Source organism: Bradyrhizobium commune, from assembly GCF_015624505.1.
GTDB classification, from domain to species: Bacteria; Pseudomonadota; Alphaproteobacteria; order Rhizobiales; family Xanthobacteraceae; genus Bradyrhizobium; species Bradyrhizobium commune.
The window spans coordinates 5909886-5967556 of record NZ_CP061379.1; the positions used below are offsets into that span (position 1 = coordinate 5909886).

The 57671-nt window shown below is 58.7% G+C and carries 50 protein-coding genes (2 of these 50 cut by a window edge); 21 read left to right on the forward strand and 29 right to left on the reverse strand.

Annotated features, from left to right (window positions below; all coding sequences use genetic code 11):
- Window positions 1-4247, reverse strand: the 5' portion of a protein-coding gene (locus IC761_RS27760) for an Ig-like domain-containing protein (RefSeq protein ID WP_195799857.1). The gene continues 664 nt to the left of window position 1, outside the view; the window shows 4247 of its 4911 coding nt (coding positions 1-4247); the start codon lies at window positions 4245-4247; the stop codon falls past the left edge of the window.
- 611 nt (window positions 4248-4858) lie between these two features.
- On the opposite strand from IC761_RS27760, the gene IC761_RS27765 reads away from it, so the two are divergent.
- Window positions 4859-6076, forward strand: a complete 1218-nt coding sequence (locus IC761_RS27765; RefSeq protein ID WP_195799858.1) for a glycosyltransferase family 4 protein — start codon at window positions 4859-4861, stop codon at window positions 6074-6076.
- Window positions 6073-7056, forward strand: coding sequence for an NAD-dependent epimerase/dehydratase family protein (locus IC761_RS27770; RefSeq protein ID WP_195799859.1), 984 nt, complete (start codon window positions 6073-6075; stop codon window positions 7054-7056). Before IC761_RS27765 ends, IC761_RS27770 begins: the two co-directional genes overlap by 4 nt.
- 81 nt (window positions 7057-7137) lie before the next feature.
- On the opposite strand, the gene IC761_RS27775 is transcribed toward IC761_RS27770, so the two are convergent.
- Window positions 7138-8169: a glycosyltransferase family 2 protein gene (locus IC761_RS27775; RefSeq protein WP_195799860.1), complete on the reverse strand. Its 1032-nt coding sequence runs from the start codon at window positions 8167-8169 to the stop codon at window positions 7138-7140.
- 162 nt (window positions 8170-8331) lie between these two features.
- Here IC761_RS27775 and IC761_RS27780 point away from each other — a divergent pair, with 162 nt between their 5' ends.
- The 3 genes from IC761_RS27780 (at window position 8332) to IC761_RS27790 (ending at window position 12326) form a co-directional block, all read left to right on the forward strand.
- Window positions 8332-9690, forward strand: coding sequence for a glycoside hydrolase family 16 protein (locus tag IC761_RS27780; RefSeq protein WP_195799861.1), 1359 nt, complete (start codon window positions 8332-8334; stop codon window positions 9688-9690).
- Between the two features lie 88 nt (window positions 9691-9778).
- Window positions 9779-10945, forward strand: a complete 1167-nt coding sequence (locus IC761_RS27785; protein WP_195799862.1) for a glycosyltransferase — start codon at window positions 9779-9781, stop codon at window positions 10943-10945.
- A 97-nt stretch (window positions 10946-11042) separates the two neighbouring features.
- On the forward strand, window positions 11043-12326 hold the full coding sequence (locus IC761_RS27790) for a hypothetical protein (protein ID WP_195799863.1): 1284 nt from the start codon (window positions 11043-11045) through the stop codon (window positions 12324-12326).
- Window positions 12327-12350: 24 nt separating this feature from the next.
- Here the strand turns inward: IC761_RS27790 and IC761_RS27795 are convergent, their stop codons facing one another.
- The 6 genes from IC761_RS27795 to IC761_RS27820 all read right to left on the reverse strand — a co-directional run bounded on the left by IC761_RS27795 (window position 12351) and on the right by IC761_RS27820 (window position 19803).
- On the reverse strand, window positions 12351-13796 hold the full coding sequence (locus IC761_RS27795) for an SDR family NAD(P)-dependent oxidoreductase (protein ID WP_195799864.1): 1446 nt from the start codon (window positions 13794-13796) through the stop codon (window positions 12351-12353).
- Between the two features lie 43 nt (window positions 13797-13839).
- Window positions 13840-14091 (reverse strand): acyl carrier protein, encoded by a 252-nt coding sequence (locus IC761_RS27800; protein WP_195799865.1) that lies wholly within the window; start codon window positions 14089-14091, stop codon window positions 13840-13842.
- A gap of 36 nt (window positions 14092-14127) precedes the next feature.
- Complete coding sequence (locus IC761_RS27805) at window positions 14128-15228, reverse strand: hypothetical protein (RefSeq protein ID WP_195799866.1); 1101 nt, start codon at window positions 15226-15228, stop codon at window positions 14128-14130.
- Between the two features lies 1 nt (window position 15229).
- Window positions 15230-16660, reverse strand: a complete 1431-nt coding sequence (locus IC761_RS27810) for an MBOAT family O-acyltransferase (protein ID WP_195799867.1) — start codon at window positions 16658-16660, stop codon at window positions 15230-15232.
- A 27-nt stretch (window positions 16661-16687) separates the two neighbouring features.
- On the reverse strand, window positions 16688-18409 hold the full coding sequence (locus IC761_RS27815) for an HAD-IIIC family phosphatase (protein WP_246791340.1): 1722 nt from the start codon (window positions 18407-18409) through the stop codon (window positions 16688-16690).
- A 560-nt stretch (window positions 18410-18969) separates the two neighbouring features.
- On the reverse strand, window positions 18970-19803 hold the full coding sequence (locus tag IC761_RS27820) for an FkbM family methyltransferase (protein ID WP_195799869.1): 834 nt from the start codon (window positions 19801-19803) through the stop codon (window positions 18970-18972).
- Window positions 19804-20073: 270 nt separating this feature from the next.
- On the opposite strand from IC761_RS27820, the gene IC761_RS27825 reads away from it, so the two are divergent.
- Window positions 20074-20958, forward strand: a complete 885-nt coding sequence (locus IC761_RS27825; RefSeq protein ID WP_195799870.1) for a class I SAM-dependent methyltransferase — start codon at window positions 20074-20076, stop codon at window positions 20956-20958.
- A gap of 55 nt (window positions 20959-21013) precedes the next feature.
- Here the strand turns inward: IC761_RS27825 and IC761_RS27830 are convergent, their stop codons facing one another.
- The gene (locus IC761_RS27830) at window positions 21014-22513 is read right to left on the reverse strand and encodes a hypothetical protein (RefSeq protein WP_195799871.1); all 1500 of its coding nucleotides are present in this window, start codon (window positions 22511-22513) and stop codon (window positions 21014-21016) included.
- Window positions 22514-22706: 193 nt separating this feature from the next.
- Window positions 22707-23945: a glycosyltransferase gene (locus tag IC761_RS27835; protein WP_195799872.1), complete on the reverse strand. Its 1239-nt coding sequence runs from the start codon at window positions 23943-23945 to the stop codon at window positions 22707-22709.
- A gap of 426 nt (window positions 23946-24371) precedes the next feature.
- Between IC761_RS27835 and IC761_RS27840 the strand changes: the two genes are divergently transcribed.
- The 7 genes from IC761_RS27840 to IC761_RS27870 all read left to right on the forward strand — a co-directional run bounded on the left by IC761_RS27840 (window position 24372) and on the right by IC761_RS27870 (window position 32497).
- On the forward strand, window positions 24372-24827 hold the full coding sequence (locus IC761_RS27840) for a hypothetical protein (protein ID WP_195799873.1): 456 nt from the start codon (window positions 24372-24374) through the stop codon (window positions 24825-24827).
- A gap of 139 nt (window positions 24828-24966) precedes the next feature.
- Window positions 24967-25995, forward strand: coding sequence for an ABC transporter substrate-binding protein (locus IC761_RS27845; protein ID WP_195799874.1), 1029 nt, complete (start codon window positions 24967-24969; stop codon window positions 25993-25995).
- Window positions 25996-26000: 5 nt separating this feature from the next.
- Entirely contained in the window at window positions 26001-26978 is a 978-nt protein-coding gene (locus IC761_RS27850) for an NAD-dependent epimerase/dehydratase family protein (protein WP_195799875.1), read from the forward strand.
- A 167-nt stretch (window positions 26979-27145) separates the two neighbouring features.
- On the forward strand, window positions 27146-28456 hold the full coding sequence (locus tag IC761_RS27855) for an O-antigen ligase family protein (RefSeq protein WP_195799876.1): 1311 nt from the start codon (window positions 27146-27148) through the stop codon (window positions 28454-28456).
- 100 nt (window positions 28457-28556) lie between these two features.
- Window positions 28557-29213, forward strand: a complete 657-nt coding sequence (locus IC761_RS27860) for a hypothetical protein (RefSeq protein ID WP_195799877.1) — start codon at window positions 28557-28559, stop codon at window positions 29211-29213.
- A 229-nt stretch (window positions 29214-29442) separates the two neighbouring features.
- The gene (locus IC761_RS27865) at window positions 29443-31731 is read left to right on the forward strand and encodes a polysaccharide biosynthesis tyrosine autokinase (RefSeq protein WP_246791341.1); all 2289 of its coding nucleotides are present in this window, start codon (window positions 29443-29445) and stop codon (window positions 31729-31731) included.
- Between the two features lie 19 nt (window positions 31732-31750).
- Entirely contained in the window at window positions 31751-32497 is a 747-nt protein-coding gene (locus IC761_RS27870) for a hypothetical protein (protein WP_195799879.1), read from the forward strand.
- Between the two features lie 91 nt (window positions 32498-32588).
- On the opposite strand, the gene IC761_RS27875 is transcribed toward IC761_RS27870, so the two are convergent.
- Together IC761_RS27875 and IC761_RS27880 are read right to left on the reverse strand one after the other, a co-directional pair.
- The gene (locus IC761_RS27875) at window positions 32589-33767 is read right to left on the reverse strand and encodes a polysaccharide biosynthesis/export family protein (RefSeq protein ID WP_246791342.1); all 1179 of its coding nucleotides are present in this window, start codon (window positions 33765-33767) and stop codon (window positions 32589-32591) included.
- A gap of 157 nt (window positions 33768-33924) precedes the next feature.
- Entirely contained in the window at window positions 33925-35295 is a 1371-nt protein-coding gene (locus tag IC761_RS27880; protein ID WP_283814452.1) for an undecaprenyl-phosphate glucose phosphotransferase, read from the reverse strand.
- A gap of 1043 nt (window positions 35296-36338) precedes the next feature.
- On the opposite strand from IC761_RS27880, the gene IC761_RS27885 reads away from it, so the two are divergent.
- Together IC761_RS27885 and IC761_RS27890 are read left to right on the forward strand one after the other, a co-directional pair.
- Complete coding sequence (locus IC761_RS27885; RefSeq protein WP_195799880.1) at window positions 36339-36647, forward strand: hypothetical protein; 309 nt, start codon at window positions 36339-36341, stop codon at window positions 36645-36647.
- 192 nt (window positions 36648-36839) lie between these two features.
- The gene (locus IC761_RS27890) at window positions 36840-38099 is read left to right on the forward strand and encodes a hypothetical protein (RefSeq protein WP_195799881.1); all 1260 of its coding nucleotides are present in this window, start codon (window positions 36840-36842) and stop codon (window positions 38097-38099) included.
- 12 nt (window positions 38100-38111) lie between these two features.
- Here the strand turns inward: IC761_RS27890 and IC761_RS27895 are convergent, their stop codons facing one another.
- The gene (locus IC761_RS27895; protein WP_195799882.1) at window positions 38112-38720 is read right to left on the reverse strand and encodes a transglutaminase-like cysteine peptidase; all 609 of its coding nucleotides are present in this window, start codon (window positions 38718-38720) and stop codon (window positions 38112-38114) included.
- Between the two features lie 167 nt (window positions 38721-38887).
- On the opposite strand from IC761_RS27895, the gene IC761_RS27900 reads away from it, so the two are divergent.
- Both IC761_RS27900 and IC761_RS27905 read left to right on the forward strand, forming a co-directional pair.
- Window positions 38888-39628, forward strand: coding sequence for a metallophosphoesterase family protein (locus IC761_RS27900; protein WP_195799883.1), 741 nt, complete (start codon window positions 38888-38890; stop codon window positions 39626-39628).
- A 32-nt stretch (window positions 39629-39660) separates the two neighbouring features.
- A complete protein-coding gene (locus IC761_RS27905; RefSeq protein WP_195799884.1) occupies window positions 39661-40314 on the forward strand; it encodes a hypothetical protein in 654 nt (217 codons plus the stop codon).
- 481 nt (window positions 40315-40795) lie between these two features.
- Here IC761_RS27905 and IC761_RS27910 read toward each other — a convergent pair whose 3' ends face one another.
- From IC761_RS27910 to IC761_RS27925, 4 genes are all read right to left on the reverse strand, one after another.
- Window positions 40796-41212, reverse strand: coding sequence for a hypothetical protein (locus tag IC761_RS27910; protein ID WP_195799885.1), 417 nt, complete (start codon window positions 41210-41212; stop codon window positions 40796-40798).
- Between the two features lie 50 nt (window positions 41213-41262).
- A complete protein-coding gene (locus IC761_RS27915; protein WP_195799886.1) occupies window positions 41263-41547 on the reverse strand; it encodes a hypothetical protein in 285 nt (94 codons plus the stop codon).
- 639 nt (window positions 41548-42186) lie between these two features.
- Entirely contained in the window at window positions 42187-42342 is a 156-nt protein-coding gene (locus IC761_RS27920; protein ID WP_195799887.1) for a hypothetical protein, read from the reverse strand.
- A gap of 257 nt (window positions 42343-42599) precedes the next feature.
- Complete coding sequence (locus tag IC761_RS27925) at window positions 42600-43007, reverse strand: hypothetical protein (protein WP_195799888.1); 408 nt, start codon at window positions 43005-43007, stop codon at window positions 42600-42602.
- Between the two features lie 331 nt (window positions 43008-43338).
- On the opposite strand from IC761_RS27925, the gene IC761_RS27930 reads away from it, so the two are divergent.
- Complete coding sequence (locus IC761_RS27930; protein ID WP_195799889.1) at window positions 43339-43512, forward strand: hypothetical protein; 174 nt, start codon at window positions 43339-43341, stop codon at window positions 43510-43512.
- A 55-nt stretch (window positions 43513-43567) separates the two neighbouring features.
- Here the strand turns inward: IC761_RS27930 and IC761_RS27935 are convergent, their stop codons facing one another.
- Entirely contained in the window at window positions 43568-44116 is a 549-nt protein-coding gene (locus tag IC761_RS27935) for an NUDIX hydrolase (RefSeq protein ID WP_195799890.1), read from the reverse strand.
- 500 nt (window positions 44117-44616) lie between these two features.
- Between IC761_RS27935 and IC761_RS27940 the strand changes: the two genes are divergently transcribed.
- The 3 genes from IC761_RS27940 (at window position 44617) to IC761_RS27950 (ending at window position 47633) form a co-directional block, all read left to right on the forward strand.
- Window positions 44617-46164, forward strand: a complete 1548-nt coding sequence (locus IC761_RS27940) for an EAL domain-containing protein (RefSeq protein WP_246791343.1) — start codon at window positions 44617-44619, stop codon at window positions 46162-46164.
- A gap of 717 nt (window positions 46165-46881) precedes the next feature.
- On the forward strand, window positions 46882-47247 hold the full coding sequence (locus IC761_RS27945; RefSeq protein WP_195799892.1) for a VanZ family protein: 366 nt from the start codon (window positions 46882-46884) through the stop codon (window positions 47245-47247).
- Window positions 47248-47345: 98 nt separating this feature from the next.
- Window positions 47346-47633, forward strand: a complete 288-nt coding sequence (locus IC761_RS27950; RefSeq protein WP_195799893.1) for a hypothetical protein — start codon at window positions 47346-47348, stop codon at window positions 47631-47633.
- 36 nt (window positions 47634-47669) lie between these two features.
- On the opposite strand, the gene IC761_RS27955 is transcribed toward IC761_RS27950, so the two are convergent.
- From IC761_RS27955 to IC761_RS28005, 11 genes are all read right to left on the reverse strand, one after another.
- The gene (locus tag IC761_RS27955; protein WP_195799894.1) at window positions 47670-47876 is read right to left on the reverse strand and encodes a hypothetical protein; all 207 of its coding nucleotides are present in this window, start codon (window positions 47874-47876) and stop codon (window positions 47670-47672) included.
- A gap of 79 nt (window positions 47877-47955) precedes the next feature.
- Window positions 47956-48402 carry a CHRD domain-containing protein gene (locus IC761_RS27960; protein WP_195799895.1) on the reverse strand — a complete coding sequence of 149 codons (447 nt, stop codon included), beginning with the start codon at window positions 48400-48402 and terminating at the stop codon, window positions 47956-47958.
- Between the two features lie 141 nt (window positions 48403-48543).
- On the reverse strand, window positions 48544-48828 hold the full coding sequence (locus IC761_RS27965) for a hypothetical protein (protein ID WP_195799896.1): 285 nt from the start codon (window positions 48826-48828) through the stop codon (window positions 48544-48546).
- 108 nt (window positions 48829-48936) lie between these two features.
- Window positions 48937-49383, reverse strand: coding sequence for a hypothetical protein (locus IC761_RS27970; RefSeq protein ID WP_195799897.1), 447 nt, complete (start codon window positions 49381-49383; stop codon window positions 48937-48939).
- A gap of 150 nt (window positions 49384-49533) precedes the next feature.
- Window positions 49534-51255 (reverse strand): chemotaxis protein, encoded by a 1722-nt coding sequence (locus IC761_RS27975; RefSeq protein ID WP_195799898.1) that lies wholly within the window; start codon window positions 51253-51255, stop codon window positions 49534-49536.
- Window positions 51256-51260: 5 nt separating this feature from the next.
- Window positions 51261-52352 (reverse strand): protein-glutamate methylesterase/protein-glutamine glutaminase, encoded by a 1092-nt coding sequence (locus IC761_RS27980; protein WP_195799899.1) that lies wholly within the window; start codon window positions 52350-52352, stop codon window positions 51261-51263.
- A gap of 17 nt (window positions 52353-52369) precedes the next feature.
- On the reverse strand, window positions 52370-53224 hold the full coding sequence (locus IC761_RS27985; RefSeq protein ID WP_195799900.1) for a CheR family methyltransferase: 855 nt from the start codon (window positions 53222-53224) through the stop codon (window positions 52370-52372).
- Between the two features lie 138 nt (window positions 53225-53362).
- On the reverse strand, window positions 53363-55165 hold the full coding sequence (locus tag IC761_RS27990; protein WP_195799901.1) for a methyl-accepting chemotaxis protein: 1803 nt from the start codon (window positions 55163-55165) through the stop codon (window positions 53363-53365).
- 59 nt (window positions 55166-55224) lie between these two features.
- On the reverse strand, window positions 55225-55695 hold the full coding sequence (locus tag IC761_RS27995; protein ID WP_195799902.1) for a chemotaxis protein CheW: 471 nt from the start codon (window positions 55693-55695) through the stop codon (window positions 55225-55227).
- Window positions 55696-55731: 36 nt separating this feature from the next.
- Window positions 55732-57429 (reverse strand): methyl-accepting chemotaxis protein, encoded by a 1698-nt coding sequence (locus IC761_RS28000; RefSeq protein ID WP_195799903.1) that lies wholly within the window; start codon window positions 57427-57429, stop codon window positions 55732-55734.
- Window positions 57430-57468: 39 nt separating this feature from the next.
- On the reverse strand, window positions 57469-57671 hold the 3' portion of the coding sequence (locus IC761_RS28005) for a chemotaxis protein CheW (protein WP_195799904.1). Its footprint extends 259 nt past the window's final position; the window shows 203 of its 462 coding nt (coding positions 260-462); its start codon lies off the right edge, out of view; it ends in the stop codon at window positions 57469-57471.

Below are 57671 nucleotides of genomic sequence, written 5' to 3' on the forward strand. Positions count from 1 at the left end.
TTGATCACTCCGTCACCATTGAGGTCCTGATGCATCACGGTCTCGATCGCCTTCAAGGCGTCGCCCGTTCCAGAAACATTGCTGAGGAGATTGGAGGTGAAGTTGCCGTTGCTGTCGGTGGCCCACACCGTGTAGGCCCCAGTATAAATGTTCTTCCAGGCAACGTCGTAGCCGCTGGAGGTCGCCTCCGCCCCGATCGCCGTCCACGTGCTGGTGGGCCCCATCGCATAGGCAGCGCCGCCGGATTTCAACACGACATCGGTGCTGCCTGAAGACAGATGCAAATAATTGCCGGACTGTGTCAGGCTCGTTATACCAGCAGTCTCCAGCAGCGTCCCGCTCAGCGTCACGGGCGGTGCTACGTGTGGCCCGATCGCGCCGTCGCCATTAAGGTCCTGCTGAAATAGCGTCTCGATGGACTGCAACGATGCACTCGTTCCCGAGACATTGCTCAGCAAATTGGAGGTGAAGTTACCGTTACTGTCAGTGGTCCACACCGTGTAGGTGCCAGTGTAGATGTTCTTCCAAGCGACGTCGAAGCCGCTCGAGGTGGCCTCCACCGCGATCGGCTTCCAGGTGCTGGTAGCCCCCATCAGATAGGCCGTACCATTGGACTTCAGCAACACATCGGTGCCGCTCGATGATATCCAGAGGCGGTTGCTGGCCTGCGTCAGACCGGCATTTCCGACCGCGTCGATCGACGTTCCCAGGATTGGGTCAAGCACGGACGATAGCGCGCTCAGGTTTCCGGCGACATCGGTCGCAGTCGCCGTGAGGGCATGGGCTCCATCGGCGAGCGCTATGGTCGTGACGCTCCACGTCCCGTTCGATGCCGTCACGGCGGTGCCCAGCAGCGTGCTGCCCTCGTACAGATTGATCGTGCTGCCGGCCTCCGCCGTGCCCGTCACGACCATCCTGTTGCCTGAGGCAGGCACGTCCGAGATGAGCACCGGCGCTTCCGGCGCGGTCGCGTCGACCGTCATGTTCAAAGCGCTCGACGCGGCGCTGACGTTGCCCACCCCGTCGGTCGCAGTCGCCGTGAACACATGGCGCCCGTCCGTCAGACTCGCGGCGTCAAAACTCCAGCTGCCGTTGGCGCCAGCCGTGGTCACACCGATCTGAGTCGCCTGATCGAACACCTTGATCGTCACGCCGGCCTGTGCCGAGCCGGTCAAGATCGAGTGCGCCGTATTGGTCGCGCCGGCGCCGGCCAGCCCACCGGCATGTCCGGGCGTGCCGACCGAAATCGTCGGCACGGTCAAATCCGCCATCACCATGGATGCGCCGCTGGCCGAGACGAACGCGTAGTCAGACGACGAAAGCTGAGTCACACCCGCGATCCGAAGCGTGTCGGTCCCGCCCGCATAGTGAATTGTCCACTGATCGCCGACATTCGTCAGATAGGCGCCGGCGTCGTAACCCTTCAGGATCAGCTTATCGTGCTCGGCGGTCGCGCTGGTCAGGACATGGAAGTCCGCGATCGTATCGGAACCGCCGCCCACGCCGTAGATGAAAGTATCGTTGCCGGCGTCGCCGAACAGCCAGTCGTTGCCGCCGCCGCCATCGAGCGTGTCCGCTCCGGTGGACCCGACCATTCGGTTCGCGAGGGCATTGCCGACTCCGGTGAGGCCGCCCTTCATCAAGGTCAGGTTTTCGACGTTGTCCGGCAGGACGTATGACGACCAGGCCTCGACGCTGTCGATGCCGCCGCCCGGGCTCTCGACGATCTTCTGGTTCGGATTGCCGATCACGTAGGTGTCGTCGCCCGTCCAGCCCGTCAAAACGTCGTCGTTGTTCACCGCCGTGATCTTGTCGTTCGCGGCCGTGCCGTAGACGGTATGGCTGCTGGTCGACCCGCTGATCCACGACGTGATGGTACCGCCCACGGGCAGACTTGCCGGGAGCTGGAAATTGTCGCTCACGAAAGACGAGAGCGTCGTGTTGCGGAACACCAACGTGTCGAGATTTGTCAGCGCGAGATAGACGTCGTTGCCGACCTGCGTCATCGCCGCCTTGACGTCGTCGAAGGACGTGAACGCAAATCCATTGAGCTGAACGACGTCGTGATCCACGGACGATCCGGCGGTGAAGTCGGTGATGATGTCGGAGCCATCGCCGGAGTTGACGACGAACGTGTCGGAGCCGCCGCCGCCTGTCAGGATGTCGTTGCCGAGTCCGCCGGTCAGGATATTCGCCGCGCCGTTGCCGACGATGATGTTAGCCTCTGCATTGCCGGTGCCGTTGATCTTGTCGGATCCCGTCAGCGTCAGGTTCTCGACATAGTCGGACAGCGTGTAGCTGACCGAGGACATCACCGTATCGACGCCGCCGCCGTAGGCTTCGACGACCGCGGCATTGGAGTCGGTGACGATATAGGTGTCGTCGCCGAGACCGCCAGTCATGGTGTCGGCGCCTCCGGCGCCGCCGAGAAGATCATTTCCGCTAGTCCCGGTCAGGCTGTCGGCCGCCGCGGTTCCGGCGAACGTGCTGGTCGAGGCGCCGCTGGTCAGAAGGGTGTAGTTGGCGAGCGTATAATCGGAGAGCTGGTACGCCTTGATGTAGTCGATGCTGATCTGCGCCGTCGTGCCGGCGGCCGCGTTGCCGGCCCAGCTGCCGCCCATGGCGAGATTCGCGATCATATACATGGCGGTATTCATGTCGGATGGTGTCGCGACCTGCCCGACCTCGACGCCGTCAACGAAATAGCTCAGCGTGTAAGGGGTCCATTCCACGCCAAACGTGTGATCGCCGGCTGCGAGGTCGGCGGTATTGGCCCAATAGCCCTGGTTCGCCGTTGTCGCGGACACGAACCCGAAATGCGATTGATCGGAATCCCGGCCAAGCGATTCGAGCGCGTCGAGTTCGGTGGCTTGGCCGTGGGTGTTGATCGGCAGCATCCAAAACGCAGGCCACGCGCCCTTGGTATCGGACAACGTGGCCTTCATCTCGAAATAGCCATAGGTCTGCACGAAGCTGTTTTCGGTCGTGATCACGCCCGACGTGAACTGATGATTGCCTACATAGGCGGCCGCGCTCGACGGGACCGGCGCCGCAGTGATCACGAGATGGCCGTCCTGGATCAAGAACGGATTCAGACCCAACGCGGTCGATGACTGCGCGCCCGGCAGCCCGGAGAAGCTCGGATCGACGTAGACCTGCTGCTCGCCGGTGAGCGAATAGCTCGCAGCCCCGCTCCAGGCGTAATTAGTCTTCCAGACCAGATGCGGATCTTGCCCGGCGGACAGAGTGTTGAAGTCATCGCTGAATGTCTGGATCAAACCGGTCGGCGCGGTAACGATATTGACGTTTGAGGCCGTCAGGCTCTGAACCTGGGTGTTCTCGAGCGTCAGCTTCTCGCCGTTGCCGAGCGACAACACGGCGTCAGTGCCGACCTGCTGCATCGCTGCGGCGACGTCGGCGAACGTCTTGAAGGACGTGCCATTGATCTGGAGAATGTCGCCGCCAGAACCGGCGGTGAAGTCCGTAATGATGTCATTTCCGTTTCCGGCGCGGACGACAAAGGTATCGACACCACCGCCGCCGGTGAGAACATCATTCCCCTTCCCGCCGTCGATCACGTTGTTGGCGGCGTTGCCGATGATGATGTTGTCGAGATCGTTGCCGGTCGCGGGTGAATTGTAGGTGCCCCCGAGCCGCAGGTTCTCCACGTTGGGAGCATTGACGAGGCTATAGCCGTCAATCATGCCCGTCACGATCGTGTCGATGCCCTGGCCGGCGAGCTCGACCACCTTGGTTTCGTGATTGAGCATGTAGAAGGTATCGTCGCCGGCGCCACCGACCAGCGTGACGCCATCACCCATCGCCTGGAGCGAGTCGTTGGTCGCACCACCGGTCAGCGTGCCTCCGGCTCCAACCGTGGTCCAGGCCGTGTTCGGTGCGGCGCTCGTCGGAAGCGGATTGTCGAGTGCGACATTCGCGGCCGTGAGGGACGAAAGCGCAACGTTCTGGATGGTGAGCGTCTCGCTCGACGACAGTTTGACGACAACGTCGGTTCCGACCTGGCTAGCGGCCGACGTGAAGTTTGCAAAAGTGGCGAAACCATAGTTCTGGACGCGCAGCATATCGCCGCCGGCGCCCGCCTGGAAGTCGCTGATGGTGTCGGAACCATACCCCTTCGACACCACAAAGAGATCGGAGCCTGCGCCTCCGGTGAGAAGGTCGTTTCCCATTCCCCCGAACAGGACGTCGGCACCTGCTGTGCCGTTGATGATCTGCGAGTAACTCATAGTGGCTCGTGCCCTCCTGGCGCAGGCCACCATCCTGGACGTCGCTCAACGACGACTTACTGAGTTGCGGAGGATTTGAAATACCGGAAAATTCGTCGGCAGTTCACTTAAAGATGGCCTAAAATGGTGTCTTAACGACCAGTTCACCTACGGCAGATCGTGGGCATTAAATTTTAACGCTGCCGTAGCACGCACGATCCCGACGACACGATCGTACCCAGTTACGAAACTACGAAGTCATGTTTTACGAACGCTGCGCCAGCCCCAATTGTCGCTCCTGGGCTGTCACCCTGCACGTTCGATCCTGTGTGACCAAAGGTCCGGCACAAGACGCGAAGACTGGGTCGGGCCTCCGAAGCAAGCTTTCCGGAGGAGGAACCCCGCTTCCTAGGATGAGGCCGCCGGCGCGAATGCTGAACGATCGCTGATGACCAAGTCGCCGCCGGTTGCTTCGGAATGGCCCACACAATTTCGCACAGCGGTCGCGGATTGTCAGAATTTCTGCCGCTATTAAGGGTTAAGGGAGTCTCAAGTAGACAAGCACCGGGCGTTGGGGCATCAGTCTTCGACCAAGTATCAGCGATTTAAATGATGTATCTCGCAGGAACGCTTTGAACATTCTAATCCACGATTACGCCGGACATCCCTTCCAAGTAGATCTCAGCAGAGAACTCGCTTCAAGAGGGCATAGGGTTGTACATGCCTATTTTCATGGCGACCACGGCCCCAAGGGTCGGCTGGAGCGGTCGGAAGGCGACCCTGCCGGACTGTCGTTCAAGGGTGTCACGCTGCCTCGCGCGTACGACAAGACATCGTTCGTTCGGAGAAGATTCGACGACGTCGCGTACGGCAAAGCCGTCGCAGATTTGATCCTCTCGATGAAACCGGACCTAGTCATATCGGGAAACACTCCGACCGAAGCACAGGACTCGATCGTCAAGGCGGCCCGCAAGAGTAATGCCGCCTTCGTTTTTTGGGTGCAGGACTTCTACAGCATCGCAGTTTCGAAACTTCTCAAAAAAAAGCTAGGCGGATTAGGTGCCGCCGTCGGCGCCTATTACACGCTGCTCGAGCGCAGGCAGTTTGCCAATTCGGACGCCATAGTCGTGATAACGGAGTCCTTCACCGAAGTCGCGAATCGATGGGTGGATGCCAAGGAGAAGATATTCACGATCGAGAACTGGGGTACGTTGACCGAGATCGCCCCGCTGCAGAAGGATAATGGATGGTCGCGGCGCTACGGTCTCGCCAATAGCTTCAACTTTCTCTATTCTGGAACACTCGCGCTCAAGCACAACCCTCAGCTTTTGGTAGATCTGGCTCGGGAGGTGAATGGACGTGCGAACGTCGTGGTTGTGAGCCAGGGTGTTGGCGTCGCCGACCTCGAACGCGCGAAAAAAGAGCAGTCGATCGACAATCTGGTCCTGTTGCCGCTGCAGCCATTCTCCGACCTGCCCAGCGTGCTTGCTACGTCCGACGTAGCGGTCGCTACGATCGAGCCGGACGCGGGCATGTTCTCCGTTCCATCCAAGGTCCAATCATATTTCTGTGCCCAGCGGCCGGTATTGCTGGCTGCGCCCGCCGAAAATCTCGCGTCCGAAGTCGTCCGCAAGAATGGAGCGGGTCTCGTGGTCGATCCAGCCGATCGGGCCGGCTTTCTGCGGTCGGCGGTTCAGTTGATGGAAGACGATCTTTTGCGCGTGGGGGCAGCCGAAAGTGGTAGGAATTTTGCTTTGAGCAATTACGACATCGCCCGGGTCACGGACCGTTTTGAAACAGTATTCCAGTATGCTATGCGTGCCCGACATGCGAGAAAGGGAACTTCATGACTAAGACTGCCCTGGTTTGCGGAGCCGGTGGGTTTATCGGCAGCCACCTTGTCAAGCGCTTGAAACGTGAGGGTTTCTGGGTCCGCGGAGTTGACCTCAAATTCCCGCCCTTCGCGGAGACCGAAGCCGATGATTTCGCGATCGGCGATCTGCGGGATCAGTATTTTTGCCGGCAGGTCGCCGACCGAAAGTTCGACGAAGTTTACCAGCTTGCCGCTGACATGGGGGGGGCGGGTTACATTTTCACGGGCGAGCATGACGCCGACGTGATGCACAATTCGGCAACGATCAATCTTAACATGCTCGATGCCTGCCAAAAGCGAAATGTGCGCGGCATGTTCTACTCGTCGTCAGCGTGCATGTATCCCGAGCACAATCAGCTCGATCCGAACAACCCAAATTGTGCCGAAGACTCGGCTTATCCGGCGAACCCGGACAGCGAGTATGGCTGGGAGAAGCTGTTCTCGGAGCGGCTCTACCTCGCATACAACCGCAACTACGGCATGCGCAATCGCGTGGCGCGCTATCACAACATCTTCGGGCCCGAGGGAACCTGGGAAGGCGGAAAAGAGAAGGCGCCAGCCGCGGTCTGCCGAAAGGTTGCCATGGCGACCAATGGCGGCGACGTCGAGATCTGGGGCGACGGCACGCAAACACGCTCCTTCCTGTACATTGAAGAATGCCTTGAAGGAACCATTCGCCTAACTCGCTCGGACTTCGAGGGTCCGGTCAATGTCGGCTCGGAAGAGATGGTCACCATCAACCAGCTCGTCGACATCGTAGCCGAGATAGCCGGCAAGAAGGTCCACAAGCGGCATATCCCCGGTCCGCTGGGCGTGCGTGGCCGCAATTCTGACAACAGATTGATCGGACAGAAGCTCGGCTGGAAGCCGTCGGCCTCGCTGCGTTCCGGGCTTGAGAAGACCTACGAGTGGATCGAGCGGCAGGTGCACCGAAACACGAAGAAAGCGGCGGCTTAGCTCAGCCGGCACCGGCAAGACGAGGTTTTGCGCTCTCTCTGCGAAGCGAGAGGTCCGGCTTGCCGAACTGGGCAACCGGACCTAAGATGCAGTTGCTCGCGTGAGCTTGGCCTTTTGAACGGCTCTGTATTGTGAGTCGAACCTCACACGCATCAGCCACTCCGACAGTGACCGGGGCGAACACAGTACTGCGCAAATCCAAACGAATACCGTAAGCTTTGCGGCCACGCCAATGCCTTGCGGGCGGCACACGGCAGCAAACGCGTCCCTGACAATATTCAGGCTGCTGTCGCCGCGGAGAGGGTGCTCCTCCGGAGCGATCCGATACGAAGCTGTACGATACATTAAATAGTGCAGACTCAGCTGCGGTCCCGGAGCGCTGACTTTCAAGCCTGCAACACCGGCTATCCGGGTCATATAATCGAAGCGCTGTTGGGCCCTTACGATTTGACGATGCAGCCGTCGCGGTTGCAGATCTGCCATCGCACCGAGGTTGTTGCCGTGCACTCGGTAGGAGGCGAGCACGTCAACGATGGTGACCACGTCGCCGAGAAGCGGAGCGGCGGTGACGCAGCAGGAATCGGTAGCGTCCCCGCATGAATGATCCAATGGGAAAATGCGCTCCAGAAACCAACGAGCATATAGGTTTCCTGAACCCGGCGGGGTTGGATAACTCGAAGTAGTCAAAATCCATGTTCGGCATTCGTCGGCCGTCGGAGCCGACTGATACCGCGGAAAGTCTGAGTTTAGGTTACGCCCATCTGCGTCGATAGTTCCCATTTGGACTTGGACCTTGCTGACGCCGTCGCCCCACACGGCCATTGCCCGCCGCATAATCTGGGGATCAAGCAAATCGTCGCTATCCAAGAACGAGACGATACCACCTTTGGAAATTGCAAAGCCGTGATTGCGGACATCCAGTTGGGTCGACTTCGGCAGAAGCTCGCCGCGGATCTTGTCACCATATGACTTGATGATAGCGTGGGAGCCATCCGTCGAGCCGTCATCGACCACGATGACCTCAATGTTCGGCCAATCGAGGGCAAGCGCCGAGTCTATCGCTTGCCGAAGGAAGTGTGCGTAATTGTGGTTCGCTATGATCACCGACAGCATCAACTCCGATCCGGTCGAAGACATCGGCGGTTGTCTAGTTTGCTGCCTCATAATTCCTGTTCCAACCTCTGCCCGCACACTACCAATTAGCGGGACAAATCCTACCATTGTCCGGTTACCCGGATTATAATGGAAATACGCATAGCACCAAGGGTTTATGGTATGCCTAAGCACGCAGTATTGTCGCGTTTATTCGTCCTTCTCACGATACCAGTGCTGGCGGTTGCCTTGCCGATCTTGCCGAGCCGCGCCGGTGGGTGGGAAATGGTGTTTTCAGATGAGTTTAACGGCGACGCTCTGGATCGAAACAAGTGGGCAACCCGATATCTCTATCAGAACGAAACCATGGATCATTTCACTGACGAGAGTCAGCGATACCGCGACAGCCAAGTCACGGTCGCCGGGGGCGTCCTCAACCTTCGCGCCGAGAAGAAGCCGGGCGCAGATCTTTTCGAGTCCGGCCTGATCCGGAGCCATCGAACATTTTATTATGGCTACTACGAAGCCCGGGTGTTTTTGCCTTCCGGCAAAGGGGTCTTTCCGGCGTTTTGGCTCGAGGCGGACTACGATCAGGATGGAAAATTCTGGCATCCCCCGGAGATCGATATTTTTGAATATGTCATCAACGGCACGACCGACAAACCGAACATGCTGCACTCCTCGTCCACCCCGCCGGGACTCCCGCAGCCGTTCACATTTGTCGACCCCTCTTTCCGCACTGATTTCAGAATCATGGTCGGTAAGGACGATCTCAATCGCGATTGGCACGTCGCGGGCTTCGTATGGACTCCCGACACAATCTCCCTGTTCTGGGACGGACGTCGAATCTACACACGCAAATACGAGTGGCAGCGAAAGGACGGGCAGTTGGGCCCGCCGGCCCACATCGATTTGAATTTTGCCGTTGGCGGAACGAAATGGGCGGGAAAGAACGGCGTCGACGACGCGGCATTTCCGCAAGATTTCAAAGTGGACTATGTTCGTGTCTGCCAATTTACGGAATCCAGCCGGGGAAGCCGCCAATGTGGAGACAGCAAGTTTACGCCCGATCCTGCTGAATTTGGCTACGCCGCCGCGATTAACGACATGCCAAAGCCCTCCTTTACAAAGAACACATTGATCAATGGACGGCGGCCGGAGGTTGGTGAGATCACAGCGGCCGATCTCTCCACCGGTATTGAGGTCTCAATCGCTCTGAAACTGCCCGAAGGATATCCGACCGACAAAACTCTGCTTGTTGCCGCCGTAGACAAGAACACAGGAACGACCGCCGCTTCTGCAAGTCGCAAGCTCGACGAACGTGCTTTCACAGTTAGACCCGACGGGTCTAGTTCTGTCGGCGTCTCGCTGCCGGCCATTCGACGTCCGGGGAGCTATCGTTTGGAAGCGAGGCTGACAGCGGACGTTTCCGATGAGAAAGGCAAAAGATATAGCTCGGCGGCACCTTTGGAATGCGACACGCCGATCGCTCAGCCCCTGAAATCGCGATCTTGCCAGCTGGCAACCTTCGAGGTGCGATAATCTACGCGCGCGCGTTGCCCGGTCGGTAACGGTCTTGCCAATCTCGGCAACAGCCAACAATAGTTTGCAGAAGATAGGAAGTCCGGACGTGAAGATACTTTGGATCTGCGGAAGATTGCCCGCGCCGCTATTCAGCGGCGACGCTCTCTACACTGCGGGCCTGCTTAAGGCTCTTGTCAAATCGGACGATGTCAGCCTGACAGTCCTTGGCGTTCGCAGGACGGATCAGGACTCCGCGGGGCCATTGCTTGGGCCTGCAGGCATTCGGCTCGTGGAAGTTCCAGCGCCGAAATCGTCGGGCCTCTGGAGTCTTGCATCTTCGTTGCCCAAGGATGCCTACACTCTCTGTACTCCCGAGTTCCAGCAGGAGCTTGGCCGGCTCCTGCGTAGGGACTGGGACTGGATCGTCGTCGATCACGCCTACTCTGCTGGAGCGCTGTCGACAATTCTACGAGGCCGCGGTGGCGCGTCCCTCTGCTACATCGCGCACAACGCGGAGGGGCTCATTCGTCCCAAAATTGCGAGCGGCGTGCAAAATCCGATTCGCGGCGCGGCGACGCGTCTAGACGCCGAAAAATATCGACGACTCGAGCACGGGCTTCTTGATGCAGCCGATGCGGTCGTATGTATCACGAGCAACGATGCCGCCTATTTTCAGAAATTCGCGAAGCGTGTGTATGTGATCCCTCCGGTTTTCCTGGGCACGCCAAGTCCGAGGCGGACGATCAGTGCTGATTGCCCAAGGTCCTTGCTTCTCCTCGGAGAATTCAAATGGATCGCTAAGCAGCGGAATCTTGAAATCATTATTGACGCGCTTTTGCCACCCCTCCAGCGCAGCCAGGTCTCCCTGAACGTCGTGGGCGTCGTTCCGCAGCACATCCAGAACCGGCATGCGAGCCTGCGGCCATATCTCAAATTCCACGGGCGACTCGCCGATCCCTCCCCTCTTTTCCTTTCAAGCCGTGGCGGATTGGTGCCGGAACTGTTTGGCGGCGGTTTCAAGCTAAAAGTGATGGACTATGCTTTTGCAAGACTACCAATCTTCGGATTGACTGAGGCAATGGCTGGCACAACGGCAGAGGAACAGTCAGCGATGTTCCTCGCGAATAACATCGCCGGGCTAGCGGACGCAATCGTCGAAAACGTCGACAACCTTGATCGACTCAATGAATGTCAAGAAACGCTTTTGCACCTGTTCTCAAACCGCTTCTCGCTCGATACAGTCAGCACTCGTCTTGGCAAAGTCTTCCGCTAAGTTCAGCGCCCCGGCCTCCATGTTCGGACACACCAATCAACCGCTAAAGATCTCTCTCCGCTTCCCGCGCTTACGCGCCGCATCGGGACAAGCTTGAATGACTGCGCTGGCGGAATCAGGCCCATCGCTTTCGGCTACGTCCGAGAAAGAGCTTTCGAGCGTGGGCAGGCTGGCGATCCGGGCGGCAGTGACCTCTACTCTTTTCTTGACCCAGATCGCCTACAATATCGGCGATTTCCCGGTCACAATGGAGTTCGTCAGCTACGCGGCGCTGGTGGTCTATATGCTGATATCGGGTCACGCTACCGTCAGTGTCCCCACTATCTTTCTCTACATCGCCACGGTCACCTGCGCGCTCGCCGCCATGAAGCTGACCGTCCTGCCCGCCTCCTCAAGTTCGTTGCTTCTGCTGTTTGCGCTCTATGCCCCTTTTTCCTTTCGCTTGCGCGCGGGCCCGGACCTGAAGGCCGTCCACGAAGCTATCCAAGGGACCTTCGTCTCCGCAACAACCGTGATTGCGATCATCGCCATTGCGCAGTTCGCCATAGTGAACGCGTTGAAGGTCAATGCGCTCACCAACATCTATTTTATCCTGCCCGAGGCCATTCGTGGAGGCGGCACTTACACGTTTCTCCGCGAGGGCGGCTCCCTGGTGAAGGCAAACGGATTCTTCCTTCGCGAGTCGGCGGACCTTTCGCTCATGACCGCGCTGGCTTTGCTGATTGAAATCTCGACGCGGGCCAGATTTGTCATCATCGGCGCCCTTGCGGCAGCACTCCTATGCTCATTTTCCGGTTCCGGCATGCTCGCCCTGATGCTGGGCCTCGTGCTGCCGCGAACGGTTGGGCGGTTGCCGCTGTTCGTGGCTTCCGCCACCACGCTGATACTGGTCATGCTGATGCTCTACTACGCCGACATTCCCGGTATCAACAATCTGTTCTTCGATCGGCTTGCGGAGATCAACCAGCCGGGCACGAGCGGTTATGCTCGTTACGTTGCGCCGAAAGCCATGGTTGATTTGAACCTGCACAATGGTGGCATTGGCATGTGGCTGGGAAACGGCGGGGGAAGTTACCTCCGAAGCACAATGCTGCTGCGAGTAAAGTACGAAATTGCCGATCCGACGTGGGCGAAGCTGACGTTCGAATACGGCCTGTTGGGTCTCGCGCTGCTCGGATCAATCTTTGCCATCCGTGTATATTCAAGCGCGCTGGACGTCAGGATCTGTAACTATATCCTGTTCGTTTGGGTTGTGAACTCGGCCGTCCTCAAGATTCAATATGTTCTTGTGTTCTGGCTGCTGACACTCGTGCCCAAAATTCCCGCCCGCCGCAACGGCTTTGGCTCGAGCGCTCCGCCCTCGACTCGGAATTCACAGTGACCCCGCCAATGATCTTTCGGAAGGTTATCGCGCCTTCCAGCCGCGCTGAACGTCGCGAACTAGCGGGATCAACGTCTCTAAAGCGTCTGCAGACTCGACATCGGAAATCGACGCCGTCTGATCGGTGAGGATCCGAGGAAGGCGAGCCGTCAAAATGCGCAGATTCTTCATGCGCCTGTCCAGATCCTGGCATAGAATTTCACCTGCGGCCTTCGACATTGCATATTCCGTCATGTTGTCCGGCCTCTGATCCAGCGCCGACGATGACGGATAGAACACGGACAGTTGATCTTTGGGCTCACGGTCGCGCATCATCTGTTCGATCAGCGCGTAAAACCCCGCGACATAGAACACATTGAATTGTTGAAAAACGGCTGGCGAATAGGCCGCCGTCTTGCGGCGGAAGATCGACGGCGTTGCGAAATAATAGATATGAGAGGGCGCCGCGGGCAGCGACTTCAGCTGGCTTTCGGGATCGCCGGAGACGTCGTACGGAACGACGTGGCAGTCTCCGCCTCCCTCGACGATGTCCTGCGCCACGCGCTCGGCGTCGGCCTTTCCCGCAACATAGGTCAGAACGACCTTGCCGCCGCCAGCCGCGACGATCTTTCCGACCAGTTCTCCCAGCCCGCGCGACCCGCCGACGACAAGGGCGATTGAGCCTTCAAACTCCGCTGCGGCGACCTTCGACCTGATCAGCGCGACCGAGGGCTGCGCAATCGGTTCTGGCCGGTTGAAGGCTTCGACGTGGCCGAGCATGCCGCCGCCGGAAATCTCCACACGGACGTATCTGAGCTCGGGCTGCACGGTGCTGACTTGGTAGTCGATCGCGCTGCGCGAATCCTCGTCGGTCGTGAAGCCGACTTCCAGCCCGCCGAAAATCGAATGCAGGCCCGGAACGACCATTCCGACCAGACGGGTGCTGCAGCCGAGCCCGGCTACCCGGCGCGGACCAATCATGCGCGCAGCCATCGGAAACATGCGAGCGATCTCGTCAGCGTCGCTGGCGAAGGCCAACCGCCCGCGTTGTGTCGCCATGGCCTCCAGCGTCGTCTCCAGAGGCGCGCTCGGATTGAGCACCTCGCCGGCAGCCGCGCCGCCGCCGACGTCGGCCGATCGCGGCCGGGCGGCCCCGAAGCCGACGATCAACTGCATGATATCGACGGAACCGACCGAGACCTTCGCCCGCAATTGCTTGCCGTCCTGCTTCAGGACCGTGGCCTGGGCGAGTTCACCGAGATACAGCATCTTGCCGAAATTGACCCTGAACCTGGCGATCTCCGGCAGATCTGGCATCTGGCTGCCTATGCTCTCGAGCAACCACAACAACGTATGGATGCCGTGCACGATCGGAGAGCCCGCCATGGTCCGGCGGGCGGCTACCTCATCGACGTGAATCGGATTCCAGTCGCCAGTCACCCGCGCGAAGTGGCGCTGATCGTCCAGATCGAACGTGCGTTGAGCAAGCAACGGAAACCTCCGGCGGATGCGATCGGCAGGACGGGCTGCGAAGCTAGGCCTTCGCCTGCAGCTTCTTCTCGATGAGTTCGGCGAATTCCCCAACGTTCTTGAGGCTGCCGATCTCGGACGCGGTGAAGTTGACGCCGAACGCCTTGGAAACCTCCAGAACCAGGCGGATGTGGGTCAGGCTGTCCCAGCCGTCCACGTCGTCGGCCGTCGTCTCCGGCGAGATCGAAAGGTCGTCTTCGAAAAAGACATCGCGAAAAATTCCGGTGAGCTTTTCGTAGATCTGCGGTGATGTCATCATCATTCCATCGTTGAAGAAAAAACGCGCCTTCGGCTATCTAAGCGACGATCCGGAGGACGCAATCGGAGAACGCTCACCGTTGCATACCAGCGGATTGAGGACCTTGGCCAGCCGTGCCGACCACACCTTCGCCAGATGCGGCTTGGCATGGACCTCGTCCGAATAGTCCTCGTTGCCGTCGAGGTCGCTCATCTGCATGAACGCAAAACCGGGCTGACCGCCGAACTGCCGGACGACGGCCTGCAATGCGGATTGATATGACGCATAATACGGGCTGGCGTCGCGATGCCACGCCGGAATGGGAAGGTCGGCGAGCACGACCCGCTCGCCGCCGTTCAGCAGCCGGTCGATGGTCGCGATCAGCAGCGCGACCTGCTGCTGCGAGATCTGGTCCTTGCTGCCCATGCCCTGACGCCAGTACGCCAGCGCGTCCTGCTTCTGCTTGTCGGTCATGACGGCGGCCTCGCGCTCGGCATCCGTGCGGTCACGCGACCGGCCGGCCGCGCGCTCCGCGATGGATCTTACCTCGCGCGTGGCCTTCTCAAGGAGCAGGATCGGGCGGATCGCCGCAACGCCGGCGTCGAGCCAGGCGGGCGGCACGACATTCACCGGTCCGCTGGCGGTCCGCCGCGCAAATCCGTAACGGTACCGCTCGATATCGATGTCCGTGTCGCCGCGATGCCGGTCCGCATCATTGTACCGGACGTCGGATTCCACGAACAGGCCGTACCATACGCCGATGACGAACGTATTCAGCTTCTGGACCTGCGGGTCCTGAACTTCATGGACCAGATCGATGATCTGCTCGACCTGAGAGACGTTCGTCCCGCCGACGCCGAGGTTGCTCACCTTCGAGCACTGCATCAGCGGCTGGACCATCGCGGCCCTGAATCCGTTCCCGATGTTCGACGCGCCGACCATGATGACCCGCTTGTCGGCAGTCGTCAGCACCTGACGACCAAGAAAAACATATTTCGGCGGCGTCATATACAGCGTGTTGCCGGCGGCCTGGGCATCGAGCACGCCGTTTTGCGCCGGAGGCGGCAGGACGACGAACGACACGCCGAGAACGATCAAATACAAGGCCGCCAGGAACACGAAGGTGAGCGCGGCCTGTTTGAGAATGAACTTCAATTCAGAATGCCTTGTACACGAAGTCGGGCGCCTTGTGGAAGAGGCTCGCGATTGCGACGATGGACATCAATTTGCCGGCCAGCACCGCGTTGCGGACGAAAAGGCCTTCGCCGAGGCCCGCGACAGATAGGCCGCCGATCCGCTTGACGACGCCATCCGTTACCAGAGCGCCGATCGCGAACAGCAATGCGATCATCGCGAACCCTCCGCCCAGGCCAACGACGCCCAGCCTCTGCACCAGTGACAACAGCTGCGGAAGCCCTGGAATCCACAGGCAGGTGAAGGCCAGCACGAAGAATGCGATCGTCACGCCACGCGCGCCGTAGATGTACCAGACCTTCTCGGTGAGCGCGCGGTAGCCTTTCTTGCCGAGCTTGCTGGTACAGCCGATCTGCCAGATCTTGTTGACGCTCGCGCCCACCCCCATCAGGAGACCGTACACGACGAACACGGCCGTGGTGCCGTGCCATACGCCCATGACCATGAATGTCACGAAGAACGCGACGACGCCGAGATAGGCCGTCAGCGCGGGAGCCGGAAACAGCGACATCAACGCCATCAGCAGCGGGTTGAACAGATAGAACTTGAACCACTGCGACAGCGTCATGTGCCAGCGCTGCCAGAACTCCAGGAAGCTGCGGGACAGAAACGGCTTGTCGAAATTTTCAGGAAGCGCCTGCCCGAGCAGATGCCCGGCACCGATGACGATGTCCATGTAGCCGGCGAAATTGAAATAGAGATGGATCATGTAGGTCGACGAAGCCGCGGCGTAGAGCACGACGAGCTTCGATGGCCCCGCCGCGTGATCCAGTTGCTGGCTGAAATAGGTGAAGGCGTATTCCGCGGTGGCGGCGATGATCACGAACTTCACATAGCCGGTCGCCATCCTGGAAAAGGCGGCATAGACCCGGTTCGCGTCGAGCGGCGCCTGCTCCACGCCGTCGGAAGCCGAAAACTCCTGATACCGCTGGATCGGCCCGGAAACGAACGTCAGGAAGTTGCAGGTGTACCGGAAGAACGCCAGGGGACCGACCGGCTGCTCGAGATCGCCGGACCGGACGTCGATTATGAGGTGCAGGATGCGGAAGAGAATGTACGAGAGGCCGATCAGCAGGTAGGGGAATGGAAGACTTCCGAGCGGCTCGAAAAACGAAAAGCGCTTCAGAAAAATGAACGAGACCAGGACCGCCGCTATGCCGAGCCCGAGTACGCGGCCCGACCGTCTCGCATGCACGAGCATGACGGCGATATAGCCCAGCAGCAGAAACGCAAGCAGCGGCAGCACTTCCGTGACGTTGCTGAGATAGCTTCCGATGAATACGGCGTTGGCCGCCCCCAGCACAAGGCGCCGGTATGACACGGACGCGCTCAGGTGATACGCGACGATCGTCGCCGCAAGAAAGGCAAAGAAGGTCGGTGACGTCAGACTCATCGAAATACCGTCCAGCTCGGTGACACGTCAGACCAGCGCGTCCTGCGCCCGGTCGTATTCCACCGTCATCGGGGCATCGTCGAGCTTCACACCCGTCGAAAGCTCCCATCGGCTGGCGCCGTCGGCGGTCCGCGAGACTCCCGTAAAGCCGAGCCGCTGATAGTGTTCGGCGACCATGCCGTTCTTGTCCGTCGGACGGTACTCTCCGATCACGGTGGCAATGCCGCTCGCGCGTGCCTGTTTCACAATCTCTGCCAGAACCGCCTGTTCGACCCGCCGGCCGAGCACCCGACAGCTCATCAGCCAGGTGTCGATCGTCCAGATGCCGGGCGCGGTGGTCCGGCAGATGATGACGCAGATGATGCCGTTGTCGCCGAATTTGTCGATCAGCCGCGCATGCAGTGTCATCACGTCCGGCGACCGCTCGAGCTGCTCGACCTGCGGCTCGGAATAACGCTGCGTGGTGAGGTTGAACTGGTTGCTCTTGTTGATGAGCTGGGTCACGCGCGCACGCGATCGCGAATCGACGGCGCCGTACACGATCCGCATGTCCAGCGAACGCAGATAGGATTCGATGTCCGTTGTCTGCCCCATCAGGCTGAGACGACGCGCGTTGCCCTGGTACATCTCCGCGCGCGTCCTGTCCTCGTCGGAAAACCCGATGGCCTCGAAATATCCCGCCGCCGCCAGCGTTCTCGCATAGTTCGCCGGATCCTCTTCGAGTTCCGGCACGCCCACTTGCGGCAGCTCGCGCCGGATCAGGGCCCGCTCGACCGGGTTGTCGTCGAGGAAGACCAGCGACTCCAGGCCGAGCGCGAGCTCCTTCGCGATCGCGCGGATATTGCTCGCCTTGTCTTCCCAGTTCGCCTGAAACACGGCGATGTGGTCTTCCCGCAGGAGCATGTCGGGATGCTCCTTGAAGGGCCGCCTCGCGACACTGTCGGTGTTCTTGGAGCTGACGGCCAGAACCACGCCCCGCTCACGCAAAGCGAGCGCGAGCTGCTGCACGCTGAGATGCGCCTCTCCGGTCGCATCGCCCTGCGCGATCTTGATGCCGTCCATTCCGTCGTCACCGATGATGCCGCCCCAAACGGTGTTGTCGAGATCGAGCACCAGGCACCGGCGGCTCTTGCCCCGCATCGCGCCGATGATCCGGACGACGTGATCGGCGTAGAGGGGAACGAACGAGTTCGCGAACGGAAGCTTCGCCAGATTCCACAACGGAGGCGAATGCCAGTCGGCGAGCCCCACGGTCTCTGCGACACCGGCGACATCGAACAGCAGATCGCTGGAGCCGGCGATCGACTCGGCGAGCCTGCGGTTGAAGTCGTCGATCAGATGCCTGGCGGTGCCCGGAAGCGCGCGGTCGAACGAGCCGAACAAGCCCTCCGGAGGTGCCGCTAAAGTCTGCACGATGCAGGGCGCGCCGCTGTTGCGGCCGATCGCGTGGCGGATCGTGCCCAGAAGCTTGATCGCGTCTTCGACGGCGTCGTCCGCAGCCTGCCGGTTGCCCGGTGTCGGCTGCAGCGACAGCCCGCGGTGGTCCAGCGCCACCAGCACAGCATCGACGCCGGCCTTGTTCAAGGCGGACTCGGGGTCCAGCGCGTCCTGCAGATACTGGTCGTATGCGCCCGTGACGCATTCGAGCGAAAACCCATGGCGCGCCGCCGTCGCGACCAGCACGGGTATGATCAGGTCGAGCGTCCCGTTTCCGATCAGGCCCAGGCGGAACGGTGCGAGCGGTGCCATAGATCGACCCTTCGACCGGACCGTCTGGATCACTCTTCCCAACCTGGAAAGCTGCTCCTCATTCAGCGAATGGCTCGCCAAGGACCTGATCTGTGTCCCGAGGCCTGTCTCCGCTTGCAGCAAGGCCTTGCAATTCGACGCGAAGTCGACCGGAGCCGCGGGCAGCCACAACAAGTTCCGATATAGATTAACCGACACGGATCATACCTCGAATTGCCACGGCAATATTCGCCGATTTCATCGCTGAAAACCAGACACGATCTCTGAGAAAAGATTCCGCCATTTCTTAGCCTTAAGAACGCAAGCCCTGCCTATATTGAGCGCGGCAGATGCCGCAATTGGGGGCAAAATCGATTTGCGGCGCGCCGATTTCGTCGGCTCGTCACATTGCCCATTTATAGCCGATCGGTGCGTGCGTCCGTTAACCCCGGACCGAGCCTGGATCGCGCTTTAACGAGGCCGCATCGCGAATAAGCTAGTCGGCTGCAGCCCGATCCGTACAGTCTGGAATGGCAGAAAACGCGCCCCACGCGATTGGAAAGCCGTCGAGGCGAATATGGTCAACCAACAGGTCGCGCGGCTGCAGGGCTCAAGAGGAATTGAGCCTTCCATCCCGAATTGGCGCTTTCGCTGGGCTCGAATATAAAATTGTTGACGTAGTCCAGAGAACGGGGGCCGTCGATGGACTTCACGTTGTCATGACTTTGCAGGCCGGCGACATCGAATTCCGAGAAGGGCCTCAGCGCCCCTCGATGAATGAAATACCCGACATATCCGAGCTCGTCGAAAAACGCCGACAAGCTTTCAATCCCCCCGGCATTGTGCCGCTCCTCGCATTCGACGATCACCGCGGGCCTGAACTTTCTCAGCGTCTCCCGCGCGCCGCGCAAGACCGACAGTTCGTGCCCTTCGACATCGATCTTTATGACGCGAAGCCGATCGAATTGAAGGCTGTCGATGCGCTTGAGGTCCACCATCACCTCTCGGGTCAAAAATCCCGGATTGGCACCAGCCTCGAGACTTGATCGCGATACGACGTCATTGCCGGCCCGATAGGGAATGCTGAGGGTCGATTTGCCGTCGACATCCGACGCCGCAATCGGGAGCACTTCAACCTGTCCGCGCAATCCGTCCATGAGCTTTCGTGCAGCTTCCGGATGGGGCTCAAGGGCGATCACCTTGCCGAAGAAGCGGGTGCCGTAGAGCGCGTAGGAGCCCACATTCGCCCCCACGTCGAGAAATTCGCCGCGAGAATCAGCAAGCAGGGGCAGAAGATGGATCTCCGGCTCGCCGCTTTTCAACTCCCTGTCGAGATGGCGCCGAAGGACAAAGCGGCGTCCAACGACGCGCACGACGATTTTTTTTACGCTGTCAATGAATTCAGGCTTTGCCATATCCAAATCCGTTGATTGGGGTACACGCAAATTCCGTCGACTGCTTGATGCACGGTATCAAATCGCCTTCCAGATCACGGACCTGCCAGACGGCCGTTCGTAGCACGAAAATGCGACACGTTAAGCAAAGTCTAGCAATATGGCTGTTTTCCGGCCAAAGTCACCCAGCCCGCGAGAGGCTCGAGTGGCCGGTGCGACGAAATGCGCGGCAATGGCGGATGAACACCTCATCGGAGTGAGGCGGCTTCATTCGCCAAAGGAAGATGTGCTATGGAGTTTCGGCTCTGGACGACGACCCGGCGAGCGAAGTGTGAGGCAGAAACAATGGTGGCATCGATTGACGCGTTGCGCAGATACGTCGCCGGGGATCTACGCAAGGTCGACGGGTGGCTCTCGCGAATCGACGCCGAGATCTTGCAAACGGTGCTTACGGCGCAGAGCGCCAGCCAAATTTCGGGCTCGGTCGCCGAAATCGGAGTTCATCACGGCAAAGCATTCATATTGCTCTGCCTCGGCAGGAACAACGAAGAGGCCGCCTACTGCATCGACATCTTTGAGGACCAGCACCTCAATCAGGATGCATCCGGTCACGGAAACCGGGCGATCTTCGAGCAGAACCTGAAGAACTTCGGAATTTCCAACGACCGGCTCGTCATCGACGCGCGGTCCTCAGAGATCGTTTGTGCAGATGATCTGCTCTCCCGCGTCGGCCAGGTCAGGTTGTTCAGCGTGGATGGCGGACACTGGTCCTCGATCGTCATCAACGACCTGGCCCTCGCCGAGGCCACGCTCGCTCCCCGCGGCGTTATCGCGCTGGACGATTTTCACCGATCGGAGTGGCCCAATGTATCCGACGGTTATTTCAAGTGGTTTGCCGGTCGCAAAAGTCCGATTGTTCCTTTCGCTATAGGTTCGAACAAGCTGTATCTTTGTCCGGCAGACGATGTTCGCTTCTATCAGGGGGCCCTGTCCGCGGTCCCGCTTTTGGAGGATATCAAGTCCAAGATGATCGAATTTCAGGAGGTGCAGGTTCCCGTCTATCAGAGTTTCATCCAGACCGAGACCAAGCGGATCGAGCGAGTTAAGGGCTACCTCAAGGCTTTCCATCCAGGCTTTTTTTCCCGCTTGAAGAGGCTCAGGAAGCGGATGCGGTAACGGACGTCATGGGCGGGACCCCGTGTTTTCAGCATCGCAGGCATGACATCAATATTCACGTCGAAAGGATCTTGAAGTAAAGACTCCGAAGCGTCTGCCGAATCATTTTACGAGTTATGGAGTCACTTACGGCAAGCACGCTAACCGTCAACACAAGCATCGCACCAACTAGTACGATTTTCGCCGCCAGCGCACCGGCAATCGGGTCGGTGACCAACTTGAGCGCAGCCAGGCACCCCAACGAAAGAGCAAACGACAACAGCGCGCGCGTGAACATCGCGAATGCGGGAAAATTGGGAAAGATGCGCCCTGTCGCGTAGACGAATGTCAGAAAATAGATGCTCATATACACTAGGCTCCCGGCCGCAACGCCGACCGCACCGTATCGGTACGCGACAGCAAACACTGCCGGAAAATAAAGTACGGCGCTGACGGCGTTGAAGACACCGGCGATTTCGTTGCGCCCAGCTGCTAGTTGGAAATAGTTGGTTACTCGCACGAGAGCACCAATATAACCGTAAAGGCTGAGACATCGTACGATGACGTCGAAGCTCGGAGGGACGATCGCATCCCGGCCGAAGAAGAACTCTCGTACGAACACCGGGTCAATGAACAAGAACGCACACGCCGGCGCGCACAGCACCAGAGAAACCCTCATTTGGCCTTCCCAGACCGCTGCGGGAGCTTCGCCGATACCCTTCACAGCACGGACCAGAGTCGGAAAATAGGATTGTCCCACTGCGCCTATGATCCCAGCCGCGAACATCACGGCCCCGTTGAGAACAACGTATTTCCCGTAGAACTCGACCCCCGACGACCAGAACACCGCGATCCGGTCTACCCAGACGAGAAGAAACGCGAGGATATTGCTACTTGCCGAGAACAACATCTGATAGACGATCTTCCGACGGTAACCCGGAGCGGACGATGGATCGCCATTGTCTCCAACGCTGATATATTTTGCGGCGATGGAATTGCTCGTAACAATCTCGATCATTGAGACGAAGCAGCGGGTATAGAGAAAGATCTCGAACCCTCCCTTGAACAACATGCACATAAAAAACGGCACGAGGGTGCCGAGCAGCGAGAAACTCACGTACAGGATGTTCAGCAGCGCGTGGCGATCCCCTGCCCTCAAGGTCGCGAAGGCGAACATCCGTGCGCGCTCAATCATCGCCAGGGCCAGGATGGCGAATATAACGACAATGTTATGATTGATGCGCTCGTGAACCGACGTCTTGAACACGATCAGGAAGAAGAACATCGTTCCGCCGATCGCGGCAGTGAGGCCGGCGATGATCGCCACATACAGCCTTAAATCGCGAGCGGGAATTACGAGCCTCTCTTTAACGCCGACGCCGGCCAGCCGCTGACTCAGAACGGAAGAGATGCCGTAGTCCATCATCGTGGTGAGCGCCAGCAACCCGTTGACAGTCGCAATTAACCCGAAATCCGTCGGCCCAAAGTAACGGAAGTAGATCGGCGATAGCAAAACCGGAATAATGCTGCTGGCGGCAAACCCCGCCATATTGATCAGGATATACTTCTGAATCATCGATGTCCGTTTTCAGCCCTTGGCAAGGCGATTGCGGTGCGGCCAGCTTTGTCTTCGGACTAGTCTAAGACGATCAATGCATACGCTCGGCTCTTGTATATCTCGTGCTCGGTGAAAATCAGGTCAGGATCCCGATCAACCATAGTCCGCAGATCCAGGCCTCAGGGCGGCGATGTTGCGATGCCCAGACACGCTAGCTCCGGCCCGGAACGCGTTGCGCAATCAGGTCTCTGATCTTCCTCTTCGCATGCACTACGTCGTAGGTCGCCATTGCCTTTTCGCGCGCAGCCGAACCCAAGCGAGCGCACAACTCCGCATCATCGATCAGTTGCGAGCACGCGTCGGCGATTCCGTCATCGGAATCGCGGATCAAGATCTCCACGTTGTCGGTCATTCCCAGCCCCTCGGCGCCGATCGCCGTCGAGACCATCGGCTTGGCGTACCCCGCAGCCTCGACGAGTTTGACCCGCGTCCCACCGGCGATGGATATCGGGCAACAGATCACGCGGGATCGCTGATAGAGCCGGCCGAGATCGTCGACCACGCCGGTATATTCCACCCCCGCAACCTGTCGATGATAAGCGGGAATGAGATCAGGACGATTTCCGGCAATCGTGAGGCAGGCTGTCGGCCGAGCGTTGATAATCCTCGGCCAGATGTTCGAGATCAACCGCTCGGCTGCCATCGCGTTGGGCGGGTATTCGTAGTTACCGAGAAACAGAACGACCGGAGCGGTCGGCGGCTGGCTCGCAACGTTCTGTGGGATCGGCAGCGCGTTCGGGATCGACTGCACCTTCTCGCGCCAACCCAGTCGATCGAGATAACGCCGATCGAGTTCGGAGCACACGAATGTCAGCTCCGCGATGCTCGCGGCCTTCCTCTCTCCAAAATAGATCCCCGGCACCTGGATCAAATTGAAAAGCTTCGATAGCATTGTCCCGGACGCAAGTGAGGAGCGAATTTTCACCTTGTGCTCGACGTCGTCCAGGTCAAAGAAAACGGGCACGTCATTGTGCTTAATGCGGAAGAGCGGCGCAATAGCCGTGATCCGATGAGCGAGGACGAGGTCCGGCCGCTCTTCCAGCTCCGACACGATCGCAGCGACCTGATCGTCGCCGACATAGGGAAAGAATCGCGGCCGGCTCAGGATCGAGAAGGGAGAACGCAAGTGCTGCCACCACGGGATGGGTTGCTTACGCTTTACCACCAATTTGACCCGGACGCTGGTTCCCCAGTAGTCGGATTGGGCGTGATCGAGCTGGCGTGAATCCTGCTCCAGCTCAGGAGCGCCAGGCTCGACGAAATGGAGCATGGTGACGCAATCAGACATTTCGCTGAGCGTATGAACGAACATTCGCAACCGCTTGTATATGGCATGCACATCCCGCCCCTCCATCGGAGGATAGGTTGGAGTAATGATCAGCGATTTCATGAAGCCCGTTGCTTTTTCAGATTGACGGAAGAGTGCTTGGAAGGGGTTATCGTGCGAAAATCCAGATTCCTTGCGCTACCATACCGATCCCAAGCCGGTGCGATGTTTGACGCAGCAAAGAATGTACCAACCTTTGCCTTGGCTTGCCGCATCGACAATGCCTCCTCCGGCAACTCAACATAGCCGTGGACCTATAGTCCAAAATCCTCACGGCGTTCAATGCATCTCAGATATTCGTTAACTTGATCGCCGGCGTGACCTCGTCGCAGTGTTTCCGGCAGGATGCAAGACAACAATCTGTACTCAAGCATCAAGGAATGCGAATAATTGAAGTTGCGATCTCGGCCCGCGCGTGCATCAAATCTTGCTGTATGTCCCTTAGGTTACCTACGCTCAAGCACACATTCGCCGAAGAGGCGGCTACCGATGAACGCGTCAGACAAAACCATTTTCCGCAATTTCATGCTGACGGTCCTGGTCGCCTGCTCCGCGTCATGCTCGACGAATGCCGTATTGGCCGAGGTGTCGGCCTTCAGGAAGGCAACAGCCCCAATCTCCGGTGGCATCGGCATGGCACCCCGGCCAGCGGACCGGACCGAGGGAATGACGGGGAGTTTTGCGCCGCCCCACAAGACGCCGGATGGCCGTGCCTGCATATCAGTCAGTCCTTTGGTCCGCCCTCAGATCATTAATCCAAAAATCATCGATCAGATCGTCATCGTGGGAAATAACTGCGGCCAGACGATCAAGGTCGAAATTTGCTATGCTGGCAGCACGGATTGCATTACTGTTCCACTTAACGCCTACCAGCGCGTGCAAAGGATACTTGGAATATCGCCGGGCTCCACCACTTTTAGATATGAGTACCGCGAGCTGTATTGAACCTGTCCGGGTTTTATGTGCTCATCGATCCAAATCCCGCGGCACGTTGCTGCATATCAGTTGGCATTGTTCGACGAGCACATTTCCAGCAATGAGGCGATCTCAACAAAGGCCCCGCCAACTTCGATTCAGAGGACAGGTGTCTGCCGGTTTCGCGCTTGCTGGTGTGCTGTTTGCGCTCTTATTTGCTTGGCAGAAGCCAAGTCGGAGCCTAACTTTCGTCAGCAAAGCCGAACAGGCCGAGTATCGTTTAAAATTGAGCGGTCCGATTTCGCTGGCAGCAGCCGGCACGATCGTGGCGATTGCAAACGGCCTGTTTGATGATAGGGGTCTGCGCGTTCATCTTGTTGGCGGATCAAGCGATGATGATAGCCTGTCAGTCGTTGGTGCCGACGAAAACACTATTGCTATCGCGTCGGCCGCTGGATTTCTGAAAGCGCGTGCCAACGGGATGCCGATCATCGCTTTCGCGGCTGCCTACACCGTCAGTCCTGTCCAATTCTTTACCCTCCCTAGTACAACTTTGTTCGAGCCAGCTGATCTGGAGGGAAAGCAGATCGGTTTCATTCCGGATCCCGATGTCTCCAACATCCTATCCGAGTTTATCAGCAGGAATTCTCTGGCTCAGGGCAAACTTCGCTTGGTCGAGGTTGACACGCCATGGCGGGCCCTTCGTGACCGCAAGGCCGATGTTATTTTGGGCCGCTTCGATGTCGATGGGCAGGAATTGGACCGCCGGAACATCGAATACAAGGTCCTCAGTCCCGACTCCTACGGCGTCCACGCCCCAGGTCCCGTCTATGTTGCTAACGAAAAGGCCTTTGCTAGGCGTCGCGAGCTCGAAAAATTCTTGATTGCAACAGCAGAGGGCTGGAACGCGGTATATACCGATTATAACAAGACAATACCGGTTATCGCCAAGTCCATCGACATCACCTTTTCGCCTCAGTTCATTTCCCGATTCCTGGACATACAACGCCGCTTTTTGCGTCCTACCGGCACAAGATTTGGAGAGCTAGATATTAGACGCATACGAGTTCTACAAGAGCAACTCTTACAGCGACGAGTTATCCAGAATCCCGTCGATTTAACGCGTGCCGTTAAGGACGATGTGGTTAAAGAGGCCTACCGCAACCAAACCAATGTCCTCAACCGCATCGAGCCCTGACTAGAATGTCCCCTCAAGCAATAATTTTTGGCGGCGCAGGTTTCATCGGCACACATCTCGCGGCGCGCTTGGTCGCTTCCCAGAGCTACAGCCGGATCGTCTCGGTCGACGTCGGCCAACCCAGGGCCACAGTACCGGGGGTCGAGTATGTGAACCACGATGTGCGGGAAGTTATCGATCCGAGCATCGCGAACGGCCAACCCGCCGACATCTTCAATCTCGCCGCAATTCACGTCACGCCAGGACATCCGGAAGGCGATTACTATTACACGAATGTCTTGGGCGCCGTGAACGTGTGCAAGTTCGCGAACGCCACCAATTCCACGAATTTGGTTTTCACCAGTTCGATTTCGATATATGGGCCAAACGAGGCCGCGCTCGACGAGGGTGCCACTCCGGCACCGGTCAGCGCCTACGGACGCTCGAAGCTTTCGGCGGAGAAGATAAAGCTGCTCTGGCAATCTGAGGGAGCGGCCCGAAAGCTAACCATAGTTCGTCCGGCGGTAATCTATGGTCTTTACGAGCGAGGAAACTTCACGCGCCTTGCTAGAATCATGGCAAGGAAGGCCTTTATCTATCCGGGTCGCACCGATACGATCAAGTCTTGCGGCTATGTCAAAGATCTCGTTTCATCGATGCTTTACATGTCGTCCCGCAATGAAGCCGTATCGATCTACAATTTTTGCCATGAACACCGATATACGATCAGCGATATCTGCACTACATTTTCACGTATTGCCGGTTATCAACAACCACGGTTGACTATTCCGATCTGGTTCATGGATTTTGCGGTATTACCTTTCGAGGTCTTGCATACGGCTGGCATCAAAACAGGCATCAACCGCGATCGAGTGAAAAAGCTGTGGTTCTCCACCAACATTTTGCCGAAACGCCTAGTGGAAAGCGGCTTCAAGTTTTCGTATGATTTGGAAAGCTCACTCATGGAATGGAAACGGGAATCGAGTCTAAAGGACTTCGATTGATGTCTCTCCCGGATCGCTTACGATCTCATGCTACTAGCGGAAGAACCGATCCACAGTACAGTGCAAACGGCAGCTTCTTCGCAGGAACGCTAGCTCGCTACGCCGACGCTTCAGCAACGTGCGGCCTCTGTGCGATAATCGCCCTCGCGCCACTTCCATTCGGCTCCATGGACGTGCGAATCATCGGGTTCTGGGTGCTGTTGCTGTCCGGAGTGCTCTTGCTGGCGAGCATACCCGGGACGAACTTGCGAGATCTAGTTTTCTTGTCTGGTTTTGCAGTGGTCTCTTTGGCCTGGGTGATCGTCATCAGTCAACAGTTGGGTACGGCCCACCCCTTGTCGAGCCGGCTCACAACGGCGATCTGGGATCAGGCTTCGGTCCTGCTTGGAGAGCCCCTAACTGATTCTGGTTCGACAGCGCGAAATCAGCCCTACTTCTCGGCCGGATCACAAATCGCATGTCTCGTGTCGATGTTATCCGGGTATCTGATTGGTCGAAACCGCCGCAACGCGCGCTTTCTGTTGATGTCCTTTTTGGGATCCGCGCTGATCTACGCGATCGAGGGCCTCGTCGAGTTCGCGTTATTGCCAAACTTGGTGCAATGGCAACAGAAATACAACTATCTGAGTTCCGTCACAGCGACCTTCGTCAACCCGAACGTGGCCGCAACCTACTTTGGCGCGGCAACCATCGGATGGTTTCTGGTTGCCATGAACTTAAGGCAACACCGCCCCAGCGAGCCGTTGCTGCCATGGCGCGAATTGATCCTGTCCTTCCTGCACGCCACCTCACCGCGGAAAGTGCTCTATCCGCTGGCGTGCTTTGTGGTACTAGCGGCGACAATGCTAACAGGATCGCGCGCAGGATCCGTACTGTCGCTAACCGCACTCTCCGGTGCTATTGCAACCTGCTTTCGCCAGGAACTGCGCAGACGCCGGCTGCTTTGGATCGTCCCGATCGCAGCAGGGCCGCTGGTCGTAACAACAATCTCCCTTCTGGCCCCCCGGGCCAGCGAGCGATTTGGCGTGCAGGGCTTTTTCGACTTGGGACGTTGGTACACTTATGGATCAACTCTCCGTATCATCGAAGACTTCCCGTGGCTAGGTTCCGGTCTTGGAACCTTCAGGTGGGTTTTCCCAGCCTATCGGAGCGGAGAGATTCCATCTTACGGAATTTGGGAGCAGGCTCATAATACCACCCTGGAGATAGCTGCCGAGATGGGCATTCCCTTCGCAGCTGTCCTCGTGACGACTTGGGGGGCAATTCTTCTGGTACTGGCCCGAGGTATGCTTTCTCGCAACCGTGACGCAACATTGCCGACTGCAGCGTTCTGGATTGGTTTGTTGGCGGTTGCGCACTCGCAGCTTGACTTTCCTTTGCAGATTCCCGGCTTTTCTCTCGCGATTTGTCCCATTCTGGGCATGGGGATGTCGCAATCTTTCTCTAACAAATCTAAGCAGTTAACCTATTCCTATTGAAGCTTCCGGCTCACTGTACAATCGCCTAATTTTCGTTTAAAAACACGCAATTAGCACGGGTCAGATACAGGCGAGAACTATGAAAACTTTAGGATGCTCATTGCGCTTCAGGTTGATCTATTCGGCTGTTTGTGCGCTCGCATTCGGTGCGCCGGCAACCGCCTTCGCCGCGTGCGTCAACGATCCTGACGCAGCACAAAAAGCTGCTAGTTTTACCACTAATCCCTCCTCCCTGCTTCAGGGACCAAGCGGCCCCCGTACTGCTGACGAAGTCACTGCCGACGTGCAAACCTTTGTCGCCTCGTATCCTCAGGCGTTGCCAGCCGTGCTTGGAGTCTTGAAGGACCTTGCCGGCAAGGGAGCCTCGACGGCCGCCCTCCAGAGCGCGATTGGGAGCGGGCTTGGTAAAGCAGCTAACGTATGCAAGACGACGGACTTGACTTTCTCACTCGAAATCCAAGGCGATCTCGGCGCGACCGGATCGACAGACGCGAACACGCAATATGCTGCGATTACCGGCAACGATCCGACTCGAAGCGTCGCGTTGTCTGGTGCGGCATCAGGGTCATCTGGCGGCTCCGGTGGCCAGACGACTCCGACAAGCATATCGGGGTTCAGCTCGCCTGCGCAGACCTTTGTAGCGAACAGCGTTTCCAACAATCCGACGAGCTATTTTTCCTCAAGCGTCAGCGGCGCGAGCTCGGCTAGTGGAGGAACAACGACTACGTTCGTCTGTACAGTCTCGGGGACCTGCTAAGGACAGATGTCTCTTGATCAGGCTTAGACTCCAAGTCCGGCACCTCGATTTTTGCTTCCGAACGCCGGTTGATTTGAGAAGCCGCGGCTTCGATTTACTCAAGTAGGCGCGCCGAATGCTTCAAGCACGAATATCATCTCCCCCCGAGGCATCGACCCACGGGGTAGAGTCTACGCTTGACCAGAGTTTGTCCTCGGCGATTGGCTTGATCGGCAGGCAATATCCAGTAATGATCATTACCCTGCTGGTGTGCTTCGGCCTGATCGGCACCTATCTGTTGGTAGCGCCAAAGCGATACACTGGTACCGCGGTGCTAATGATCGACAGCCGAAAAATGCAGGGGCTGCAAACCCAATCGCAGCCTGGGACGGACAATCCGATCGATTCCGCAATGGTTGACAGTCAAGTCGAGGTCCTGAAATCAGAGACCATCGCTTCTGCAGTGATCCGAGATCTTCGTCTACTTGATTCGCCCGAATTCATGAGCGCTGGGGGAGGGGTGCTGGCCGGACTGTCACAGCTTTTCGCGGACCTGTTTCCGGAACAGAAGCCATCAGACCTTGAACTAATGCGGAACGCAATCTGGCAGATTCAAAATGGGCTCACGATCAAGCGTGTGGGCCTCAGCTATGTGATCGAGATTGCCTACCAATCTACGTCGCCGGACCTTGCGGCACGAATCGCAAACGCCATTGCCGAGAACTACATCACCGACTCTCTCGAATCAAAGTACCAGGCATCGCGGCGCGCTGCTGTCTGGCTTCAAGATCGATTGAAAGAACTTCGCGCACAAGCGTCGGCTGCCGAGCGTTCAGTTGCCGATTACAAGGCGAAGAACAATATCGTAGACGCGGGCGGCCGTTTGCTAACCGAGCAGCAGCTCGCCGAGATCAACAGCGGATTGACTGAAGCTCGCTCCAAGCGTGCGGAGGCTGAGGCCAAGCTACAGCGCATTACCGCTATTCTAAATGCCGATGAGAGCGATTCTAAGGTTATTCTAAACGATCTCGCTACCGTCAATGACTCGATGGCGAATCCCGTTATCAACAAACTGCGTCAGACTTATCTTGACTATGCGGCGCGAGCGGCGGACTGGGCCAATCGCTACGGACAGACGCATCTTGCCGTTGTCAATTTACGCAATCAGATGCGGGAAATCCGACATTCCATTCTCGATGAGCTGCGTCGCACAGCCGAGGCATACAAAAGCGACCTCGAGATTGCTAAGACGCGTGAGGAAGCAGGTCAGAAGAGCCTGAACGACACGATTGCAGTATCAAACGACACGAGTCAGGCTCAAATCGTTCTGCGAGATCTTGAAAGTAACGCGCAGAGCGCTCGTGCGCTCTCCGACAACTTCCTCCAACTCTACATGGTGTCCGTACAACAGCAATCTTTTCCGATTACTGAAGCGAGGGTCATTACCCAGGCATCGGAGCTGTCCTCGCCCAAGACCTCGCCGAAGACAATTCTAGTTCTCCTCGCAGGAATCGTCGGCGGCGGTATGATAGCCAGCTTGGTCGCGATCTCGTTGGAGATGTTGGATCGCGTTTTTCGGACGGTCCAACAGGTTGAACGACTCCTCCAGACAAATTGCCTAGCTTCAATCCCGGCAATCGAGCTGCCGGCCGAGGCCCGACCGAAAGGGTCGTTGCGGTTCGTCACGAGATGGAGGCTCTCTTCCAAGAAGGAAGGGCGAGGCGGTTCGCCGATGCAGCGTTTCGACCTACCGGTGGAACCGAAATTGCCCGGTACTGGCGAAATAGAACCGAAGTCACCTGAGGAACGCTCCCTCAAATCGAATGACAGTGTTGGACGCTACTCAATCAACGCGCCGTTCTCCCGCTTTGCCGAATCCCTTCGCTCGATCAAACTGGCCACAGATCTGAGCAACTTTGGGACACCACGCAAGGTCGTCGGGATCACGTCCGCTCTCCCCAATGAGGGGAAATCAACGGTCAGTGAAGCCTTGGCGCAAACCACTGCGCAAAGCGGTTTGCGTACCCTCCTCGTTGATGGCGACCTCCGCAATCCGAGCCTGACCCATCGCTTAGCAGGGTCAGCAAACGCCGGCCTGATCGAGGTTGTCTTCGGCAAAGCTGATTTGAAGGATGTACTTTGGATCGATCCGCAAACAAATCTTCATTTTCTTCCCTGCGTGGCGACATCGCGCTTCTCAAATTCAAGCGACCTATTGGCTTCGCCCCAGATGGAGAAATTTTTCCAACACCTTCGGGAGCAGTATGATCGCGTAATACTCGACCTAAGCCCATTGGCCCCAGTAATTGATGTTCGCGCGACCGGCAGCCTCGCCGACTCCTACATTCTGGTCATAGAATGGGCTAACTCGAAAATCGATGTTATAGAGCGGGTGCTCAAGGAGACCCCCCTTGTGAGCGAGCGCATGCTGGGAGCCACTCTGAACAAGGTTAACTTGGCGGCGATGAGTCGTTATGACTCCAATAGCGGCGGCTATTACCGCAACCAATACTATAAGCGCTATGGTTACGTCGACTAAGCGACTGCACCGCCGGTCATTGCTTGGAAATGCCGCCTGCAAGCTGATAGCCGCCTCCGTAGCTCTCTGCTCCGCCGCATGGGCAGTTTCTTTATTTGCCAACAACACGCAGGAGGTGCAGCTAAGTCAGATCGCCAATTCAGTGCTTTCTGGTGCACCTTTTCAGCACAATCCTGTCTCAGAAGCGGTGCTGTCGACTGTCGAGAATCGTGAGTTTTGTAATCCACGGGAAATCCGAGCGGCAGCAATCATACGTCTGCGCCTCTATGAGGTGGCAGTCGCGTCACTCGATACTCGCCTTGCGAATGAGCGGTTAAGATCCCTTCGCTCAGCTGTCAAAAAAGCGCTTGGATGCGTCCCAACGGACGGCCTTCTCTGGTTTATCGATTACTGGAGTGCCCTTAATGAGGGCGCTCGGATCGGCGATCATTCCGAAGAGCTACGAATGTCCTATAGATTTGCACCATACGAAGGCTGGATCGCACTACGAAGCCCCTACGTGCTCGCCATATACGATATCCTTCCTCCGGACTTACAGGAGTCCGCACGCAAAGAATTTGTCGCAATCGTGCGGACGGGCCTGATCCGTGACGCCGCCAAAATCCTTAAGGGAGCCGGCTGGAGGCACCGCGATCTGCTGATCGAGGGATTGGAGGCGGTACCTCTTGAATTTCGTATCCAATTGGATCGCACCTTGCGCGCCCAGGACATAACAGTCGATATTCCAGGCATCTCACGCCCGGAATTCAGGCCTTGGCGAAACTGACTTAACCCAGCCCCAAATCCCGCAGCAGGCTGTCGCTCATAAGCCATCCTGAGGAGAAGCTCAGGACGCACAAACTCCAATTGCTCCGACGTTACTGCCGGAGGTTAATCTTCAGAATTTGCGCATTATTTGCCGTAACGACGGTGTCGTTAGCGGTCGCAATCACGACGCGAACAAACTGCAGGAACTTCGCCGTGTCGACAGTCGCTGCGTTGGCCGCGAATAATACGTCCTTGTCTCGCATGTCGAACTTCGTTGCCAGGAAATATGCAGCAGGGTCACGAAAGTCTGCGTTGTAGACGATCGGCACAGTCGGCCCCACATATTTGGAGCAATCGACACCTAGCCGCTCTGCGAGCTCGCGCGGCTCGCGACGATAAACATATACGCCGCTGGGCTCAGCCTGAGCGTCGAGCAGGCCACCAGCCTTTGCCATGGCTTGGGCCATCGAGATCTTCCACATGTCGAACGGGAACTGGCCCTGCGCGCCCGATGCTCCAAATGCCAGAAATATCTGGGGCTCGCGATATACATAGATCGTGTCGCCAGGGTGCACCCAAATATTGTTGGCCGGCTGGTAAACCAGCGCACCGAAAGGAACCGTTGCTCGCTTCCCCGCACGCTCAAGCGTTACCCAAGTCTCCCACCCCTGTCCCTTGGGGCCGCCGGCGCGGGAAATGACATCAAGGATGCGCTCTCCGGCCGCATTTGCCGTTAGGCGCGTGGGCGCGTTCACCTCACCCAAGACGCTGATAAGAGATGTATTCTGTGTGATAAGCGAGACGACGACTTGTGGCTCAATCGCTCGATTGCCGATCGCTTTGACAATATCTTGCTGAATTTCACTCGGCGTCCGGCCCGCTGCCTTGATGGCACCGGCGTAGGGAACCGTGATGAACCCAGCCGAATCAACATTTTGATTTGGCAGTGCAACAAAATTACCTGGGCGCACACCGGCTTCTGCAGGAATGAAGAGACCACCAGCGGCCGCTTCGAAGATCGACACGGCGACAACGTCGCCGACGCCAAACTTGATTGACGGCGGCGGGCGATTGTCCGGGAACGAGCCTGCGATGGCCCCGGGGCCGTATTCCTTGAGGATATCGACGATCGTCGGCGTGAGCTTAACTAGCCCGTATTCGGGGCCGGCCCTAGTAATCTCGCTCTTGATAACGTGGTCCTCGGGACCCGACATCGGCATAATTGAGCATCCTGCCGAAGCAAGCAGGACAGCCGAAAGCAAACCGACCAGGACGAAGCCCCGTTTCAACACACCAGAGTCCCCAATTAATCAGCCCCGAAAATCGGCGAATTCCCAAGGTGAGTCAATGAAACCAAGGCCCAAACCATCGCCACAACGACAATAACCTAGAAGTTGTTGCATCGTGGTTACAGCGTACCTTGTCTCTCACCCAGGCAGGGACTCATCAATAGGCACTCCGGCGGTTCGTGATCTCCAAGCAGGTAAGCAGGAGGATCTTAAGGTCTAGCGTCAGGCTCCAGTTGTTGATGTACCAGAGGTCGCAATCGACCCGCCCTTTCATCTGCTCTACCTGTGCGGTCTCTCCCCTGAAACCTCTGACTTGGGCCCAGCCCGTAATGCCCGGCTTAACATGGTGCCGGAACGCGTAGTCCGACAGCAATTTGCCGTAGTGGCCATCGTGGGCGAGAGCATGCGGCCTCGGTCCCACCAGCGACATTTCCCCTAAGAGAACGTTAATGAGTTGAGGAACCTCATCAATGCTACTTCGGCGCAAGAGCCGCCCGACTCGAGTAACGCGCGGATCCGACCGCTTCGCTTGGACCACTGTCGCACCGTCCTCCATCACGGACATCGTTCGGAACTTGAAGATAGGAAACTGCTTGGCATTGAAGCCATTACGTCTCTGCCGAAAGAAGACTGGACCAGGCGAATCCAGCTTGATCGCGATTGCGCTAAGGGTCATCAAAGGTGCGAGCAGAACGAGCCCTACTAAAGCTCCGCAGACGTCGAGGAGGCGCTTGGCAAGTTGTTCCGCGCGGGACAACGGTCCTCGCTGGATCTCCACAGAAAGCGAGTTCCGCAGCCTAAACGATGGATTTCCGGCCAACGAGCGAATCCGGCGATCTGGCAACAATTGGACCGGAAGCGGGGAGATCCTAAGCCCGTCACGGACGAGTTCAATCTTGCGAGTGTCGTTCCACGGAAACGCCAAGATGATGTCTTCGGCCGCATGAAAGCGCGCTACGACAATAGCGCGCTCAAGCGCCGCGGCCTCGCCAACACTCATCGCAAACCCGCTACCTCGTGCGGAGGGAAACACCACTCGTTCGATCTCAGTAAGACCGAATTTTTCGAGCAACTCTTCAACGCCGAGCGAGGCCAATTCTTCGTTTGTGCCTAGCAAAATCGCTCGTCGCCCTCTAACCTGCCCATCAGCCACTACATCCGACACAAGTCGCCTCGCCAACCGGCGACATCCCACTAGTAGGACCGGGGCAAGGAGACCAAAGCAGACTACTGAACCGCGAGAGTAAACAGCACCACTCTTCATAAGGAAGGCCAGCAATGTCATCAGAAGGCTGACCAGCGACCACTGAGCAAAGATACGGCCCAGGTCCCTTCGATTCTTTGCAAGAGCTGCGCGAAGATTGTACAGCCCCGTCGAGGAACCTATCAAAACATAAAGCAGCGCAGCGACAGGACCGACACCGAGAAAAGGCTCAAGGTGACTGAGATCTCCATTGGCGACAATCTGGTATAAACCTGTCCCAACGACGCTCGCAAACATGATCGCCGCGGCATCGAACGAAGCCATAAGGTGTCCCAGAGCCGAATACGGGACTTTGACGCCAATCCGGCGACTTGGTGGCTCTCGGATACAGGATGGTGAATTGTCTCCACTCGTGTCCGGCAATATGGGCTGGCTCTCCTCCAAATTAGCTTTCGAATCCGTCGAGATTGAAGTCTGAGGGATCAAAATCGCCTCCTAACTATACCGACATCGAAATTTAACTGTCTTTTACTCAACAGATCACTAGTGATACCGCAATGCAATAAAATAACGCAGCGCACTAGATCAAATTTGAATGACCGCAACTGCTAATGCCAAAATGTTAAGCACGGAGTCAAGTTACGGTTTTTGCAACTGCGCAGCCATCAGCCAGAGGCGACATGAGAGGCATCCGTTACTTGGGCATAACCTTAGCGCTGCTGTTCATAACTGCGGCGCGGTCCGAGGAAAACTCACCTACGCTCCAGGGGTGTGTTGCTGGCGTAGGCAGAGATCGGCAGCGAGAATGCGACAGGCAAGTTTTCAACCAAATTGGTTCAACTAGCAGTGTCACGACGCTTGACGGCGGATGGCAACTAGTGAGGACCAAGAGCCCTTCAGGGGGACCGGATGCTGTTTCTGTCATGCACGTAGCGGATTGGAAGAAGTCTGATATCGGACTTGCAGGCCTTAGCCTCCAGTGCAGCCAACAAGGGATCGAGGTCATTCTGATAACTCTGGAGCGCATGTCACGGACCGATCGGCCTCAAGTCACTCTACGGCCTGGAACTGGCCAGACTGTAGAATTTGAGGCATCTGCCGTTCAGGCCGGCGATGCTCTTTTGCTGCCGCGATACGCTTCTGAACTTGCACTCGGTGGCTGGACGTCCGCAACCGAGCTCTCCGTCGACATCAATGGGAAGCCCACACCGATCCGTGGAATAATTCCGATTGGGGGACTTGGCGCCGCGGTCCGCGTCCTAGTTGGCAATTGTCCCGCGCGGTAAAAGATCGCCCCTACCCGGAGAGGACCGCGATTGACGGTTCCTTAGGAAACTGGGTGGGATGATGGCGCCGGAGAGAGAAGAATGATCCCGGCTGCCATATTTCTATTTCTCACGGGCGCTGTCTTGGCGTGGCGCTTTCGCGTTTGGATTCTTGTACCCCTTAGCTTGATCGCAATCGCCATCACCGTTTCCATCCAACTCGCGCTTGGCGTCTGGCTGTCGACCGCCTGCGGATATGGGGTCGTGCTTGGCCTCATGCCACAACTTGGCTACGTTTTCGGCGTATTGGCGCAAAGCTTGTTGCTAACGCGCTCGGTGGCGCAATCGCCCTCTCGAAAGGCCTCTGTGGCCATGCTTTACAAGCAAGCATCGGTTGACCACCCCCGTTAGATATCGAGAAGCGCGTCCGCACATCCCACTGGGAATGACTGACTAAACGGCGTTTGGTTCGATCGGATCCACATGCCATAGTATCTAACGTTGACTGAATCCGCCCAAGTTAGTCCAATCCCATCGTCATTCTCAAAGTTTCCTAATTTGTTCATCGCCTTTGCTCTCCTAATCATACAATTTACTGCCGTCATGGTCGCGCTGATCGCAGGGGGCGTCTTCGTCGAGCATGCGGCATATTTGCTGGCTAGCTTGACGTTGGGATGCGCAGCGGCAGCTTCGTCCGCGGCTAGTGTTGTCGCAGTGGTATCAAGACTTCGGCGCTTTGTCCCGGCTATGGTCTTTCCGATCATCTGGATGTTAATGCAGATTGTGCCCATTTCAACTGGTTCAGTAGCAAATCCAATCTGGTCCGCAACGGCACTGGCGCTAAACGAGCCATCACTCCGTGGTCATATCAGTATAGATGCAGGCAGCACCTTAGGTAGTCTGATATGGTATCTGACCATCCTGTCAACGATCGTTTCGACGGTCGTTCTCACCATGGATCGGGCTAGAGCTGAGACGACGCTTTTCGCCCTGACAGCTGTTGCGACATTAATTGTGCTCACAAGATTGGCGTGTCAGACTAGCGTCGTCGCGAACTTGGGACTCGACATAAGGGCAGCGCGCGCGTTGCCGACGGTGGGCCCAATTGCCGCGCTTGGAGGCGTGGCAATGATTGCCATGGCGGTGGAGCGAAACGCAAACCGCGCCGGCTCTGACACTAGCTTCATCGTTTCATTGCTGCCTCAACTGCTTTTAAGCATTGCGGGCATCGTCTCCGCCTTGATGCTGATGACGGACCTTAACGAGAGCAACTTGCTTGCACTGACCGTACTCGGATTTGCTGTGATAGCACTTGTTGCAATTGTCCGGCGGTTGAGGGTTCCTGCTTGGTCATCGGCAATCTTAGCTGGAATTCTTGTGAGCGCCGTTGCAGCGGCAATGGTCTCGTTGGCACAAACTAAACCGACACTCGACCTGCTAAGCGCAGTTGAAAAAACCACCGGGCAGGGCTCTCTGGCAATTATGCGTCGCATCTTGACCGATTCATCCTGGCTTGGAGGAGGTGTCGGGACGTTTGACCAGATTTCGAGAGTCTACCTGGATTATGGAGCTCACGGCGCCCCTCCTCTTCCCTCAACGGCAGCTTTGGTCGTCGTCGAGTGGGGGCGCCTGGCACTTCCAATTCTCATCGCATTTTCGCTGCAGCTCTTCTTTTACACTGTGAACGGAGCTGTAAGCCGCGGAAGGGATTCTTTTTTCGCGTCCGCGACGGCGGCGGTCGTCATTGTCGCTATGGGCGAAGCCTTTGTCGATCCAGGGATGCTCAATCCGCCAATCCAACTCCTGCTAGCGGGGATGGTCGGTCTTGGCATTTCGCAAAGTATGGGCAAAACCAAAGTCTAGCGAGTCGAAAGCTCAAACTCTCGCACTGGCTATTGTTGTCCAGAGCTTCGAGTTGGGCATCTGCATTCGCACCCAGCGGTAGGGAACGCGAGACCAAGGCTTTATCTGTGATGTCATATTATCAAGCACCAAATCTCCACTCTTGGTTCGCACAACTAGAATGAGGTGATGCTCGCCGGAATTGACGACGACTTCGCTTAGCAGCAACACACGTGCCGGCCAGCCGCGCGCAAGTAGTTCATGCCGCTTACTAACCGCATAGTCATTGCAATCGCCGCGCGCCGGGTTAATTAGCCACTGCTCGCCAGAAAGACCAAGGTCATTGCGCTCAGGAGCAATCTCATGATTAACCTTGTTGTTAACCTCTTTGAGATCTCCCAACCGTTCCTCGGTCAGTCTCAACGGTCCGCCCCGAAATATCGGTTTCGTACGGCAGTCGTCTCGGTAACGTAGGCAGAATTGCGTATACGCCATCGGTGGAAGCGTTGGCGTCTCCATCCTGATGCGCTGGATCGCGGACTGCAGCCCCACAGGCATTCCAATAAGCCCGGCTTGGACCGGCTGCTTGGAGAAGAGCACCGCTCCGACGGCCAGTGCTACCAAGATCGAAAGTTTGCGCATAGCTTGATCCCCATCGCGTTAACGGGGAAACTAGCGCTAACAATTTGATATTCTGCGCGATTTCGTCCATCAAATTGAAGCGAAATGAGGGTATGATGTCAGCGAGATATTTACCAAACCAGCGCTCTGCGCGTGGCCAGCGCAACATCCTCATAAAAGTTCGGTAAATGCTACGATTTTCGAAATCCTACCGTCGGGCGCGAAAGCCAAGGCTACCGAACGGGCTTCGCATTTATGCAATTAGCGATATTCACGGCTGCGCTGATCTGCTTCAGCAGATGTTCACCGTTATCGACCGCGATCTCGGCACCATTGGTTCAAGGCGCGCGATCCATGTTTTTCTCGGCGACTATATTGACCGTGGCCCTGAATCGCATCGGACAATCGAATTGTTGATAAGGCGTAGCATGAAGCACGAATCGGTTTTCCTGAAAGGAAATCACGAAGCCTTTCTTCTAGACACGCTAAACGCGCCTTCCCAGCTCCAAGATTGGAAACAATTCGGCGGGCTCCAGACGCTGACGTCGTATGGACTTAAACCTTCGCTCAACCCTGATCCCGCAGAACAAGCTCAATTGATTCAACAATTGGCATCGGCAATTCCACCCCATCAGCATAAATTCTTTAACAGCTTACGTTTGCGTTTCGTGTGTGGAGATTTCTTCTTCGTACATGCTGGCGTGAGGCCGGGTGTCGCCCTGGCACGACAACAAGAGCAGGATATGCTATGGATACGCGAGGAGTTTCTGCAGAGTGAAAGGAATTTTGGAAAATACATCATCCACGGCCATACCCCGGTTCAGCGACCGGATGTAAGACCTAACAGAACCAATATCGACACGGGCGCTTATGCGACGGGCAATCTGTCGTTGTTGGTGCTTCAGGACGACAGTCTGCTCGCACTCTGATCCAACCCACCAATCCTGCTTTTAGAAGAGCGATGAATTCAGTTTCTAATTTTCGCATCTTGCTTTTCGCGCTCGCCTCAACGGTTTTTTGTTATGGGGTTATCTCCGGGGCGGCGGAAATTGTGGTCGTTGCGCGACCTGATTTTACAACGAATTCGACCAGCTCCTCCCCTTTACGGACAACGGCTGCGGTTAAGTGGCTCGAAGCAGTTGCACCACTACGCTCCGACTTAGCAAGCAACCAGATTTTGGCGGTGGCGTTGCAACGGATTCAAGAAAAGGACGCGAACCCTCAGGGTGAGGATAGTGGCGTCAACCTGCTTATAAAGAGCACGCTAGCCGTAAAGCCATACGACGCGGACCTGTGGCTCGCACGCGCAATCCTCGAGTCCCGACAAGATGCCAACGGACCGGATGCGGCAGAAGCGCTGAAGATGGCTTACTTAACCGCACCAGCCGACGCCCAGCTGATGCCTTTTAGACTTGACACAGCAACTCGATCTGATGCCCTCGCCGACCCCGATCTGCGTGAGTTTGCGCGGAGCGACGTGCGCCTTATGGTAACTCGACAACCAGATCAAAAGGGAGCCATCGTTTCGATATATCGACGAGCCTCACGCCGAGGCAAAGGATTTTTGGAGGATGCGATGCAGAACGTCGATCCAACATTTTTGCTAGGTCATTAGCCAGACTGCTGAGAGCCAAAATCTCGCGAGATCGCGTCAAAGGGTGAACGGCGGCCGCGGGTGTGTATTGCCCACCGTTCGGGAAGAGGCTAAGATTCCGCCAAACGGGGAAACTGCTATGCGCTTACTCTTCGGACTACCCCTTCTTATCTTAGGGTTATCAGCATCTTGCACGCCTGTTTTCGCGGCAGACTATGCAATTCCTCAAGTCCAAGCGCGTCGCGTATCGAGTATTCCCTATATTGACCGCGGACCTAACCCATATTGCGGTCCTCGCTGCGGTTGCCCAATCGTGGTGCATGTCCGCCACAAGAGCCTCCACCAGGCCTATTCGTACGGCTTCGACCCCCGCACTAGAGACGAGCCCAACTACTACTATGGCGGAGTCCGAACTTATGCCCGTTACGCGAACCCGGCTTATCCGGAGGGCGTTCTGCAGTACTAGACAGATGTCTATAATCGCTATGCTCCGTGGGAACGTCTATTCCTCTGTCACTCGCCTGAACTCCGGAAACCGGCTCAGCATCGCTGCCTTTAGAAACTTGAAGTGAGCAATCAAGGAGCCGAGTTCCTTTATCCGGCGCTGGCCGTTGAGTATCTCCTTGTCGAACAGATCCTGGTGATGATTGTCCAAGGCCTCACGCTCGAGATATTCGTCGTCCCCGTTGCCGAAGGTCACGGCAGCCCGCGCTAGCACGTCCTCGACCCGGCGGTTGAGGCCTGATTGCTCGCGCTCGGCCGCGTGAAGGGCCTCCTCGATCGCGATCCTGATGGTTTCGATGCGCGACTGATCCGTCTCGGCATCACGCTCGGGTGAGCGCGCGCGAAACTCCTGCTCGGCCCGGCTGTGGCCTCTCAGGAAGTTGTGGGTGCGGGCCCGCAGGAACAGCTGGAACATGCGTGCATTTTCCGGTTGAAGCGCCAGACCAGAAAATGGGTCCGGGATGGTTAATAAAGGCTGAAGCTTCCGGACTGCACGTTGCGGTTTTGCGCCATCCAGGCCTTCCAGGCGCCTTCATGCTTGGCGTACAGCTCCTGCCATCGCCGCTCACCCGCGGCCGACCACAGCACGCCGCTGTTGCGCACGGCATGGCCGGCCGCCAAGCCCAGGACCGGCTGGCTATCGAGCCGTTCGAATTCGAACGTCTCTTCGAAGGTCAGTCCGATCAGGACCCGCCGCCCGCCCGCATCAACGAAATATCGCCGCGGCGCGTTGTTCCTGAGCTCAGTCATAGCGCGCCGCCCCCCTCGATATCCATGGGCCGCTTAACGAATCGAGACGTCGGCCATAGGCCCAAACGAATAACGGTGCACCGACAATCGGTACGACCAAAGCAACGAGCCGAATCATCAACACCGATCCCCAACTCGACAGCGCGCGAGAACAATCAGTCGATTTCAAATGCGAGCGCAACCTAGGCCACTACCGGTCCGGCAGACAACGGCAGCCGCGGTTTAACCTAACCGGACATGGTTACTCCGCCCCCGTGCATTTACCCTCGTTTCAGTTCACTTGAAGAACACGAAAATCGTATCGCCCTCTGGTTGTGCATCCTTAGAATGCTCTCCGAGGAACTGGTCGAGACGTGGAAGAACGGTAGGGTGCGTACAGCTGATGCATATGCTTTCGCTTGCGCGACTTCGACGCGCGCGTGATGTAGCCAACACAGAAGCCCGTAAAAAAGATCATGGTCACGATCACGATTGGCATCATTGGGAGATCTTTCCATTAGCGGAACGTTTTCCTCCTCCCGGTTGCAGCATTCTCATCATTCAGTTGTGTCGACACAATGATGATCGCCGCCAATTTCGTCATCAAGAGCGAGAAATATTGGGCATCAACCTGCTTGAGGATTAGTCGTCCGCTCGCGATCAGCCGATGAACCACATGATCGATCTCACCAACAACAGCGTGATGAAATAGACCCAGCCGGCCATCGCGATCAGCACAACGCTGAAGAACGCGCCTTCGAATGCACGTTCTCTGATCTTTGCGAGAGGCAGTGCCGCCCAGGCTTTTTGAAGCATATCTGCGCATCCGCTTGATCGTTTGCGCGATCATAGGCGCACGAATTCGACGATCTCATGACGCGTCGTCGCGAGAAAGGCAGCAATGCATCGTCGAGAGACAATTCGCTAGCACCATGCATGCACGCATCATGATTGAATGAATTATGAACCGGCGTTGTTACGACGGTCACGATTGCGCGTACGATATTTCGATTCGCATCGAGCGAAGGGAACGAGGCGTGAGCGCGCAACAAAATAAGTGTCGCGCAAACCAGCTAGCGCGGAGGCAACGGCACCAAATCTGCAGTCTGCCCATCAGCGCCGGAGCGGCCTCGAAACAGGAATAGGCCCTTGTCTGTCGAGACGATGTCCCCCGGCTGCAGCGTATCGTCGCTCAATACGCGCCGGGTGGCTATCTTCTCCGGCGGTTCCGGCTCGAAGGTCCGGAGTGGCGCATTGAGCTGCCAATCCCGTCGTGCCTGCACAGCGCGCTTGCGTGCATCGTCAATTCGGCGCTTCCAGTCCTCGCGAGAAACAAGACTATCCGGGGAATGAGCAAGATCGCTGGCCTGATCTTCGGCGGCCGGAGGCTCCGTCGATACGTCGTCACCCGCATGCCCCTGTTCGCTCCAAAGCTGAAGCGCCACAACCATCACCATTGCAGCGACGAAATCTATTCTCATGCGACTTGCCGCGCTCAACCAGCCATTCTGAGCGAATAGTAGTCCATTGCAATCCGATGTCTGCCGACTGCCGGATCGAAGACGGAGAGAGCCGCTTCGGCTTCCGCTGAAAAACCCGTGGTTGTACGGAGCATCGGACACCAATTTCATCCCGGTAAGGTTGAGCAGTTAGCTTAACCCGCGGCTTTTGTTGCGAAGTCTCGCCGATCGCATATCCATCTCCGCACCGGGCTCCCCCAAGCCCGGCCCCACCCAAGCAAAGCCGCTGAGCGAACATGGGTCCGCTTGGCGGCTTTGTCGTTGTGTCGATGCGAAGAGGAATTTTTCGGTTATGGCGCGCAAGCCCTGGTCATTCAAGGAAGACCGCCGGCTGATGGAATTGGCCAAGTCTTCGATTTCGCTGGAAGAGGCAGCGAAGCAGCTCGGGCGTTCGCCTGATGCCATCAAGCGCATGTCTTTGCGCTTGGGTCTTTCCCTAAAATCAAAGAATGGCAAAAAGACTTGAACCTGAACAAGAGCAAGTTGCTGCTCACTTCGCAGTCACGTAGAGCGGCCGAAAACTAGAGCTCGATCAGGCCTCTGGCGACGGCCAAGCCTATTACACCGATGTGTCCTTGCTCGGCAAAGGCCCCGGAAAGTACGAGCGCACTCAACTCTGAAAGCGATATTGAGCTGACAGAAACGCCGGGTTCCTCAATAAAATTTGGTATCCGCTCGCCAGTTTGGATAAAGAACGAATAGGTCGTGTTACTGATACGACTCGAGCAGGTTGACCCTTTTCCGATCAACTCGATCGTCTGTGCCGGGTAGCCAGTCTCTTCGAGGAGCTCACGCGCCACAGCTGTATCCGGGTCTTCGTTTGGATCGAGCATCCCAGCAGGTAGCTCAAGGGAGAATTGCTCGATCGCCGGGCGATACTGGCGAACCAATAACAGGCGCGCGTCAGGCGTAATCGCAAGAGCAATGACATAGTCAGGTTGCGCGACGGCATAGTAGGTTTCGGCGGAGGAACCCTTACGGAATTGAACGTCCCGCGAGATAACTTCGAGCCATGGTGACACAGGGATTCGAACGGTCGCTAAGATTTTTGGGAAAAAGGCGTCGCCCATTCCAACCTCTTTGGTGATTGAGTATCAGCCGAACTCGAGTCATTCTAGCACGTCGATGCAAAAAGATCGCGTAGGACAGCAAGGCGAACGAACGTCGTCCAGATTGCGGGCATGTGCCGATCTACGCTGGAACCGTCCGACTCTCCTCACGTTAGCTCAGCAGTGGATTGACAGGCGGAGGTTCCGTCGTGGCGCATTGGCTCACTATCACATTTTTGATTTGGCTGGCTTTTAACTTTGGGTTTGTGGCGTTGCGGCTCTGGGTCACGCGGCCAGCGAGCTATCAAGCCTATCTAGTGGGCTATCAACTGAGCGAAATTCGGGTCAGACGGCACTCTCGCCGCCGCCAACTGCGCGTCAACCTTCCGGCCGGCCCGCTGGGCTTAAACCTTATCTTAGCGCCTCGGAGTTAGGGTTCAGGTCATATTCTCTTAACCCCCGTAACCCCCGCGGCTCGGATGATATCAGCGCGGCCAAAACTCTCTCTGGCGGCGCTCGTCTTGGCGAGCACGGCGGCGTTCGGGTTCGCCGGCCACTTCGCCGCAACAAGCTTCATCCGCGATCAGCAGGCGCGGCACCTCGACGAATTGACCGAGGTCGTGATGCGCCGCTCGGAATTCGCCGTGGATTTCGCCACCGCAAGTCTCGACGAGTTGGCGGGACGGAAGCTCGCCACCTGCGATCCGGCCTCACTCCAGGCGATCCGCCTCCACGTCTATCAGCGCTCCGCGGTGAAGGACGTCCGCCTCGTCAATTCAGACGGCTCGGTGATCTGCTCGGCCTATTCCGAGACCCTCGAATTCGACAAGGGATGGGTCGACCGCGCGGACATGTCGACGTCGCGCGATGGGAGACTATTGCTGTTCCGCGTCGAGCAGTTCGGCGGCGACGCCCTCGGCGTGCTCAGGGACGTCGGCGACAACAGGGCGCTGGTGGCCATCCTCGGCATCAACGCCAACCTGTTCGACATCATGCCGGCCGAGCTGCGCGCGCATAGCGAGGTGCAGCTCGCGCTCGACAACGGCGCACAGCTCGGCGAGTTCACGCTCGACCCGGACAAGGCGCTGCCACATGCGGTGGCGTTCGAGAAGAGCTCGGCGCGCCTTCCGCTGCGCACGGTCATCCGCGTCGACAAGACCGCCCTGTCGACCTGGAACAGCGAGGCCTATTGGCCTGCGATGGCGGTCTCGCTCGCGCTTGGCGTGCTGTTCGGCGTCCTCCTGTCGCGCACCCGACGCACGGAGGGGCCCGTCGCCGATCTCGATCGCGGGCTCGCGCGCGGAGAATTCACGCCCTATTTCCAGCCGATCTTCGAGCTCAGAACCGGCCAGATCCGGGGCTGCGAGATCCTGGCACGCTGGGTGCGCGAGGACGGCTCGGTGGTCCCGCCGATGAACTTCATTCCGCTGGCCGAATCCAGTGGGCGCATCCAGGGCATGACCTGGCAGATTCTCGGTCGCGCGCTGTCCGATCTCCAGCCGCAACTCAAGGCCGACAAGGAGTTCAAGCTCTCGTTCAACGTCGTTCCAAAACATCTCCTGAGCGCTGGTTTCGTCGAGACGCTCCGTGGAACCGTTACGGCTGCAAGAATCTCCGCGCGACAGATCGTGGTCGAGGTGACCGAGCGCGACGAGCTCGAAGATCTCGCGCGCGCCGCAGCCGTCGTGAACGAGCTGCGCGACTACGGCTTCCGCGTCGCCATCGATGACGTCGGCGTCGGCCATAGCGGGCTGTCGCGATTGAAGGGACTCGGCGCGAACACGATCAAGATCGACAAGTTCTTCGTCGACACCATCACGGTGGACGCGTCCACCACGACGATCGTCGAGATGCTGGTGGCGCTCGCGAGGGACCTCCACATGACGATGGTCGCGGAAGGCATTGAGACCGAAGACCAGGTTCACGCGCTGATCGCCTGCGGCGTCGATGAGGGCCAGGGTTATCTCGTCGCTCCGCCGCTGCCGTTCGGGAAATTTGCCGAGCTTCTCGAGAAACGCAGCTCGACCGTTTCGGCGGGCGCGCCACAAGACGTCGAACTCGTCGCTTAGGAAAACCCACAGTACCGGACATAGGACAGGGAAGATTCCCTCGGTTCGCGTCTAACGACGTAGCACAGAAGACGCCGGCCGACTAAGCCTAAGGGTGTCATGCTAGCGTCGCTTTTCTCGTTCGATTCTACCACTGGGGTTGCTGCAGATTGCAGCAATTTAGAACCCTCGTTCACCACGAAGCCGACGCATATTCAAGCAGTCTGCCTTGCGAACTGGCTCGACAAGTGCAGCGTATAAGAGCTATTTCCCAATCTAACGTGCAACTCGCGCCTGGACCAAAGTTCCGCAACTCCAGGCAAATTCATGTGAACGCGAGCCATCGGAAGTCCGCAAATCTGCCTTACCAATGTTGTTTAGTTGGTATAGTTGGATGGTTGACGCCCTTCCTCGGTAGCTTTGAATGCTTGGCATCTTGCTCATACTTCTTGTTGCTGCGGTCTCGTTCACCGCTGGTTACTGGACGCGGTCGCTGATCTCGCGTCGACGTCGCACGGAATACCTCAAATGGGAGCCGTATGTCCGACGTTCCAAACCATCGCAACCTCCGCAGTTCCTGACCCGTCCTCAAGGCGGAAACGTCGCTTCGATACATGGAGCGGCTAAGGGTCGTCGTAGCGGTTAATCCGCTTTCGTTAGACCCTCGAATATCGACGGTCCTTAACGATAGCAGCGGTTTCTCGGCACTCCCCTGTAGAACTGGGGTATGTTGCCGGCATGCATCGAAACCCAATCTTGGCCGCAACAGCCGTTTGCCTTGCTCTGATCGGCTACGCCACGCTGGCGAAGCTGGCGGGCAGACCTGTGCTTGTGGGCCACGCCGAGGCCTATTGGGTCGTGGTCGTTGAACGTTTCAGCGCTTACGGCCTGCTGGGCTTTCTCTTATCGTTCCTGCTGCCTGGCCGGCTGGGCCTCGCGTGCGGACTTGTGGTGTCCGTCGCAATCGGGTTGGAGGTTCTCCAGGCGCTGACACCCGATCGCGATCCGGCTCTGCTGGACGTGCTGCAAAAGGCGGCGGGTGGAACCGTCGGGGTCCTTTTGGCGCAGACCATCCTCGCCTTCTTGCCAAGACCGCCATCATAGGCCCGACCGTCAGGGCTCCCGCGCGGCGCCACAAACACGGATTGGCAGATTGCTGCCTCTGATACAGAATAGCGACCTGTTCTGGAGGATTTAGAATCATGATCGGCAAACGTCATCTGCTTTTGGCTGTCTCTCTACTCGCGAGCACACCCCTGTCAGCGGCGGCGCAAGGCACCTACACCAACGGTGTCCGCAGCGGCTACGCCGGAACCACCACCTCCAGTTCGTCCAGCTCGACCGCCACGTCCACAGGATCGTCAGCGGGAACGGCCTCCTCTTCCATCCAATCATCACGGAACCTGGGCACCGGCCAGGGACGAACCGAGGGCGCGATGGGCCTCTCACCTCAATTGCAGAAGGAGATGGGAATTAGTCGTCAGCAGTAGCTGCGCGCTACGACTTCAATGGCGGGGCGGTCGCGCTCAGCGCAGGGGTGTTTCTGCGCCCCGAACGACCGCACGGGCCGTTCTTAAATCGGCCGCCTGACCGCTATGAGACAGCGTCATGGCTTCGAACGATTTCCGGACCCCACCCAAATCGTGCTCGATCGAGGCGTCGTGCAGCATCGCCCGGGCATCGGTATGAAAAAGCAGAGCTGCGGCAAAAGCCAGGGGCAGGACATGCTTCATGCGGGGCTCCGCGGTCAGTTTCAACGCCCCTATTCGGCTAAAACTGCGACGAAATAACGGCGCCCGCGATTTGAACCCCCTACTTTATCATCTGCCCGCGCAGCTCGCCGCCCGGATTTATGGCGGTGTGGATGTTCGCATACCACTTTCCAGCCAGTAGGTCCGCCGCCTGATTGTCGGTCAGCGTCGCGGTGCCCTGGATCGGGCTTTGGACGGTCTTGAACGGCAGCACGATGCCGGCGTTCTTGCCGGCCTCCACGGGGCCGTGGAAATGGGCGCCCATCGCGGGGCCTGACAGGCCGGCAAAGGTGACCGTATAGGTCAGCACCTTCGTCTCGGTGTCAAATGTTGCCTCCGCCTTTCCCGAACCGGCCGAGTTGTTCGGAGGCACCTCGCTGCTGCCTTTGAGGTCGGCCTGCAGCTTCACGACCTCCGCGTTCGCCGTTGCGGCCGTCGTGATGGCCAGCCCACCCAGCATCGCCGTTCCCAAAAGCGTCACGCAGATCCGATAGTTGGCTTTCCTCATGGCACCCCTCCTGCAGGCTCGTTGGCCCGTCGCGGTTGGAACACCGGCCCCAGCCGGAAATTCCGGATGCCGATTTATGCCTGATTCGAGACAACTATCGCGGGAATCTCAGCGTCCGGGGAGCCCCTGCGCGGCGGCGCTTCAAGCCACCCCGCGCCTGCCGCCGAAATCGTTCGGCGTCAGGAGTTCCGCCATCTGCCGATGCGTGGCCTGAAGCGCCTCGATCGCGCCGTCCAGATCAATATCCGCCTCTCGAACGGACGACAGGAATTTGGCCGTCAACGCCAGGTCCAGCTTGACGCGGGTTGCGCCGTCGCGGCTCTTTTTGCGGTCGAGCGACAAGTGAATGGCGCGCAATCTCGCCTCGCTGCTGCTGCAGTCACAAAGCGTCGCGAGTTCGTCATATGTCATCCAGATCTGAGGCATGTTCTTTCCACCACCCTTGTTCGGCCGCAGACTAGGTTCTGATCTCTAAAAGCTTTGTTGTGCGAGGTGCGAGCGGCGCGCCTTCGCTGCAATAGCGTCAACGCCAGGCTAAGGCACAGAGGGCCTGGAAGGTGCGGCGGGATGGCGCGTCCGCGATCGGCTGTCGAGGCCCTTGGGCAATTTATCGGCATTGAGTTTCACCACCGCGCCCCTGGCGTCGGGTGCCGGCGCGTCGTCCTGGCTGTAGATCAGCGTGCACTCGAACTTGATCGCAGGCGCTTCTCTCGCTGTGCCCGAGCAGGTCGCCACCGCGCCGTTGCACACGCCGGACAGATTGACCTCGACCTCATCCGGACCGAACATGCCCGGCGCGCCATCGGCGTGTCGCTTCACGGTCAGAACTGCCGTGAAATGCTGCTGGTCGACCTGATAGGTGCCGCCGTAGGTGAAGAAGCCGTCGCGGCCCGAGATCCGTCCCTCGACCAGATCGACCAGGCCGGTGCCCTGACCGCGCGGGGTCCTGAACCAGGCAGCGTATTTGCCGTCTCTCAGCATGAAAAACATCCGTCGTAGTATTCATCCGTATTTGCAATCAACTCTGGGGCGCGACAATGACCGATGCGGCACGTGTTCCGCTACGGTTAACGCCCCGCAAAGCCAACTCATCAAATTGCCAATGCCGCGCAGGCGACGCCGGCAGCCATGTCAAAAAAGTTCGATGCCGTCGTCCGCGGCCTCAACCTGCTCGACCCGGTGCGTGGCAGCCGCCGAGACCAGCCCGAGGGTCTGCAAAAATTCCCTGTGAACGTCCCGCTCACGCGCCATCGTGTAGCGGGCGAAGAGATCGTCGAGCACGGCCTCGTCCTGCGTCCCCGGCCGATGTGCGCCTGCGCTGGCGGTCTCGAGGCGCGCAGCAACGGCCGGCAGCGCCGCCGAGCTCTCGCCGAGCGAGGCCATCAAGCCGTGTGCCGAATTCATCAGGCCCTCGAACTCCGCGCCCTCGTCGACGAGCCGGTTCATCAGCTTGCCGAGCCGCTCATTGCCGGCCTCGACCTCGCGCAGCGCTTGGAGGATCTGCGGCTCGAGCTTGGCGAGCTGGGTGGGATCGCCCTGCACGCGCAGCTCCTTCAGCTCGTTGGCCGAACGCTCGATGCCGTCGAGCACCGGCCTCAAGCGCCCCGCGCCTGCTGACACCTGGTCGGCCGTCGCCTTCAGCTCATTGGCAATGACGACGAAGGCGCTGCCGCGGCTGCCGAGATGGCTGGCCTTGAGCCCGGCATTCATGCCGATCAGCGTGATGTCGACAGTGGCTTCAGCGAGGCCGGCAATTGCCTGGCGAAACTTCGCGAGCGTATCCTCCACGATCGCCAGCGCCTCGTCGACCGAGCGGCCGGCGCTCTCGCAGGTCGTGATCAGGGTCGAGGCCTGTGCTAGCGTATGCTTGATGCGCGCCAGGAACGACGAAGAGGCGCCATCCCCTCCGCCGAACAGCGAGCGGCCGTGCCCGACGACGCTGCCCGCATCGTTCAGGATCGCCGACAGCGCCCGGACGATCTGGCCGATGTCGCCGCCGAACTCACGCTGGGCATCCCTGAGTTGGGCTGCCTGCAACCGGCAGATCGCGCGCGCGCCATCATCGCTCGCGACCGGCTGCGGGACGAGGCTTGGGGTCGATCCGGACGACAGAAGCAGGCCGTGACAGACATGCTCCAGCCGCTGCCGCGTGCTGTCGCCCGCCTGCAATGAAATGATCGCGCTGCCGACCGCCTCGGCGATCTTCCTTGTGCTGCCGCTCGCCAGGTCGGCGAGATGGCTGCTCTTGCTGCGCTGATCGCGCAGGCCGGAATAGGCCGCGCCGAGCTCGGCACTTTCAGCGACCAGGCGGTCCCCGTAACGGCTCTCGAACTCCTTCTGCCGGCCGGATGCGGTGGCGACTGCTTCCGAGAGGCGCTGCTGATCCTTCGCACAGCCTTCGATCGAGCGCTGCACGGCCTTGCCGAGATCATAGGCCTCCTGCGTGAAGGCGAGAAAGCCCTCGCGATCGCCATCGAGCGAGGCCGCCTCGATCCGCGCGCTGCGCGCGATGATGGTGATCATCTGGATGTGCTTGAACAGCGGCTTAAGCAGTGCAGACGCCTCCGCCGTGCTCTTGCCGATCGTCGCGAGCAACGCGCTCTCGGCCGGCAGCGCCTGTGCCAACTCGCTGAGCCGCGCGGCGATCTCCTGCAAGGCAGTCGCAGCGCCCGCGATCTCGGCGCCGGAGAGCTCCCCCGAGAGCGTCGCGAGGCCCTGGTTCAGCTCCTTGAAAATGATGTGGCCGCGCCCGAGTTCGTGACCGACGCGCGCAAAGACGTCTTCTATCCGCGACGAGACATCCTCGATCGCGGCGATCGCCTCGGTCAACGTGCTGGCCGGAAGAGCGGACATCGCAATCAGCCCACCCCCGCCACATGCCCGGCCTGATACCAGAGCATGATCTCGCGCGGGATGTGGTTCAGCGACACCACCTTCTCGACGCCGCCGTGCGCGATCGCTTCCTTCGGCATGCCGAACACCACGCAGCTTTCCTCGTCCTGCGCCCGTGTCGAAGCGCCGAGCTTGCGCATCTCGAGCATTCCGCGCGCGCCGTCGTCGCCCATGCCGGTCATGATGACGCCGAGTGCATTGGCGCCGGCGTGCTGGGCCGCCGAGCGGAACAGCACGTCGACGGATGGGCGATGCCGCGACACCGGTGGGCCGTCCTTGATCGCGATCTGGTAGCGCAGGCCGATCCGCTGGAGCAGCATGTGACGGGCGCCGGGCGCGATATAGGCGCAACCCGGCAGCACCGGCTCGCCATCCTCAGCCTCTTTCACCCGGACCTGGCAGACGCTGTCGAGACGCCTGGCAAAGGCCGCGGTGAACCCCGCCGGCATGTGCTGGACGATGACGATCGGCGGACAATGCGGTGGCAGCATCTCGAGGACGTCGTTGAGCGCCTCGGTCCCGCCGGTCGAGGCACCGATGCACACAATGCGTTCCGTCGTCGGCCGGACCTTGCCCTGCACCGGCGGCGGGATGATGGCATCCGCCGTCAGCTTCTTCTCGACCACGCGACGCTCGGAGCGCGGACGGACCCGCGCGCGCGCCGCCGACTTCACGGCCTCGCGCAGCCGTGTCGAACACTCGAGCAGCGCCTGCCGCGTGTCGATCTTCGGCTTGGGCACGATGTCCACTGCGCCCGCCTCGAAGGCCTCGAACATCACGTTCGAACCCTCCTCGGTGAGCGACGAACAGATGATCACGGGGATCGGACGCTGCGCCATGATCTTGCGCAGGAAGGTCATGCCGTCCATGCGCGGCATCTCGATGTCGAGGATCATGACATCCGGGATCTCGTTCTGGAGGCGGCGCGCCGCCGCGAACGGATCCGATGCCGTCCCCATCACCTCGATGTCGGGATCGTCATTGAGGATCGTCTGCAGGATTTGGCGAACCGACGCCGAATCGTCCACGATCAGTACGCGAACTTTCTCCTTCGGCATGTTTCGGCGCGCTCCAGTCAAACCTTGAAAATGGTGGGTTGAACCTGCTTCAGCCCGGGCACAGCACTGTGAATCATCGATTCCGAATGTCCGACCAGCAGATAGCCGCCCGGTCGCAGATGACTGCACAATTGCTCGATCACCTTGCGCTGGGTCTCGCGCTCGAAATAGATCAGGACGTTGCGGCAGAAGATGATGTCGACGTCGCGGTCGACCGGGTAGGACGAATCCATCAGATTCATCCGCATGAAATGCGTCATACGCCGCAATTCCGGCACGACCCGCACTTCACCGCGCGACTTGTCCCGCGACGACAGGAAATACCGTTTTAAGAACGGCTCCGGCACCGGCGCGAGCACGTCACGGGTATAGATCGCGGTCTTGGCAAGACGCAGCACCGCGGTCGAGATGTCGGTCCCGAGGATGCGATACTGGAAGCGCGAGCCGTTCCGCGTCATGTCGTCCAGCACCATGGCGGTGGTGTAGGCCTCCATGCCGGTCGAGCTCGCGGAACTCCAGATTTTCAGGTTCGCGTTCCGACGTCCGTGCGATTTGAGCAGGGCCGGAACAGCGACGTCCCGCATGAAGGTGAAATGCTGGGGTTCGCGGAAGAAGTCGGTCTTGTTGGTCGTCACCACATCGATGAGATGGGTGAGCTCGGCGTCGAAATGATCGGCCTCGAACAGATTGTCGACATACTCGTTGAGGTCCGAGAAGTTCAGCGCACGCACGCGCTTGTGCAGCCGCCCCTCCAGCATCAGCCGCTTGCCCTGCGGCAGCTTGATGCCGACCTGCCCCTCGATCAATTCGGCGATGGTCCGGAAGTGCCGATCCGACAAATGGACGGCCGCATCCTGCATGGCGGGCATCATGGCTGCATGCCCCGGTCCAGGATGGCCGCCTGCACTGAATGTCGGGCCAAAGGGGCCATCTCAAATCCCACGCCTTTACATATTTACCGAAGACAGATCGGCCCGCCCGTAGCGGGCGGGCCGATCTCTCAAAAAGTCCTAGCGCTGGAAATCGGCGTCCCGATCGTCCTCGCCGTCATTCATGTCGAAGGCAAATCCGCCGCCACCGGCCACCTTCATCGCGCGCGCCGGCTTGGCCTGAGCCTTCTTGGCCGGGCGCTCGACGGCCGCCATGGTGGCCGCCTTGGCACGCAGCTGGTTGACCGCCCGGTCGATCGGCGCGGCCGCATGGCCCTTGCCGCCCTGCTCGATGCGGAAATAGGCGATCGTCGACTGGAGCTGCTCGGCCTGCGAGGCAAGCTCCTCCGAGGTCGAGGACACCTGCTCGGAGGCGCTGGCATTCTGCTGACCGACCTTGTCGAGCTGCTGGATCGCCTGGTTGATCTGCGCCGAACCGACGTCCTGCTCGCGGCAGGCCGCGGTGATCTCCTCGACGAGCTCGGCAGTCTTCTTGATGTCCGGAACGAGCTTCGCCAGCATGGAGCCGGCTTCCTGGGCAACCTTGACGGTCTCGGCCGAGAGCGTGCCGATCTCGGCCGCCGCCGCCTGGCTGCGCTCCGCGAGCTTGCGCACTTCGGATGCGACCACCGCGAAGCCCTTGCCATGCTCGCCGGCACGCGCGGCCTCGACCGCGGCGTTGAGCGCAAGCAGGTCGGTCTGGCGCGCAATCTCCTGCACGATGGTGATCTTCTCGGCGATGGTCTGCATCGCGTTGACAGCGCGGCCCACAGCGGCGCCGCTGGCTTCCGCATCCTTGGCCGACTGCGCGGCAATCTTCTCGGTCTGGTTGGCGTTGTCGGCATTCTGCTTTACGTTGGACGCCATCTCCTCCATCGAGGACGACGCTTCCTCGGCGGACGACGCCTGCTCGGTCGCGCCCTGCGAGAGCTGCTCGGCGCTGGCGGAGAGCTCCTGGCTGCCGGCCGAGACGTTCTGAGCGGCGGTCAGCGCTTCCGAGACGATCTGTCGGAGCTTCTCGACCATGCGCTCGAGCGCGAGGCCCAGCGTGTCCTTGTCTGACATCGGCTTGGCTTCGACCGTGAGATTGCCTTGCGCGATCTCGTTGGCGAGGCCCGCGGTCACGTTCAGATTCACGGTCATTGCGTTCAACGACTTGATGAGGTCGCCGATTTCGTCATTGCTGGAGGCGTCGATCTTGTGGCTGAGGTCACCAATCGCGACAGCATCGGCAAGGCCGACGGCGCTCGCAAGAGAACGGCTGATGTTGATGGCAATCCAGGTCGCAGCAACGGCCGCGATCACCAGCGACGCCAGCACCAGGCTGATCAGGATGAGCTCCGCCCGGCTGCCATCCTGACGCGCCTGCTCGGCTTCGTCAGCCATCGCCTTCTTGACATAGATCACGTAGGCGTTGGCGGCTTCCATCGCCTCGGCGACCACCTTGCGGCCTTCGTGGATCGAGCGTTCCGTTGCCTTGGCCTTGTCCGTCTTTGCCAGCCTGACAGTTTCGTCCTGATAGGCATTCATCTTGGTGTAGGCGGTGGCAAAGCCGTCCATCATCTTCTTGCCGCTCTCGCTCGCGGCTCCATAAATCTCGTCTTTAGATTTTTGGAGATCCTGACGAACCTTCGCCAGATCGGTAGTAAACCCGTCATACTCGGCGTCGGTCGCCAGAATCGAGTTCTTCTCGGCCCGAACCTGCGCCAGAATGCCCTTCTCGAGCTCCGCGGCCTTTTCCATCCGACCGGCACGAGCGACCAGATGCTCGGCCGTTCCAACCATGTCGGTCAGCTTCAAATAGCCGACCGCGCCGGCAATCATGGAGAGCAGGATGACGACGCCGAAGGCGCTGGCAAGCTTGGCTTTAACGGAAAATCTCATGGTGTAATCTCGTAGTTCTGGAGTGAGGTTGCTTACGCTTGCTGCACTAGGTTTCGCGTTCAGGCGGCGCGGGGCGCCTCGTCCGGTAACTCATCGTTCGCCATCAGCTTGGCGAGATCGAAAATCACGACGAACTTCTCGCCCTTGCGGCCGATGCCGGCGGCATAGTCGGACTGCCATTTGCCGCCGACCTCCGGGATCGGCTCGATCGCACTCTCGTCGATGTCGGTAACCTCGAACACGCAATCGGCAACGAAGCCGACGCCGACCAGACGGCCCTTCATCGGCACGTCGAGAATGATGATGCGGGTGGCTTCGGTCGCCGCCACGCTCGGCAGACCGAGCTTGGTCCGGAGGTCGACGATCGGATAGCCGGCGCCGCGCACGTCGATCATGCCGAGCAGGAAATTCGGCGCATGCGGCAGGCGCGAGATCGGCCGCATGTCGAGAATTTCGCGGACGTTGCGTATCGAGATGCCGAACGTCTCGCCGGCGAGCCCGAGCGTCAGATATTGCGAGGTTGCGGCCATGATGCAGTCCAGAGGTCAGGTTGTTTCAATCAGCAGTCAGCGCTGGAATTCGGCGTCGCGTTCGTCCTCGCCGTCGTGCATGTCGAAAGCAAAGCCGCCGCCGCCCGCGACCTTCATCGCGCGCGCCGGCTTGCGCGCAGGCGCAGGCTTCTTGGCATCGCGCTCGGCCGCCGCCATATGCACGGCCTTGGCGCGGAGCTGACCGACGGCACGGTCGATCGGCGCCGGCGCGGCCCTCTCGCCACGTGCGGCGCTCTCGATGCGGAAGAACGAGATGGTCGACTGAAGCTGCTCGGCCTGCGAGGCGAGCTCTTCCGAGGTCGAGGACACCTGCTCGGAGGCGCTGGCGTTCTGCTGGCCGACCTTGTCGAGCTGCTGGATCGCCTGGTTGATCTGGGCCGAGCCGACGTCCTGCTCGCGGCAGGCCGCGGTGATCTCGCGGACCAGCTCGGCCGTCTTCTTGATGTCCGGCACGAGCTTGGACAGCATGCCGCCGGCTTCCTGCGCGACCTTCACGCTTTCCGTCGACAGCGTGCCGATCTCGGCCGCCGCCGCCTGGCTGCGCTCGGCGAGCTTGCGCACTTCGGAAGCAACCACCGCAAAGCCCTTGCCGTGCTCGCCGGCGCGAGCGGCCTCGACCGCGGCGTTCAGCGCAAGCAGGTCGGTCTGGCGCGCGATCTCCTGCACGATGGTGATCTTTTCGGCAATGGTCTGCATTGCGTTGACGGCGCGGGTCACCGCAACGCCGCTGGCTTCGGCATCCTTGGCCGATTGCGCGGCGATCTTCTCGGTCTGGTTGGCGTTGTCGGCGTTCTGCTTCACGTTCGAGGCCATTTCCTCCATCGAGGAGGAGGCCTCCTCCGCCGAGGAGGCCTGCTCGGTCGCGCCCTGCGAAAGTTGTTCGGCACTGGCCGAGAGCTCCTGGCTGCCGGCCGAGACGTTCTGCGCCGCGGTCAGGGCCTCCTGAACGATCTGCTGGAGCTTTTGGACCATCATGTTCAACGATTTGACGAGATCGCCGATCTCGTCATTGCTGGAGACATTGATCGTCTGACTAAGATCGCCGCCCGCGACCGCACCGGCAAGGTTGACTGCGCGGCCGAGCGAACGGCTGATCGAGATCGAAATCCAGAGCGCCGCGGCGATCGCGACCACGAGCGAGACGCCGAGCAGCGTCATCAGCAGGAACTGGGCCTGATGTCCCTCCTCCTTGGACTGAACGGCCTGGTCCGCCATCTGCTTCTTGGTGTTCTCGACATAAGCACTCATGGACTCGAGCGCTTCATTGACAACCTTGCGACCGTCATTCATCGAGCGCTCGGTCGCCTTCGCCTTGTCGGTCTTCGCGATCCGGATCGTCTCTTCCTGGTAGGCATTCATCTTGGCATAGGCCAGCGCGAAGCCGTCGAGCAGCTTTTTGCCCGCTTCGCTCGCCAACGCGTAGACTTCGTCCTTTGTCTTGAGGGCGGATTCACGTCGCTTGGCGGCGTCGGCTGCGGCCTGCTCGATCTCGCTCTCATTGCCTATGATGGCGTTCTTCTCCGAACGAAGCTGGACGAGGAGGTCCTTCTCGATCTCCATCGCCTTTTCCATGCGCTTGGCGCGCAGGACCATGCTGTCCGCGGTCGCCATCATGTCGCCAAGCTTCGTGTAGGCGACGCCACCCGCGACCATGGACAGGACGATGACCAGGCCGAATGCACTGGCAAGCTTTGCCTTGACCGTAAACCTCATCTTCAGCCCCTACCCGGTCTCGCGCCCCGAGACCTCATTTCAATTCAGGATACGTTCCATGTTGGGAACGATGACGAATTCCTCACGCCACTTTGCGATGAAGCGAATGAACTCCGGCTTCCAGTGCATGCCGACGCGCGGCGTCTGCTGCACGTCGGTCTGCGAGATCTCGGTGACCTCGTAGACCTTGTCCGCGGTGACGCCGACCAGCACCGGCTCGCCGTCAAGCTCGATCTCGATGA

Excerpts from the sequence above, each read along its gene's own strand:
- IC761_RS27900 (WP_195799883.1), top strand. The coding sequence starts at position 38,888 with ATGCTACGATTTTCGAAATCCTACCGTCGGGCGCGAAAGCCAAGGCTA.
- IC761_RS27915 (WP_195799886.1), bottom strand. The coding sequence starts at position 41,547 with ATGACTGAGCTCAGGAACAACGCGCCGCGGCGATATTTCGTTGATGCG.
- IC761_RS27960 (WP_195799895.1), bottom strand. The coding sequence starts at position 48,402 with ATGAGGAAAGCCAACTATCGGATCTGCGTGACGCTTTTGGGAACGGCG.
- IC761_RS28000 (WP_195799903.1), bottom strand. The coding sequence starts at position 57,429 with ATGAGGTTTACGGTCAAGGCAAAGCTTGCCAGTGCATTCGGCCTGGTC.
- IC761_RS27925 (WP_195799888.1), bottom strand. The coding sequence starts at position 43,007 with ATGAGAATAGATTTCGTCGCTGCAATGGTGATGGTTGTGGCGCTTCAG.
- IC761_RS27810 (WP_195799867.1), bottom strand. The coding sequence starts at position 16,660 with ATGAGTCTGACGTCACCGACCTTCTTTGCCTTTCTTGCGGCGACGATC.
- IC761_RS27965 (WP_195799896.1), bottom strand. The coding sequence starts at position 48,828 with ATGCCTCAGATCTGGATGACATATGACGAACTCGCGACGCTTTGTGAC.
- IC761_RS27865 (WP_246791341.1), top strand. The coding sequence starts at position 29,443 with ATGATCATTACCCTGCTGGTGTGCTTCGGCCTGATCGGCACCTATCTG.
- IC761_RS27990 (WP_195799901.1), bottom strand. The coding sequence starts at position 55,165 with ATGAGATTTTCCGTTAAAGCCAAGCTTGCCAGCGCCTTCGGCGTCGTC.
- IC761_RS27955 (WP_195799894.1), bottom strand. The coding sequence starts at position 47,876 with ATGAAGCATGTCCTGCCCCTGGCTTTTGCCGCAGCTCTGCTTTTTCAT.
- IC761_RS27800 (WP_195799865.1), bottom strand. The coding sequence starts at position 14,091 with ATGACATCACCGCAGATCTACGAAAAGCTCACCGGAATTTTTCGCGAT.
- IC761_RS27935 (WP_195799890.1), bottom strand. The coding sequence starts at position 44,116 with ATGGGCGACGCCTTTTTCCCAAAAATCTTAGCGACCGTTCGAATCCCT.
- IC761_RS27980 (WP_195799899.1), bottom strand. The coding sequence starts at position 52,352 with ATGCCGAAGGAGAAAGTTCGCGTACTGATCGTGGACGATTCGGCGTCG.
- IC761_RS27825 (WP_195799870.1), top strand. The coding sequence starts at position 20,074 with ATGGAGTTTCGGCTCTGGACGACGACCCGGCGAGCGAAGTGTGAGGCA.
- IC761_RS27945 (WP_195799892.1), top strand. The coding sequence starts at position 46,882 with ATGCATCGAAACCCAATCTTGGCCGCAACAGCCGTTTGCCTTGCTCTG.
- IC761_RS27905 (WP_195799884.1), top strand. The coding sequence starts at position 39,661 with ATGAATTCAGTTTCTAATTTTCGCATCTTGCTTTTCGCGCTCGCCTCA.
- IC761_RS27815 (WP_246791340.1), bottom strand. The coding sequence starts at position 18,409 with ATGGCACCGCTCGCACCGTTCCGCCTGGGCCTGATCGGAAACGGGACG.
- IC761_RS27840 (WP_195799873.1), top strand. The coding sequence starts at position 24,372 with ATGAACGCGTCAGACAAAACCATTTTCCGCAATTTCATGCTGACGGTC.
- IC761_RS27790 (WP_195799863.1), top strand. The coding sequence starts at position 11,043 with ATGACTGCGCTGGCGGAATCAGGCCCATCGCTTTCGGCTACGTCCGAG.
- IC761_RS27780 (WP_195799861.1), top strand. The coding sequence starts at position 8,332 with ATGCCTAAGCACGCAGTATTGTCGCGTTTATTCGTCCTTCTCACGATA.
- IC761_RS27835 (WP_195799872.1), bottom strand. The coding sequence starts at position 23,945 with ATGAAATCGCTGATCATTACTCCAACCTATCCTCCGATGGAGGGGCGG.
- IC761_RS27920 (WP_195799887.1), bottom strand. The coding sequence starts at position 42,342 with ATGCTTCAAAAAGCCTGGGCGGCACTGCCTCTCGCAAAGATCAGAGAA.
- IC761_RS27770 (WP_195799859.1), top strand. The coding sequence starts at position 6,073 with ATGACTAAGACTGCCCTGGTTTGCGGAGCCGGTGGGTTTATCGGCAGC.
- IC761_RS27995 (WP_195799902.1), bottom strand. The coding sequence starts at position 55,695 with ATGGCCGCAACCTCGCAATATCTGACGCTCGGGCTCGCCGGCGAGACG.
- IC761_RS27950 (WP_195799893.1), top strand. The coding sequence starts at position 47,346 with ATGATCGGCAAACGTCATCTGCTTTTGGCTGTCTCTCTACTCGCGAGC.
- IC761_RS27830 (WP_195799871.1), bottom strand. The coding sequence starts at position 22,513 with ATGATTCAGAAGTATATCCTGATCAATATGGCGGGGTTTGCCGCCAGC.
- IC761_RS27975 (WP_195799898.1), bottom strand. The coding sequence starts at position 51,255 with ATGTCCGCTCTTCCGGCCAGCACGTTGACCGAGGCGATCGCCGCGATC.
- IC761_RS27890 (WP_195799881.1), top strand. The coding sequence starts at position 36,840 with ATGGTCGCGCTGATCGCAGGGGGCGTCTTCGTCGAGCATGCGGCATAT.
- IC761_RS27850 (WP_195799875.1), top strand. The coding sequence starts at position 26,001 with ATGTCCCCTCAAGCAATAATTTTTGGCGGCGCAGGTTTCATCGGCACA.
- IC761_RS27930 (WP_195799889.1), top strand. The coding sequence starts at position 43,339 with ATGGCGCGCAAGCCCTGGTCATTCAAGGAAGACCGCCGGCTGATGGAA.
- IC761_RS27895 (WP_195799882.1), bottom strand. The coding sequence starts at position 38,720 with ATGCGCAAACTTTCGATCTTGGTAGCACTGGCCGTCGGAGCGGTGCTC.
- IC761_RS27985 (WP_195799900.1), bottom strand. The coding sequence starts at position 53,224 with ATGATGCCCGCCATGCAGGATGCGGCCGTCCATTTGTCGGATCGGCAC.
- IC761_RS27880 (WP_283814452.1), bottom strand. The coding sequence starts at position 35,295 with ATGGCTTCGTTCGATGCCGCGGCGATCATGTTTGCGAGCGTCGTTGGG.
- IC761_RS27820 (WP_195799869.1), bottom strand. The coding sequence starts at position 19,803 with ATGGCAAAGCCTGAATTCATTGACAGCGTAAAAAAAATCGTCGTGCGC.
- IC761_RS27910 (WP_195799885.1), bottom strand. The coding sequence starts at position 41,212 with ATGTTCCAGCTGTTCCTGCGGGCCCGCACCCACAACTTCCTGAGAGGC.
- IC761_RS27855 (WP_195799876.1), top strand. The coding sequence starts at position 27,146 with ATGGACGTGCGAATCATCGGGTTCTGGGTGCTGTTGCTGTCCGGAGTG.
- IC761_RS27885 (WP_195799880.1), top strand. The coding sequence starts at position 36,339 with ATGATCCCGGCTGCCATATTTCTATTTCTCACGGGCGCTGTCTTGGCG.
- IC761_RS27775 (WP_195799860.1), bottom strand. The coding sequence starts at position 8,169 with ATGCTGTCGGTGATCATAGCGAACCACAATTACGCACACTTCCTTCGG.
- IC761_RS27970 (WP_195799897.1), bottom strand. The coding sequence starts at position 49,383 with ATGCTGAGAGACGGCAAATACGCTGCCTGGTTCAGGACCCCGCGCGGT.